42 protein-coding genes (1 of these 42 running past the window's edge) are annotated in these 57671 nt (G+C 63.9%); 17 read left to right on the top strand and 25 right to left on the bottom strand.

Annotated features, from left to right (window positions below; translation table 11 throughout):
• A protein-coding gene (locus FHW92_RS05085; protein WP_349237646.1) for a TonB-dependent receptor crosses the window boundary here: on the bottom strand, positions 1-2358 show its 5' portion. It extends 273 nt beyond the left edge of the window; 2358 of the gene's 2631 nt are visible here — the first part of the coding sequence; its start codon is at positions 2356-2358; its stop codon lies off the left edge, out of view.
• Positions 2359-2769: 411 nt separating this feature from the next.
• Here FHW92_RS05085 and FHW92_RS05080 point away from each other — a divergent pair, with 411 nt between their 5' ends.
• Positions 2770-4848 carry a sulfotransferase gene (locus tag FHW92_RS05080; RefSeq protein ID WP_168602197.1) on the top strand — a complete coding sequence of 693 codons (2079 nt, stop codon included), beginning with the start codon at positions 2770-2772 and terminating at the stop codon, positions 4846-4848.
• A gap of 30 nt (positions 4849-4878) precedes the next feature.
• Here FHW92_RS05080 and FHW92_RS05075 read toward each other — a convergent pair whose 3' ends face one another.
• Together FHW92_RS05075 and FHW92_RS05070 are read right to left on the bottom strand one after the other, a co-directional pair.
• Complete coding sequence (locus FHW92_RS05075; RefSeq protein ID WP_168602196.1) at positions 4879-5637, bottom strand: hypothetical protein; 759 nt, start codon at positions 5635-5637, stop codon at positions 4879-4881.
• 106 nt (positions 5638-5743) lie between these two features.
• The gene (locus FHW92_RS05070; RefSeq protein ID WP_168602195.1) at positions 5744-7111 is read right to left on the bottom strand and encodes an L-serine ammonia-lyase; all 1368 of its coding nucleotides are present in this window, start codon (positions 7109-7111) and stop codon (positions 5744-5746) included.
• A 131-nt stretch (positions 7112-7242) separates the two neighbouring features.
• On the opposite strand from FHW92_RS05070, the gene FHW92_RS05065 reads away from it, so the two are divergent.
• On the top strand, positions 7243-8571 hold the full coding sequence (locus FHW92_RS05065) for an amidohydrolase (protein ID WP_168602194.1): 1329 nt from the start codon (positions 7243-7245) through the stop codon (positions 8569-8571).
• Position 8572: 1 nt separating this feature from the next.
• Here the strand turns inward: FHW92_RS05065 and FHW92_RS05060 are convergent, their stop codons facing one another.
• The 18 genes from FHW92_RS05060 to FHW92_RS04975 form a co-directional block, all read right to left on the bottom strand.
• Positions 8573-9196, bottom strand: coding sequence for an ATP-binding cassette domain-containing protein (locus FHW92_RS05060; RefSeq protein ID WP_168602193.1), 624 nt, complete (start codon positions 9194-9196; stop codon positions 8573-8575).
• Positions 9186-9890 carry a molybdate ABC transporter permease subunit gene (gene modB, locus FHW92_RS05055; RefSeq protein ID WP_168602192.1) on the bottom strand — a complete coding sequence of 235 codons (705 nt, stop codon included), beginning with the start codon at positions 9888-9890 and terminating at the stop codon, positions 9186-9188. Before modB ends, FHW92_RS05060 begins: the two co-directional genes overlap by 11 nt.
• Positions 9871-10638: a molybdate ABC transporter substrate-binding protein gene (modA, locus tag FHW92_RS05050; protein ID WP_168602191.1), complete on the bottom strand. Its 768-nt coding sequence runs from the start codon at positions 10636-10638 to the stop codon at positions 9871-9873. Before modA ends, modB begins: the two co-directional genes overlap by 20 nt.
• A 58-nt stretch (positions 10639-10696) precedes the next feature.
• The gene (locus FHW92_RS05045; RefSeq protein ID WP_168602190.1) at positions 10697-12724 is read right to left on the bottom strand and encodes an acyltransferase family protein; all 2028 of its coding nucleotides are present in this window, start codon (positions 12722-12724) and stop codon (positions 10697-10699) included.
• A gap of 52 nt (positions 12725-12776) precedes the next feature.
• Entirely contained in the window at positions 12777-13451 is a 675-nt protein-coding gene (locus FHW92_RS05040) for a response regulator transcription factor (RefSeq protein ID WP_168602189.1), read from the bottom strand.
• Positions 13448-14845: a DUF4118 domain-containing protein gene (locus FHW92_RS05035; protein ID WP_168602188.1), complete on the bottom strand. Its 1398-nt coding sequence runs from the start codon at positions 14843-14845 to the stop codon at positions 13448-13450. The genes FHW92_RS05040 and FHW92_RS05035 overlap by 4 nt, the downstream gene beginning before the upstream one ends.
• Before the next feature lie 18 nt (positions 14846-14863).
• Positions 14864-16804 carry a potassium transporter Kup gene (locus FHW92_RS05030; RefSeq protein ID WP_210428385.1) on the bottom strand — a complete coding sequence of 647 codons (1941 nt, stop codon included), beginning with the start codon at positions 16802-16804 and terminating at the stop codon, positions 14864-14866.
• A 110-nt stretch (positions 16805-16914) separates the two neighbouring features.
• The gene (locus FHW92_RS05025) at positions 16915-18084 is read right to left on the bottom strand and encodes a urate hydroxylase PuuD (protein WP_168602186.1); all 1170 of its coding nucleotides are present in this window, start codon (positions 18082-18084) and stop codon (positions 16915-16917) included.
• Between the two features lie 99 nt (positions 18085-18183).
• A complete protein-coding gene (locus tag FHW92_RS05020; RefSeq protein WP_168602185.1) occupies positions 18184-18825 on the bottom strand; it encodes a heme-binding beta-barrel domain-containing protein in 642 nt (213 codons plus the stop codon).
• Between the two features lie 19 nt (positions 18826-18844).
• Entirely contained in the window at positions 18845-19528 is a 684-nt protein-coding gene (locus tag FHW92_RS05015; protein WP_168602184.1) for a Fe2+-dependent dioxygenase, read from the bottom strand.
• Position 19529: 1 nt separating this feature from the next.
• Positions 19530-20603: an alpha-hydroxy acid oxidase gene (locus FHW92_RS05010; protein ID WP_168602183.1), complete on the bottom strand. Its 1074-nt coding sequence runs from the start codon at positions 20601-20603 to the stop codon at positions 19530-19532.
• A gap of 5 nt (positions 20604-20608) precedes the next feature.
• The gene (locus tag FHW92_RS05005) at positions 20609-22615 is read right to left on the bottom strand and encodes a M3 family metallopeptidase (RefSeq protein ID WP_168602182.1); all 2007 of its coding nucleotides are present in this window, start codon (positions 22613-22615) and stop codon (positions 20609-20611) included.
• A 34-nt stretch (positions 22616-22649) separates the two neighbouring features.
• Positions 22650-23726, bottom strand: coding sequence for a PLP-dependent cysteine synthase family protein (locus FHW92_RS05000; protein WP_168602181.1), 1077 nt, complete (start codon positions 23724-23726; stop codon positions 22650-22652).
• A 46-nt stretch (positions 23727-23772) separates the two neighbouring features.
• On the bottom strand, positions 23773-25821 hold the full coding sequence (locus FHW92_RS04995; protein WP_168602180.1) for a glycoside hydrolase family 97 protein: 2049 nt from the start codon (positions 25819-25821) through the stop codon (positions 23773-23775).
• 29 nt (positions 25822-25850) lie between these two features.
• Entirely contained in the window at positions 25851-27455 is a 1605-nt protein-coding gene (locus tag FHW92_RS04990) for an alpha-amylase family glycosyl hydrolase (RefSeq protein ID WP_168602179.1), read from the bottom strand.
• A 12-nt stretch (positions 27456-27467) separates the two neighbouring features.
• The gene (locus FHW92_RS04985; RefSeq protein WP_168602178.1) at positions 27468-29267 is read right to left on the bottom strand and encodes an alpha-amylase family glycosyl hydrolase; all 1800 of its coding nucleotides are present in this window, start codon (positions 29265-29267) and stop codon (positions 27468-27470) included.
• Complete coding sequence (locus FHW92_RS04980) at positions 29264-30784, bottom strand: tryptophan halogenase family protein (RefSeq protein WP_168602177.1); 1521 nt, start codon at positions 30782-30784, stop codon at positions 29264-29266. Before FHW92_RS04980 ends, FHW92_RS04985 begins: the two co-directional genes overlap by 4 nt.
• A 72-nt stretch (positions 30785-30856) precedes the next feature.
• On the bottom strand, positions 30857-33649 hold the full coding sequence (locus FHW92_RS04975) for a TonB-dependent receptor (protein WP_168602176.1): 2793 nt from the start codon (positions 33647-33649) through the stop codon (positions 30857-30859).
• Between the two features lie 239 nt (positions 33650-33888).
• Here FHW92_RS04975 and FHW92_RS04970 point away from each other — a divergent pair, with 239 nt between their 5' ends.
• From FHW92_RS04970 to FHW92_RS04960, 3 genes are all read left to right on the top strand, one after another.
• Positions 33889-34923: a LacI family DNA-binding transcriptional regulator gene (locus tag FHW92_RS04970; RefSeq protein WP_168602175.1), complete on the top strand. Its 1035-nt coding sequence runs from the start codon at positions 33889-33891 to the stop codon at positions 34921-34923.
• Positions 34924-35106: 183 nt separating this feature from the next.
• Positions 35107-36591, top strand: coding sequence for an MFS transporter (locus tag FHW92_RS04965; RefSeq protein ID WP_168602174.1), 1485 nt, complete (start codon positions 35107-35109; stop codon positions 36589-36591).
• A gap of 56 nt (positions 36592-36647) precedes the next feature.
• Positions 36648-37850: a patatin-like phospholipase family protein gene (locus FHW92_RS04960; protein WP_210428384.1), complete on the top strand. Its 1203-nt coding sequence runs from the start codon at positions 36648-36650 to the stop codon at positions 37848-37850.
• Positions 37851-37985: 135 nt separating this feature from the next.
• Here FHW92_RS04960 and FHW92_RS04955 read toward each other — a convergent pair whose 3' ends face one another.
• Positions 37986-38357, bottom strand: coding sequence for a hypothetical protein (locus tag FHW92_RS04955; RefSeq protein ID WP_168602173.1), 372 nt, complete (start codon positions 38355-38357; stop codon positions 37986-37988).
• A gap of 279 nt (positions 38358-38636) precedes the next feature.
• Here FHW92_RS04955 and FHW92_RS04950 point away from each other — a divergent pair, with 279 nt between their 5' ends.
• The 3 genes from FHW92_RS04950 to FHW92_RS04940 are packed head-to-tail and all read left to right on the top strand — an operon-like array spanning position 38637 to position 41760.
• A complete protein-coding gene (locus tag FHW92_RS04950; protein ID WP_168602172.1) occupies positions 38637-40553 on the top strand; it encodes a TadE/TadG family type IV pilus assembly protein in 1917 nt (638 codons plus the stop codon).
• Entirely contained in the window at positions 40553-41140 is a 588-nt protein-coding gene (locus FHW92_RS04945) for a TadE/TadG family type IV pilus assembly protein (RefSeq protein WP_168602171.1), read from the top strand. Before FHW92_RS04950 ends, FHW92_RS04945 begins: the two co-directional genes overlap by 1 nt.
• Positions 41137-41760, top strand: a complete 624-nt coding sequence (locus tag FHW92_RS04940) for a pilus assembly protein TadE (protein WP_168602170.1) — start codon at positions 41137-41139, stop codon at positions 41758-41760. Before FHW92_RS04945 ends, FHW92_RS04940 begins: the two co-directional genes overlap by 4 nt.
• 258 nt (positions 41761-42018) lie before the next feature.
• On the opposite strand, the gene FHW92_RS04935 is transcribed toward FHW92_RS04940, so the two are convergent.
• Positions 42019-43020, bottom strand: coding sequence for a LacI family DNA-binding transcriptional regulator (locus tag FHW92_RS04935; protein ID WP_168602169.1), 1002 nt, complete (start codon positions 43018-43020; stop codon positions 42019-42021).
• 165 nt (positions 43021-43185) lie between these two features.
• Between FHW92_RS04935 and FHW92_RS04930 the strand changes: the two genes are divergently transcribed.
• The 8 genes from FHW92_RS04930 (at position 43186) to FHW92_RS04895 (ending at position 56228) form a co-directional block, all read left to right on the top strand.
• The gene (locus FHW92_RS04930; RefSeq protein WP_168602168.1) at positions 43186-43872 is read left to right on the top strand and encodes a response regulator transcription factor; all 687 of its coding nucleotides are present in this window, start codon (positions 43186-43188) and stop codon (positions 43870-43872) included.
• A complete protein-coding gene (locus FHW92_RS04925) occupies positions 43860-45239 on the top strand; it encodes a HAMP domain-containing sensor histidine kinase (protein ID WP_168602167.1) in 1380 nt (459 codons plus the stop codon). The genes FHW92_RS04930 and FHW92_RS04925 overlap by 13 nt, the downstream gene beginning before the upstream one ends.
• 228 nt (positions 45240-45467) lie before the next feature.
• Complete coding sequence (locus tag FHW92_RS04920) at positions 45468-47942, top strand: TonB-dependent receptor (RefSeq protein ID WP_168602166.1); 2475 nt, start codon at positions 45468-45470, stop codon at positions 47940-47942.
• A 238-nt stretch (positions 47943-48180) separates the two neighbouring features.
• Positions 48181-50145: an EAL domain-containing protein gene (locus FHW92_RS04915; RefSeq protein WP_168602165.1), complete on the top strand. Its 1965-nt coding sequence runs from the start codon at positions 48181-48183 to the stop codon at positions 50143-50145.
• Positions 50146-50235: 90 nt separating this feature from the next.
• Positions 50236-51708, top strand: coding sequence for a hypothetical protein (locus tag FHW92_RS04910; RefSeq protein ID WP_172249340.1), 1473 nt, complete (start codon positions 50236-50238; stop codon positions 51706-51708).
• Positions 51709-51981: 273 nt separating this feature from the next.
• A complete protein-coding gene (locus tag FHW92_RS04905) occupies positions 51982-54288 on the top strand; it encodes a TonB-dependent receptor (protein WP_168602163.1) in 2307 nt (768 codons plus the stop codon).
• 286 nt (positions 54289-54574) lie between these two features.
• Positions 54575-55336, top strand: coding sequence for a hypothetical protein (locus FHW92_RS04900; protein ID WP_168602162.1), 762 nt, complete (start codon positions 54575-54577; stop codon positions 55334-55336).
• A gap of 640 nt (positions 55337-55976) precedes the next feature.
• Positions 55977-56228 carry a hypothetical protein gene (locus FHW92_RS04895; RefSeq protein ID WP_168602161.1) on the top strand — a complete coding sequence of 84 codons (252 nt, stop codon included), beginning with the start codon at positions 55977-55979 and terminating at the stop codon, positions 56226-56228.
• Positions 56229-56357: 129 nt separating this feature from the next.
• Here the strand turns inward: FHW92_RS04895 and FHW92_RS04890 are convergent, their stop codons facing one another.
• Complete coding sequence (locus tag FHW92_RS04890; RefSeq protein ID WP_168602160.1) at positions 56358-56768, bottom strand: hypothetical protein; 411 nt, start codon at positions 56766-56768, stop codon at positions 56358-56360.
• A gap of 109 nt (positions 56769-56877) precedes the next feature.
• Entirely contained in the window at positions 56878-57219 is a 342-nt protein-coding gene (locus FHW92_RS04885; protein ID WP_168602159.1) for a hypothetical protein, read from the bottom strand.
• A gap of 108 nt (positions 57220-57327) precedes the next feature.
• Here FHW92_RS04885 and FHW92_RS04880 point away from each other — a divergent pair.
• The coding region (locus FHW92_RS04880) for a transposase (RefSeq protein ID WP_168602158.1) at positions 57328-57671 on the top strand (344 nt) is incomplete at its 3' end.

Below are 57671 nucleotides of genomic sequence, written 5' to 3'. Positions count from 1 at the left end.
GAGGAGATAGGCCTTGAAGTTGCCGATCTCGGTATCATAGCGCACCGACGTGTTGCCCTTGAACTCAGGCTGGCGCGGCAGGCGGGTTCCGCTGGCTGCGGCCACGCCCGACGAACAGGTGGGATCGGCGGCAATGGTCAGCGTGGTCGGATCGGCCTTGAAGTTGCAGAAATTGCCGTCGAGCCGCGCACGGTTATACGCCCCCGAACTGGTGATCGTCACCTTGCCCAGCTTCAGCTCGGCATCATATTCGACACCATAGACCTTGGCCTTGCCGGCATTGCCGGTCATGCCCGCGCCCTGGGTGCCCGCCACCACCACGGAATATTGGATATTGTTCCACTCTTCCATGTAGAGCGCGCCGTTGAGGCGGAAATTGCTGCCCCATTGGGTCTTGAAGCCAAGTTCGTAGTTGGTCAGCGTTTCCGACTTGAACGGATCGACCGCAAACACACCCACCTTGCTGACGCGCAGCGGGCGGTTGTAGCCGCCGGGGCGGAAGCCGGTGGAATAGTTGGCATAGAGCATCTTGCTGGGCGTCAGCTGATAATTGACCACGATCTTGTGCGTCTCGCCCTGCTCCTTGTACCGGCCGATCTCGTTGGGATCGAGCATATTGGTGTTGCGGCAGGTCAGACGCTCGGTCGGCAGCGGCAGGGTGCAGCCCATCGCGCCGGTCAGCATGTTCTTGGTCGTGGTGGTGTTGCGGGCCGAAGCGGCCACACCGGCAAAGCCCGTGGTCCAGTAATCGGTCCAGAAATAGCGCACGCCGCCGGTGATCTTCAACTTGGGCGTGATGTTGTAATGGCCTTCGAAGAACAACGCGGCGTCATGCGTGTACTGGTTGTTTTCATTGATATAAAAGCCATCGCCCTTCACTGCGGGCGAACCGACCACCATGGTCCCGCCCGCCGTTGTCGGAACACCAAAACCGGCCAGTGTGGTGACATTGCCTTGGCAGGCCGGGGTACCATCGGGGTTAAAGGTAACGCTGTAGGAGCACGCCTTTGTATAGCCTGCAATATCAGCTAGCCCGTGGATGCCATAGTAATTGTTGTTCTCGGTCTTCTGCCACTGATAGAAGCCACCGAAGCTTGCATCAAACGGCCAGCTCTTGGGCGTGGCGAAGCGCAATTCCTGGGTGAATTTTTCCGAATAGGTCCAGCCTTCGAAATACTGGGTCGGATTGATCAGCTTGTTGCACTTCTGCGAGGCGCCCGATCCGGTGCAGCCATCCTTGCTGAAGAACTGCAGATAGTTTTCGTAACCCGGCCCGAAATTGTCATAGGTCACGGTGTAATAGGTATAGTCGTTCTGCAGGTGAACCTTGCGGCCGAAATAGCCGGTCGAGGACACCAGATCGAAATCGCCGATATGGCCGTGAACCGACAGCGCGCCCTGATACCATGCGTCCTGACGCCGGGTCAGGTCATAATCATGCACCTGAAGATCGCCGACACGCGGGTCATAGCCGAAATAGCCATAGGCGGTCTGCGACTGGGCCGCCAGTTGCGGGGTGATCTGCCAGCCCGGCGTGGGCTCCCACAGAACCTGCACGCGGCCGCCATACATATAGACGGGGTTGTAATCCTTCTTGGCAATCGCGGCATTGCTCAGCGTATAATTGGTACCAGGGTTTCCATCACCCATAGCAAGGGTCGAGGATTTGCCATTGTTAAACTTGCCGTTGTTGGGCGTGTTGTCGACATAGCCGCCTTCCTTGCGATAGAAACCCATCACGCGGGCGGCGATCTTGTCGCCAAAGGGAATGTTGGCATAAGTGGCGATCTGGCCGCCAAAGGCGCCCTTGCCATATTTGTTGCCTTCGGTGTCATAGCCCCATTCGAACTTGCCCAGCTTGGGCTTGTTCGTGATCATGCGGATCGTACCGGCCAGAGAGCCCGCGCCATAAAGGGTGCCCTGCGGACCCGACAGGCCTTCGACACGCTCCATGTCATAGACAAAGATGTCGGGCACGCCGGTGCCGGTGATGGGGATATCGTCGAGATAGTAGCCCACCGAAGCATAGGTGCCGCCCGCCGGAACAATGCCGCGGAAATAGGCGGTCTGGCGCCCCGGCCCAAGACCGGCAAAGGACACCGAAGGCATCAGCAGGGCAAAGTCGGACATGCCCTTCACATTGCGCTCGGCCATCTTTTCCATGCTCAGCGCCTGCATCGAGATCGGCACTTTCTGGACGCTTTCCGAACGGCGGGTGGCGGTCACCACGATGTCGCCCAGACCGCCGCCGTCGGCCGCAGCCGGTGCGGGATCGGCCGCCGCATCGGTGTCTGCGGCATGAGCGGCCCCAACCAGCGCAAAGGGCGTCAGGAATGTCGCCGCGCTCAGCGCGATCACTCGGCGCGATCTCTTGGAAAACTCTGCAATCATCGTAATGCTTCCCCCATTACTGGCCAATCTGCCCCGAAATCCTCAGCCCTCTTCTTTCCGCACCGGGCTCAGGCCATGTTCGCCAGACAAGCGGGATCGCCCGGCGAAAACACAGGTTTGCGCCGATGCACCCGCCGGATGCCGAAACGTCATTGAACCCCTTGGCGACCCGATTGGCTGCGCTGCGTCTGGTGCCCCTTACGCAATTGCAGCAATTAGTACGGTCGTCCGGTTTCGCAAGAATGTCATAGGCACCCCGCGAGTCAAGGGCGCAAACAACGCAAGATGTCCCGAGGGGTTACGTCGTCTGACGTATATGTTTACGCAGCTGCAGCGCGCGACAATCAAAGGCCAGACCGGCCCTTTGAAAGGACATCCATGGCTTTGGGGACCATCGCCGCGCGCCCTTCGCCGCGCCCTTCGGCACAATCCGTGCCGGGCGCCGCGCTGGCCGAGGCGGCAGGCTTGCTCGATAGCGACCCGGCCCTTGCGCTGGCGCGGGCCGAGGCTCTGATCAAGGCCCATCGCAATCTTCCGCCTGCCGAACTGATCGCGGCGCAGGCTCTGCGCCGGATGGGCAAGAGGCAGACCGCGCTGACTCGGCTGATCGCGCTGGACCGCGCGCAGCCGGGCGTGGCGCCGATCCTGTGGGAATTGGCGCAGGCGGCCGCAGAGGCGGGCGATGGCCCCCGTTCGGTGGCCGCGCTCGAAACGCTCACCCGCGCCCAGCCTCAGGTGGCCAGCGGATGGTATCTGCTGGCGCGCGAATGGCGGCGGCTGGGCGAGGAGGACAAGGCGTGGCGCGCGGAACTGTCGGCCATCCATGCGTCCTCGTCAGACCCCGAGCTGATCAAAGCCGCCGTGGCGATGAACGGCGGCGAATTGGATGCGGCCGAGGCCATGCTGAAAACCCGGCTGGAGCGCATCCCGGAGGATGCTTCTGCCACGCGGTTGATCGGGGAAATCCACTGGCGCCGGAGCGATCTTGGCGAGGCCATGGAATGGGTGGAAAAGGCGCTGGAGATGGCGCCCGGTTTCGATCTGGCCCGCGATTTCCTGATCCGTCTGCTGCTGCAGACCAACCGCCTGCCCGAGGCGCAGGCCCATGCCGAAACGCTTTGCGCCTCGCCGATGCAAAGCCCCGCCCACCGGCTGCTCAAGGCCTCCGTGCTGGTGCGGCTGGGAGATCAGGAGGGCGCGGGGGCGATCTATGAAGCGCTGCTGGCCGAGGCGCCCGACAACGCCCATGTCTGGCAAAATCTGGGCCATGTGCGCAAGACACTGGGCGATCAGGGCGCCGCAGTCGAGGCCTATCGCCGCGCCATCGGCATCACCGCCACGATGGGCGAGGCATGGTGGTCGCTGGCCAATCTGAAAACCGCCAAATTCACCGCCGAGGATCGCGCCGCGATGCAGGCCGCGATTGCCACCGGCCCCACCGGCGAGGACCTGTTCCACCTCCATTTTGCACTGGGCAAGGCGTTGGAGGACGCGGGCGATTACGCCGCCTCGTTTGAGCATTACGCCACCGCCAACCGCCTGCGCCGCGCCGAAATCGACTATAGCGCGCAGGGGACGCATGAGGCGGCCGTCGAACATGCGGCCACTTTTACCGCGCCGTTTTATGCCACCCGCGAAGGTGATGGCGCCAGTGGGGGCGGCTGCATGGCGCCCGATCCGATCTTCATCCTCGGCCTGCCCCGCTCCGGCTCGACGCTGGTGGAGCAGATCCTGTCGAGCCATTCGATGATCGAGGGCACGCATGAATTGCCCGAAATGATGATGATTGCCGGGCGGCTCAAATCCCGCGCGCAGCAGGGCGAATTTGCCTCTTATGGCGATTTGCTGCGCTCGCTTTCGCCCGCCGATCGGACCCGGCTGGGCGAGGAATATATCGACCTGACGCGGGTGCATCGCCAGACCGACCGACCGCTGTTCATCGACAAAATGCCCAACAACTGGCAGAACGTGGGCCTTATTCGCCTGATCCTGCCGCGCGCCAAGATCATCGACGCTCGGCGCCATCCGATGGCCTGCTGCTTCTCGGGCTGGAAACAGCATTTTGCGCGCGGTCAGGTCTTCACCTATGATCTGGCCGAAATCGGCGCCTATTACCGCGATTATGTCGCCCAGATGGCAGGCTTTGACGCCGAAATGCCCGGCGCGGTTCATCGCGTGATCTATGAACAGATGGTGGCCGACACGCAGGCCGAAGTAGCCCGCCTGCTGGCCTATGTCGGCGTCGATTTCGAGGAGGCCTGCCTCTCCTTCTGGGAAAACAAGCGCGCCGTACGCACCGCCAGCAGCGAACAGGTACGCCGCCCGATCTATCGCGACGGGCTGGAGCAATGGACCCATTACGCCGACTGGCTCGCCCCGCTGCATCAGGCGCTGGGGCCGGTGATTGATGCCTATCCCGATCCACCGCAGGATTGGGTCGCGCATCTGACCCCATGAAAAAGGGCGCCGGTTGCGGCGCCCTTTTGCTTATTGCCCGTTGGGATGAATATCCCGGAAGGCGGCATTGAACCCGCTGCTGGGGCCGCTGGCGCTGGGCACCGGGGGCGGGGCATTGTAATGCGGCGGCGTATAGGGCGCGCGCGACGCGGTGCGGGCCGAGGAACGGCGCGAGGGATAGCGCGAAGCATAACGCGAGCTATGATGCGACTGGCGAGCCTCACGCGCGGCTGCGCGGCGTTCGGCGCGGGTCATGCGATGGGCCGGAGCCGCCTTCGCCCCCGCGCTCTTGGTGGCCTTCTGCGCCTGGGCCAGTGCCCGCTTTTCCGCACGGGTCAACTTGCCGTGCTTTTGCGCCTTGGCCATGGCGCGCTGCTGCGCCCGCGTCAGCTTGGGTGCAGTCTGCTTTTCAGCCTTGGCGGCGCGGGCCATTTCGCGCTGCTGCGCACGCTTCTGCGCGCGGGTCAGCTTGGGCTCGGCCTTGTGCCTGCCATGCGCCAGTTGGCGCTGCTCTGCCCGCTTTTGGGCCCGCTGCTGCGCCCGCGTCAGCTTGGGCTGAGCCTTGGCCTTGGCCTCGGCCCGCGCCAGAGCACGCTTTTCCGCGCGGGTCATCTTCTTGGCCGCGACCTTGGCCATTTCGGCCTTATGCCGCTTGGCGGGCGTGGCGACGGCCTTCTTCTTGCTCGCCTTCGTCACCTTGGCGGCGGCATGCGAGACCTTGTGATGCCGGGCCTGAGCTGGCGCAGCCACTATCAGCGTCGCCAGAACGGCCAACACCAATCTCTTCATCGAACGAAACTCCTGCGATCCTGTGGCGGGTGGTGATAGATAGTCGATGGCCATAGGCAAGCGCGTTTTTGTCGCAGGCCCGTAACGGAACAGTCCAGCCGTGCGATCAGCAAGCCGGAACGCAAACCGCCAATCCGCCCAGCGAGGTTTCCTTATACTGGCTCATCATGTCGGCCCCGGTGCGCCGCATGGTTTCGATCACCTGATCCAGACTGACCAGATGCGTGCCATCCCCACCCAGCGCCAGACGAGCCGCGTCAATGGCCTTGACCGCGCCCATCGCATTGCGCTCGATACAAGGGATCTGCACCAGCCCGCCGATAGGGTCGCAGGTCAGGCCCAGATTATGCTCCATGGCGATTTCGGCGGCATTCTCGATCTGGCCATTGGTCCCGCCCATGATCGCGGTCAGCCCCGCCGCCGCCATCGAACAAGCCACGCCCACCTCGCCCTGACAGCCAACCTCGGCCGCCGAGATGCTGGCGTTGCGTTTATAAAGCCCGCCGATCGCCGTGGCGGTCAGCAGGAAGGTCGCCTTAGCCGCATCATCGGCGCCGTGGTATCGCTCGGCATAGCGCAGCACCGCCGGGATAATCCCCGCCGCGCCATTGGTGGGCGAAGTCACCACCTTACCGCCCGCCGCATTCTCTTCATTGACCGCAATGGCCCAGAGATTGACCAGATCGAGCGTGGCCAGAGGGTCGGCCAGCACCCGCTCGACCCGTGCATAGAAACGCTCGCGCAGATGGGCGGCGCGGCGCTGGACCTTCAGCCCGCCGGGCAATTCGCCGCGCTGGCTCATGCCGCGCTCGATGCAGGCATCCATCGCCGCCGCAATCCGCGCGATCCCCGCCTCGGTTTCGCCACGCGGCCGCCGTGCATCCTCATTCGCCAGCGCAAGGCCCGCAATCGTCAAACCATCACGCTGGGCCATCTCCAGCAATTCGGCCGCCGTAGTGAAGGGATAGGGTTCGTCATGATCCTCAACCGGGGCGTTCGCCGTGGTCTGATCCTCGTCCACCACAAAGCCGCCGCCGATGGAGAAATAGGTGCGGGTCAGGACAGGCTTTCCGTCCGCATCAAAAGCGGCAAACCGGATGCCATTGGGATGAAAAGACAGGCTCTCACGCCCCAGCCAGAGAATATCGGCCCGCTCGTCAAAGGCGATGTCCTGAACCCCGCCCAGCATCATCCGCCCGCTTTCGCGCACCTGCTGGATCAGCGCGACGGCGGCATCGGGATCGGCCTCCTCGGGCGCGATGCCGTGCAGGCCGACGATGGTGGCCGTATCGGTCGCATGGCCCCGCCCGGTCAGCGCGAGGCTGGCATAAAGCGCCACCTCGACCCGCGCCACGCGGGCCATCCCCTCGCCCAACGCCGCAACAAAGCGGCAGGCCGCCGTCATCGGCCCCATCGTGTGGCTGGAGGATGGCCCCACGCCGATCTTGAACAGTTCGAATATGCTGACTGCCATCTGGCTTCTCTTCCCGCGTGCCTGGTTGCGCGCTTTCCTGCCGCACCATGCCTTGCGCACAATACGCTCCTTGACGCAGCGCGGCCAGTAAAGCCTTATGCAACATAGCACATTCACCTCAGGAGATCCCGATGCGCCGCGCGATGCTGCTTTGCCTGCCCTTGATGATGGCCGCCCTTCCGGCCCTTGCCGCCCCGGTCAAGCCCGGCACCGCCGCCCGGATCGATGCCCAAACCACCAAGAACTGGCCCGAGTTGGAGGCGCTCTACAAGGATCTGCACAGCCACCCGGAGATCGGTTTTACCGAAACGCGCACGGCGGGCATCCTCTCGGAAAAGCTGCGCAAGCTGGGGTTTGAAGTGACCGAGCATGTCGGCAAGACCGGCCTCGTCGGCGTGTTGAAGAATGGCCCCGGCCCGGTGGTGATGGTGCGCGTGGAAATGGACGCGCTGCCGATGGAGGAAAAGACCGGCCTCGCATGGGCCAGCAAGGCGCAGCAGACTGGGGCCGACGGCAAGACCACCTATGTCATGCACGCCTGCGGCCATGATATTCACATGGCATGGTGGCTGGGCACGGCGCAGGCGCTGGTGGCGATGAAGGATCAGTGGAAGGGCACGCTGATCATGATCGGCCAGCCTTCGGAGGAAATCGGCGAAGGCGCGCGCGCGATGATCGAGGATGGCCTCTTCACCCGCTTCCCCAAGCCCGATTACGCCTTTGCTGCCCATGTCGGCGCGGCCCGCGCGGGCGATGTCGATGTCAAGCAAGGCGTGGCCACGAGCAATTCCGATTCGGTGCGCATCATCTTTCATGGGCAGGGCGCGCATGGCTCGATGCCCAACATGAGCATCGACCCCATCGTCATGGGCGCCCGCTTTGTCGAGGACGTCCAGACCGTCATCAGCCGCCAGAAGGACCCGCAGAAATTCGGCGTCGTCACGGTGGGCTATTTCCGTTCGGGGACCGTAGCCAACATCATCCCCGACACCGCCGAACTGGGCCTCTCGCTGCGCTCCTTTGACGATGAAACGCGCAAGCTGCTCAACACCGGCGTCGACATCACCGCCCAATCGGTGGCCGCCATGTCGCGCGCGCCCGCGCCCGGCATCACCCGCGGCCATGGCATTTCCAGCGTGGTCAATGACGAGGCGCTGGCCGCCAGCACCTATGCCGTGCTCTCCAAGGCGGGCCTGCCCGGCGCGGTCAAGCTGGAGCCAGCCTATAAGCCGGGTTGGACCGCCAGCGAGGATTATTCTGAATTCGTGATGGCGGGCGTGCCCAAATCGGTGTTCTTTTCCATCGGCGGCAGCGATCCGGCGATGCTGGAAAAGCTGAAAGCTGAAGGCAAGCCGGTGCCGGTCAACCACTCGCCCTTCTTCGCGCCCGTGGCCCAGCCCGCGATCCGCACAGGGGTCGAGGTGCTGACCCTCTCCGTGTTGTCGGTGGCCGGAAAGTAATTCAGTCCATCTCGACGATCTGGCCCGCCAATCGCTCCACCTCGCGCCGGTCATGGCTGACATAGAGGATCGGCAGGGCCAGTTCGTCGCGGATGCGCTCGATCACGCGCATGATCTCCTCACGGCGGGCCGCATCCAGCGAGGAGAGCGGCTCGTCCATCAACAGGAAACGCGCGCCCGAGAGCAGCGCGCGGCCGATTGCCACTCGCTGCGCCTCGCCCCCCGACAATCGGCGCGGGCGGGCGGATAGCAGCCCGGCAAGGCCAAGAAATTCCACCACCTGCTCAAAGGCGATCCAGCGCGCATCGGGCGCGGCCATGCGCCAGCCATAGCGCAGATTGCCCTCGACGCTCATATGCGGAAACAGGCGGTAATCCTGAAACACATAGCCGCATCCGCGCGCCTCGGGTCGCAGGTCAATCCCCGCCGCCGCATCGAACAGCACCCGCCCATCGACCGCGATCCGCCCCTCATCGGGCCGCACCAACCCGGCGATCATGTCCAGTACGCTGGTCTTTCCCGCGCCTGATCGGCCAAACAGCGCGGTGATCCCCGGCCCTGCTTCGAAGCTGGCCGCAATCCGTCGCCTGCCCCGCGTGATGCTTACATCGACCTCAAAGGACATGGGCGCGCATCCCCATCCGCCGCGTCAACACCTCGGACGCCACCAGCGCCGCCAGCGAAAGGCCGACCGAAATCAGCGCCAATCGCGTCACGATCCCCTCCTGCCCCGGCACCTGCAAAGCGGCATAAATCGCCAGCGGCAGGGTCTGGGTCTCGCCCGGAATGTTCGAGACAAAGGTGATCGTCGCACCAAATTCGCCAAGGCTGCGCGCAAAGCCCAGCACCATGCCCGCCAGCACACCGGGCAGCGCCAAAGGCAGCGTAATCGTGGCAAACACGCGCAAGGGCGAGGCCCCCAGCGTGCGCGCCGCCGCCTCCAGCCGCCGGTCCACGCTCTCGAGTGAAAGCCGGATCGCCCGCACCATCAAAGGCAGCGCCATGACTGAAGCCGCCAGCGCCGCGCCGGTCCAGCGAAACATCACCGACACGCCCATCGCCGCCAGCCAGCGCCCCACCACCCCCTGCGCGCCAAAGCTGAGCAGAAGCAGCCAGCCCGTCACCACCGGCGGCAGCACCAGCGGCAGATGCACCAGCGCGTCGAGCAGCACCCGCCCCGGAAACCGCCCCCGCGCCAGCGCCCATGCCAGCGCAAAACCCACCGGCAGCGTGGCAACCATCGCCGCCCCGCTGACCTTGAGCGAAAGCCAGATGATGCCCCATTCCTCGGGGCTGATGCTATTTGGTGCCAAAGCCATAGGCGCGGAATATCGCTTTGCCTTGCAACGATGCAAGGAAGCGGCGGAAGCCCTCGGCATCCGGGTTGGTCGAAGCCGACAGGCGGGCCAGCGGATAGGTGATAGGCTTATGCGAATTGGCGGGGAAGATGCCGACCACGCGCACCTTTTTATCCGCCCGCGCATCGGTGGCGTAAACAATGCCCAGCGGCGCCTCGCCGCGCGAGACCAGCGCCATGGCCGAACGCACACTGTCGGTGCCCGCCACACGGCCCTCGACGCTGGGCCAGACGCGCAACGCAATCAACGCCTCGCGCCCATATTTGCCCGCCGGGACAGAGGCCACCTGCCCCATTGCCAGACGCCCGTTCGGCCCCAAGGCGGCGGCAAGCGGGAAACCGGGTGCGATGGTCAGGCGCACCCTGCTCTGCGCAGGCGCGATCAGAGCCAGAGAATTGGTCAGCAGGCTGATCCGCGTGCCCGGCTTGATCCGGCCGCCGGGGGCCTTGACCACATGGTCCATCCATTCCTCATCGGCCGAGAGGAACAGATCCGCAGGCGCACCATTCTCGATCTGACGCGCCAGCGCCGAGGAGGCCGCAAAGGACAGCACCGGGCGCGGATGGCCCTGCGCCGCCCATGTGTCGGCGGCGGCATTCAGCGATTCCTGAAGGCTGGCCGCCGCCAGCACCACCGGCCCGCGCGGCGCCTGCGCCATGGCCGGGGTGGCGCCTAAAATCAGCGCGGCAAAGATCATCCTGCGAAACATTGGAAGGCGCCCCTTTCAATATCGCTATGTATATCGAAACTGGCGACGGGCAAGCGGTTTACCGATGCATCATCGCCCGGATGGCGTCATGCAGCACCGGCGCCACCGCCCGCGATCCCGCATCGGACAGGTGCAGGCGGTCGCGGTAATACATCTGGCCTCCGCGCGCCCCGCTTGCGCCACGCATCGCATAACACAGCCGCGCATCGCACAGAGGCGCGGCCAGATCGACCAGCACCACGCCGGGGAAATCCTTCGCCACGCGGCGTACCTGCGCGGCATAGGCGTCCTGCGCCTGCTCCAGCGCGCCGCCGCGCGGTTCGCCGCAGGGGTGGCGATAGGCAGGGCCATGCAGAGGCCGCAGGTCGGTCAGGCAATCGGGCGGGTCAAACCCCATCCGCCGGTTGGGCAGCGTGATAATCACCCCCTTGCCCGCAGCGGTGAGCCGCGCCAGCGTCCGGCGCAGCGCGCGTTCGAGGCGGACCTCGGGCGGGGCGGGCGTGGGGTCGGCGCGGTCGGTCATGTCATGGGCCGAACTGCGCCGCAGCAACTGATCGCCATTGGCATAGGAGAGCACCACCACCCGGATCGAGGGGCTGGCCGCCGCATAGTCCAGCGCCTGATTGGTCAGTTTCCAATTGTTCAGGCGGGTGCGGTCGAAGCTCTCGGTGGTGGTCGTGTCATAGAAGGGCGCCGCCTCGCTGGCCGAGGCGATCAGCACGTTGAGGTCAGGATAAGAGGCCAGGCCCGGAAACAGGCTGAGATTGAGCGAGTCGCCAATCAGCGCCACATCGGGCGCGCCGCCGCGCGCCAGATAGCAGAAGTCATTGCCCGCCAAACCCGGCACCAAAGCGCCCCGCTCCGGCATCAATGCCACGCAGGCCCGTCCCTGCTCCTCGTCGGCTACCGGAATGGCCCAGCCGATCTGGCGCGTCAGCGGCTCGACCCGCGCGTGGCTGGCTGAAGGGACATGCGCCCATGCCACCACCAGCCCGCCCAAACCCAGCACAGCCATCGCCGCCAGCAGGCCCTTGACCTTGCGCGCGCTGTCTCCGCCATAGCGCAAAGGCGGCTCGATCCAGCGCGCTGTGGCCCAGGCCAGCCCCGTTGCCACCACCACACAGACCAGCATCGCCCGGCCATCCACCCAGCCCGATGTCCGCGCCAGCACCAGCACCGGCCAATGCCACAGATAAAGCGGATAGGAGATTTGCCCCAGCCAGCGCATCGGCAAAAGCGAGAGCAACCGCGCATTGACCAGCGCCCGCGGCCCCGCAGCCAGCAACAGCACCGCCCCACCCACCGGCGCCAGCGCCGCCCAGCCGGGGAAAGGCACCTTACCCTCGGTGATATAGCGGAAACTGCCCAGCAGCAGTGCGAGGCCGATCAGGCTGAACCCATGCGCCATGCGCAGAGGGATCGTCCCGACCCGGTGGCGCTCGACGCATGCCAGCGTGGCCCCGGCCAGCATTTCCCAGAAACGCGCAGTGGGGATGTAAAACGCCGCCGATGTGTCGATCCGCATCAGGAATTGTTCGTGGGCCATGCTGGCTGCAAAGCCCAGCCCCAGCGTCCAGACCACGCCCCGCGCCCCGCGCCATCGCCACGCCAGCATGATGGCCAGCGGCCAGAGGATGTAGAATTGCTCCTCCACCCCAAGGCTCCAGAGATGGAGCAGAGGTTTGGCATCGGAAGAGGCGTCGAAATAACCGCTCTCGGCATAAAGGACGAGGTTAGAGGCAAAGACCGCCGCGCCCGCCAGATGCGCGCCCAATTGCTGAAACCGGTCATCGAACAACTGCACCCAGCCGATGGCGAAAGTGGCCAGCAGCACGGTAATCAGCGCGGGATAGATCCGCCGCACCCGCCGCCCGTAAAACGCCGCCAGCGAGAAGCGCCCATCGCGCACATCATCGAAAATCGCGCCCGAGATCAGATAGCCCGAGATGACAAAGAAGATGTCCACCCCGACAAAGCCGCCGAAACCCTGCCGCCACCATGCATGAAAGGCGACGACCACGCCCACGCTGATCGCGCGCAGGCCGTCAATATCGGCGCGGTGAAAGGGTTTGGGGTGGGATGCCATGCCGCGCGGCCTTGCACTGATCGCGCCGGGGCGGTCAAGCCCGGTAAGGGGTTCAGGCCTCCATCAAACGATAGCCGATGCCCGGTTCGTTGCGGATCAGGCGGGGGTGGGCCGGGTCCTCCTCGACCTTCAAACGCAAGGCCCGGATCGCCACGCGCAAATATTCGACATCGCCCACATGCGCCCGCCCCCAGACCTTTTCCAGCAAGGCGGCATGAGTGAGAATGCGCCCGCCCGCCTCGACCAGCGCCTGAAGCAGGGCGAATTCCTTGGGCGGCAGGGTCAGCGCGCGGCCCTCGATGCTGGCCTCATGACGGGCGGTGTCGATGCGAAAGGGGCCATGGGCAAGCACTTCCTGCGCCACCGCTGCGCCCGATTGCCGCAGCGCCACGCGCAGCCGGGCCAGCAATTCCTCGCCGTCAAAAGGCTTGGTGATATAGTCGGATGCGCCCAGATCGAGCGCGGCCACCTTCTCGCCCACATCCTCACGCGCAGAAAGGACGATCACCGGCACCCCCGCCCCGCGCAACATCGGGATCAGTTCCAGCCCGTCGCGGTCCGGCAGGCCCAGATCGAGGATCGCCGCCGACAGCCCGCCACCGCGCAACGCCGCCAGCGCCGCCGATGCCGTGGCCGCCGCCGCCGCCTCATAGCCCCCGCGCGCCAGCACCGCGCCCAGCAGGCGCAGGATTGCCGGTTCATCATCCACCACCAGAACCCGGTTCATGCCCCCATCCTCAATATGAAACGTGCGCCGCCCAGCGGGCTGTCCTCGATGCTCACCTGCATCCCCATCGCTTCGGCAAATCCGCGCACGATGGCAAGGCCAAGGCCGCTGCCCTTTGCCCGGTCGCCGCCCTCGATCCGGGCGAAGCGTTCGAAAATACGCGTGCGTTCGGCAGGTGGCACGCCCGGCCCGTCATCCTCGACCCAGAGCGCGACCCGTCCGCCCTGCAAAGCCGCGCCCAGCATCACCCGCGATGCCGCATGCCCCAGCGCATTGTCGATCAGATTGATCAGCACATGATGCAGCAGCACCGCATCGGCCCGCACAAAAGGCAGATCGGCCGGGATCGCATGGCCCAGCGAGAGGCCCGCCGGCACCGCCACCGCGCCAAAGGCGGCATCTGCCGCATCGATCAGATCAAGGCTCTCGGCCTGTGGGCTCAGCGAGCCTTCCTCGATCCGCGCCGCCGCGATCAGGTCGCTCATCGTGCGCTCCAGCCTGCGCGCGGCACTCAGCGCCTCGCCCGCCTCGGGGCTGCGCTGGGCCAGCGCCTCAAGCTGGCCGGTGATGACGGTCAGCGGCGTGCGGAAATCATGGGCGAGGCTGGCAAGGAAGGTGCGCCGCAGCCGGTCGCTCTCGGCCAGCGTTTCGCGCGCGCGGCGCTCCTCGTCCAGCGCGATGCGGTCGCAGCCCTGCCCCAGCAGGAGCGCGACCTGCGCCATATGCTCGATCTGGACCATCGGGCGCGTATGGCCATCGGCGGGCCGCGCCAGAGCCATCAGCGCGTGGGCACCCCGGCCCTTGGGCGAGAGCGGGAGAAAGGTCCATTCCGCCGCCGCCATCACGCCGGTGCCATGGCCGGTGGCATCGCCATTGTGCATCGCCCATGCCGCCGCCGCCTGATCCAGCGAGGAAAAGCCGTCCTGCGCCCCGTCGATCCGCAGCGCGCCATAGATCCCGGCCACATAGGCGCGCGCGCGCTCCAGCGCCTCGACCGGCGATCCCTTGGCCAGCAGGCGGGAGATATGGGCCAGTTCCTCGCTGACCGCGGCGCGGGCATTGGCCTCCTCCTCACGCTCGCGCAGGCGGGTGGCAAGGCGGCTGGTGACCAGCGCGACCAGCACCAGCACGAGGACCGATACCGCATGGTCCGGCCCATGGACGTGAAAGCTGAAATAGGGCGGCAGCAGGAAGAAATTATACGCCCCCGCCCCGGCCAGCGCCGCCAGCAGCCCTGGCCCCAGCCCTCCGCGCGCCGCGCCCAGCAGCACCGGCAGCAGGAACAGCAGCGCCGCAGACGCCAGCCCCCATTGCGCCAGCATCGCGCTGGAGATCCATGTCACCAGCGCGATGCCCAACAGGGGAACGCCATAGGAAGTCAGCATGCGCCACATGGGCGGTATCTATAGCGATCAAAGCTCGATCTGTGTGCCCAATTCGACCACGCGATTGGGGGGAATGGCAAAAAAGGCGGTGGGGTCGGACGCGTTGCGGTGCAGGAACTGATAGAGCAGTACCATCACGCGCGGCATACAGGGGCGCGAACCAAAGCGGATCGCGCTGCGGCCCACGAAGAAGGATGTGCCCCCTGTGCCCGCCAGCAGGCCCGGTTCGCGCGCCAGATCGCTGGGCACGTCGATCTTGTCCATATAGCCGTAGCGCAATTTGGCGCGCAGAAAGCGTTCGTCGAGCCGCTCCAGACACAGGCGGTTTTCCGGATCGACATAGGGCGTGGTCTGGGTTTCCACCGTCAGCATAATGTTGGTGCGGTGCAGCGCCTTGTTATGTTTCAGATTATGCAGCAGCGCCGAAGGGGCCACGCTGGCGTCCTGCGTCAGGAACACCGCCGTACCCTCGACCACCAGCGGCGGGCGGGCCGCCAGCGCCTTGACCAGTTCGTCCAGCGCCACGCCCTGTTCGCTGGCGCGCAGCAGTGCCATCTTGCGCCCGCGCAGCCATGTGGCGATGATCAGTCCGATGATCCCGGCCACCATCAGCGGCACCCAGCCGCCCTCGGCCACGCGCAGCACATTGGCGCCGAAGAAGAAGATGTCGAGCGCAAGGAAGGGCGCGATCAGCAGGGCGCTGCCCAGCGGGTTCCAGCCCCAGAATTTCCACGCGATGATAAAGGCAAGGCAGGTGGTGACGACCATCGTGCCGGTCACGGCAATGCCATAGGCCGCCGCCATCGCGCTGCTGCTGCGGAATGCGAAGACGAGGCAGATAACGCCCAGCAGCAGCATCCAGTTGACGCCCGGCATATAGATCTGGCCGATCTGCGCCGCCGAGGTCTGACGAATGACAAGGCGCGGCATCAGGCCCAGCGCGATGGCCTGCTGCGTCAACGAATAGGCCCCGGTGATGACCGCCTGGCTGGCGATGATCGTTGCCATCGTGGCCAGCACCACCAGCGGCGCGCGCAGCGAATCCGGCGCCATCAGGAAGAACCAGTCGGCATTTTGCAGCAATTGCCCACTGGCCTGCGCCTGCGCCAAAGCCTTGAGCGCCAGCGCCCCCTGCCCCAGATAGTTCAGCGTCAGCGCGGGCCAGACAAAGGTGAGCCAGCCCAGTTGGATCGGTTGCCGCCCAAAATGGCCCATGTCGGCAATCAGCGCCTCGGCCCCGGTTACGGTCAGGAACACCGCGCCCAGCACGAACAGGCCCGCCACGCCATGGCCCAGCATGAAATTGACCGCCCACATCGGGTTGAAGGCGGAAAGCACATCGGGCGCCTCGACAATATGCCACAGGCCCAGCGCGCCGATTGCCACGAACCAGAACGCGCAAACCGGCCCGAACAGGCCCGCCACGCTGGCCGTGCCGCGCACCTGAAGGGCGAACAGGCCGATCAGGATGGTGAGCGAAAGGCCAAGGATAACCGGCTCGCTCATCGTCTCAAGGCCGGGGACGGTCTTCATCCCCTCGATGGCCGAGAGCACAGAAAGGGCAGGCGTGATGATGGCATCGCCATAAAACAGCGCCGCGCCGGTCGCGCCCAGCAGCAGCACAATCAGCCACTTGCCCCCCGTAGCCCGCCGCGCCAGCGCCATGAGTGACAGCACACCGCCCTCGCCGTGATTGTCCATCCGGCTGAGGAAAATGACATATTTCATCGTCACCACGATGATCAGCGCCCAGAGCGCCAGCGCCAGCACGCCAAGGATCTCGCCCCGGTCGATGCCGCCCTGCGCGGTCTGGGCCAGCGCCTCGCGGAAGGCATAGAGCGGGCTGGTGCCGATATCGCCATAGACCACGCCAATCGCGCCCAGCGTGAGCGCGAAAAGTGAGGAAGGGCCATGATGGCCGGGATTATGGGCGGAATTCTCGCTGGTGGGGGATGCGTTCATCAACATGATGCGTCGGTTCGCCTGAGGAAAGGTAAGCCTGACGCATCGGACGGATCCGCATTAAATCGCCATGGGCAAGGCGGGGGGCGAGCGTAAAGTCCGCGTAAAATTGCCCCCTATGGCCGCGCACCTCCGGCGATCCATACGCCCAGTTTTGCGCGTTCTTCCAATGTCATATGGGTCATGTTGCCCAAAGGCATGACCTGCGCGTCCACCGCCACCTTTTTGATGCGCGGCGCGGCGGCCGAGGCATGTTCGGCATTGTCCAGCAACACGCCCAGAGGCGGCGCGGCAAAGGCCGGATTGGTGGGATGGGGCGCATGGCATGTCACGCAATGTTTGGCCAGAATCGGCTGAATATCGGCATAGGTCGCCTCGCCCGTCGGCTTGGCGCCCTTCTTTTCAAGGCTGACATAAGTGATCGTGGCGATGCCGATCACCGCCGCAACGGCCATGGTCGGGCGCGGATCGGCCCCCTTGTGGCGCAGGTTGAACACATGGCGGATGGCCACACCCATGGCCGAAATCATCGCCAGCACCAGCCAGGGCCGATCCGCACCGAAGGTCATCGGATAATGGTGGCTGATCATGATGAACAGCACCGGCAGCGTCATATAATTGTTGTGGAGGGACCTTTGCTTGCCCCGTGCGCCCAGCGTCGGGTCCGGCTCGGCTCCCGCGATCAGAGCGTTCACCACCTTGCGCTGGCCCGGAATGATGATCATGAACACATTGGCCGCCATCACCGTGCCGACAATCGCGCCAATATGCAGATAGGCCCCGCGCGCGCTGAACACGCTGTTGAGGCCGTAAGCCATGGCCACCAGAAACCCATACCAGATCAGGCCCAGCAGGCGATTGTTGCGCCCCAGCGCCGACCGGCACAGCCCGTCATAAACCACCCAGCCCAGAACAATCGCGCCCATGCCGATGCCTGCCGCCTGCCACGGCTCCAGCGCCGCCTTGGCCGTATCGATCAGGAAAGCCCGCGCGCCGACATAATAGACCAGCACCAGCAGCGAGAACCCGCTGACCCAGGTGAAATAGGCCTCCCATTTGAACCAGTGCAATTCGTCCGGCATCTTGGACGGGGCGACCTGATATTTCTGCTTGTGGTAAAATCCCCCGCCATGGACCGACCAGACCTCGCCCGAGGCCTCACCTTCCTTGGGCGGTTTCAGATGGTTGTCCAGCCAGACGAAATAGAAGGACGAGCCGATCCACGCGATGCCGGTGATCAGATGCAGCCAGCGCAGCCCCAGATTGAGCCATTCGGTGATATCCACGGCGCGTCCCCTAGTCTTAGCCTGATGCCTCCATGCGATTGGCCGTGCGTTCGATAAAGCGCAAAATTTCGCTTATCCTGTCGCAAAAATCAGAACGCCTCAGGCCTCCACATCCTCACGCGCCAGAGGATTGGGCACCGCCGGGCCAACCCGGTGCAGCGTATTGCGGTCGGTATGCGCAAAAGGCTCCTCCACCCCGCGGATTTGCAGCATCGTTGTCTGCTCATAACTCCACTGGTCCGGACCATCGATGGTGACGGTGATGGCGAAGCTGTCGGTGCGGAAATTCTCTTCCAGAAACACCGCCGAGATGATGCCGTTCTCGGCGCTGCCCCGCTGCGCCGTCAGGGTAAAGCTGGTGGCATCCGCCGCAGCCTCGCCCTTGGCCAGCGCCGCCTGTCCGCGCGGGATGGTCAGCGTGTGGAGGATGCGCCCGGTCGCCGGTTCCCACAGCCAGTAGCCGACCTGATCGTGATACATCTCGACCTCGCCCGGCTTGGTGATCGCCGTGTGATAGCGCAGGCCATAGAGCAATTGCGGCCCGTTCATCTGGGGGTCGATGGGCTGGATGGTCATCCGCTCGATATAGACCTGTTCCTCGGCGCCATCCTCGGTGGGCTTCACATCGCGGCCCTTGATGCCTTCCCACACGCCCGCCATCGGCGCCAGCGGGCCCAGATTGGCCAGCGTATCGACATCGGGTTCGGGTTCGGCAAACAGATGGGCGGGAAATTTCGACATGTGTTTTCAGACCCTTTAACTAAATTTGCGCCCAGCGGCGCAACAGGTTGTGATAGACCTGCATCAAACGGTCAATATCCGCGTCGTCCTTGCCCCGCCCCGGCGCTAATCCCTGAATCGAGCGGTCAAGGTCATAGAGCATGGTCCGCGCGCCTTCGTCCGGCACCGCGCTCTGCATCCAGAAAAAGCTGGCGATCCGCATCCCGCGCGTCACGGGCGTGACCTTGTGCAGGCTGGAACTGGGATAAAGCACCATATCGCCCGCAGGCAGTTTGACGCTTTGCCCGCCGAACTGGCCCTCGATGGTCAATTCGCCGCCCTCGTAATCCTCCGGATCGTTCAGGAACAAGGTGGCCGACAGATCGGTGCGCAGCAGGCGATCCTCCCCCGGCATACGCATCAGCGCGCCATCGACATGCGCGCCGTAATGGCCGCCATCGCGATAGAGGTTGAAACGCGGCGGATGGATCGTCACCGGCAAAGCGGCGGCGAGGAATTGCGGATTTTGCCCCAGCCGGGTCAGGATCACCTGCCCGACCTCCTTGGCCACCGGATCGTCCATCGGCACCTGCAGGTTCTGCTTCACCTGCACCGCCCGCTCGCCCGCCGTGGCCGCACCATCGGCCCATGGCGCGGCCAGCAGACGTTCGCACAGCGCGGCAATCTCGCCGGGGGCAAAGAGTTTCTCGATCACGATCAGCATATTACACCCCCGTCAGCGCATCCGGTCCGATGGCGTCCAGTGTGGCGCATCCCGCCAGCACCATCGCCAGTTCCAGCTCCTCGCGCAGAATTTTCAGCATATGGGCCACGCCCAGAGCACCCCCGACGGCCAGCCCATGCAATTGCGGCCGCCCCACCATCACCGCATCGGCCCCCAGCGCCAGCGCCCGAAACGCATCCGCCCCGGTCCGCACCGAACCATCAAGCAGGATCGCGCGATCCCGCCCCAGCGCCGCGCGCATCGCGGGCAGCAGCGTCAGAGGCGCCGGTGCTGCCTCCATCGCCCGCCCGCCGTGAGTGGAAAGCACCAGCCCATCCCAGCCCAGCGCCATCAACCGCACCGCATCATCGGCCCGCGACAGGCCCTTGGCCAGCAGCGGCAGATCGGTTTGCCCGCGCAGCCATGCCATATCCTCCCACCCCGGCGCAGCGGCGGTCAGGCGGGACAGGGCGGGATTATACCATTGCCCCGATGCCTCCGGCGCGGGCGCGAAACCGGAGAGATGAACCGCCGCAATGCCCGGCGGCATGACGAAACCGGCGCGCAGGGCCTGCGAGCTGGCTGGCTGAGCAGGTGTGTCGAGCGTCACGATGATCGCTCTTGCCCCCGCCGCCTCGGCCCTGCGAATCAGGCGCAGCGTATCCTCGCGCCGGGGCTGGACATAGAGCTGGAACCACAGCGGCCCGGCGGCCACCTGCGCGATGGCCTCGATGGGCCGGCTGGCCATGGTCGAAACGGTCATCACCGTTTCAAGGCAGCCCTGCGCGGTCGCCAACTCGCCTTCGGGATGGATCAGCCCATGATAGCCCAGCGGCGAGAGCAGCACCGGATGCGCCAGATCCAGCCCCAGCAAGGCCCGCCGCGTGTGCCCCCCGCGCAGATCGGCCAGCGGCCGGTTCAGGATCGCATGGGCGCCAAAGCTGGCCTCCTCACGCCGCCGCGCCGCGCCGTCTCCGCTGGCCCCTTCGAGCCATGCCCAGACCGCCGGATCCACGCGTGCCTGCGCCGCAAGCGTATAATCGGCCAGCGTGTAAAGATGCGGCGGCAAAGACACCCGGTTTAGGCCGCGATTCCCCAGCTTTCCAGCAGCGGCTCATTCTCCGGCTCACGCCCGCGGAAGGCGGTGAAGTTTTCAATCGCCGGGCGCGTGCCCCCGCGCGAGAGAACTTCGGCGCGGAAACGTTCGCCCAATTCGGCGCGCGAGGCATCGCCTTCCTCAAACGCAGCATAGGCATCAGCCGAAAGGCGCTCGGCCCAGAGATAGGAATAATAGCCCGCCGCATAGCCACCGGCAAAAATATGACTGAAGCTGGTGGGGAAACGGTGCCATTCGGGATAGTCGACGACGGCCACTTCGCTACGCACCTGCGCCAGAATGTCGCGGTAATCGGGCGCATTGTCGCCGCCCGCCGCGCGGTGCAGCCGCAGGTCGAACAGCGCAAATTCCGCCTGTCGCACCAAGCCCATCGCCCCCAGAAACTTGCGGGCGCCAAGCATCCGCGCAATCATCGCATCGGGCAAGGCCTCGCCGCTTTCCTCATGCGCGCTGGCGGCCTTCAGCGTGGCCGGTTCCCATGCGAAATTCTCAAGGAACTGGCTGGGCAATTCGACCGCATCCCATTCCACACCGGCAATCCCGCCCACGCTGGGCAGATCGACCTCGCCCAGCAGGTGATGCAGGCAGTGGCCCATTTCGTGGAACAGCGTCACCATGTCATTATGCGTGATAGTGGCGGGTGCATCGCCCACCGGCGGCGCGAAATTCGTGACGAGATAGGCGACCGGCGTGACGCCATGCTGGCGCGGGCGGGCCGAATCCATCCATGCCCCGCCGCGCTTGCCCTCGCGCGCAAAGAAATCGGCATAGAGCGAGGCGACCTCATGCCCATCGCGGTGCAGGGTGAAATAGCGCACATCGTCATGCCAGACTGGCACGCCCTGCGCGGCGCGGAATTCAACGCCGAAGAGTTCGCGCACCAACCCGAACAAAGCCTCCATCACGCGGGGCAGCGGCAGATAGCGGCGGATTTCAGACGTATCGAGATCATGCAGCTTGCGCCGCATCCGCTCGCTGGCAAAGCCGACATCCCAAGGGCGCAGATCGGCGATACCCAATTCATCCCGCGCAAATTCGGCCAAAGAGGCCAGATCGCGCACTGCCTGAGGCCGCGCCGCGCCGCCAAGGCTGGAGAGGAACGCATCCACTTCGGCCCCGTCGCGCGCCATTTTCGCGGCCAGCGACACCGCCACCGGATCCTCGAACCCCAGCGCCAGCGCAGCCTTGCCCCGGCGCGACAGGATTTCAGCGACGCGCGGGCCATTGTCGAACTGGCCCGCATTCGGCCCCTGATCCGAGGCGCGGGTGTTCCATGCGCGATAGGCTTCCTCGCGCAGCGCCCGGTCCTCGGCATGAGACAGCACCGCCATCACGCTGGGCGCGTGGAGCGTGATCAGCCAGCCTTCTTTGCCCGCACGCTCCGCCGCCGCGCGCATTCCCGCCCGGTCGGCCTCGGGAATACCGGCAAGGCGGGCCTCGTCGGTGATTTCCAGCGTCCACGCTTCGGTCGCGTCCAGCACAGCATTGGAAAATTCGGTCGACAGGCGGCCCATCTCGATCCGGTTGGCGACGAAATCCTGCGCCGCCTGCCCTTCCAACGCCACGCCCGACAGTTCGAAATCCTGCAAGGTCAGCTTCAAAGCGCGGCGCTCATCTTCGGGCAGTGCCTGCGGATCAATCGCCTTCAACGCCTGATACAGCGCCTTGTCTTGACCCACGGCGCTGAAATGCGCGTCGATCAGGGGCTGGGCCTGTCCATGGGCCTCGCGCAGTTCCACCGTGGTGGCCACCATCACCAGATGGCTGACCACGCCCCACACGCGCGAGATGGCCACATCGACCGCATCCTTGTCGGCCAACAGCGCCGGATCACCCGGCCGCGCGGCCAAAGCCTTCATCGCCTCGGCATGGGCGGCAATCGCGGCCTCAACCGCAGGCACGACATGTTCGGGCCGGATCGCGGCAAAATCGGGCAGATCAGTGGCGGCCAGCAGCGGATTGTTCGACATAGGATCCTGCAAATGAGAATTGTTGGCAGATAACTTAGGAAGCGTAACGCCCGCTGGCAAGGAAGGCGGCCATGCGCTCTTCCTCCGCTTCGTCCAAAAGCCCCTGCGCGGTCAGCCATTCTTCATTGTAATAGGTCGAGCCATAGCGCTCGCCGCTGTCGCACAGGATCGAGACAATCGAGCCCTTCTCGCCCGCATCGGCCATTTGCGTGGCAATGCGCGCAATCGCCACCAGATTGGTGCCGGTCGACCCGCCCACGCGCCGCCCCAGATAGCGCGAGAGCGCACGCGCGGCGGCGATGGAGGCGCGGTCCTCGACCACTTCCATCCGGTCGATCACGCTGCGGATAAAGCTGGGCTCGACGCGGGGGCGGCCGATGCCTTCGATCCGGCTGGTGGGGCCATCGGCGGTGATGACGGCTGCGTCATGCCAGTTGCGGTGAAACACCGAGGCCGCCGGATCGGCCACGCAGACCTGCGTGGCATGGCGATTGTAATGGACATAGCGGCCGATGGTGGCCGAGGTGCCCCCCGTGCCCGCGCCGGTCACGATCCATGCCGGGATCGGGTGGGGTTCGCGGGCCATCTGGCTGAAAATGCTGTCGGCAATGTTGTTGTTGCCGCGCCAGTCGGTGGCGCGCTCGGCATAGGTGAACTGGTCCATGTAATGGCCGCCCAGTTCCTCGGCCAGGCGCGAGGCCTCGCCGTAAACCGCGCCCGCGCCGTCAACCTTGTGGCATTGGCCGCCCAGCGCCTCGATGGCCGCGATCTTTTCGGGCGCCGTGCTGCGCGGCACCACCGCGATGAAGGGCAGGCCCAGCATCCGCGCGAAATAGGCCTCGGACACGGCGGTCGAGCCGGAGGAGGCCTCGACAATCGTCATCCCCTGCGCGATCCAGCCGTTGCACAGGGCATAAAGAAACAGCGAGCGCGCGAGGCGATGCTTCAGGCTGCCGGTGGGGTGGCTCGACTCATCCTTCAGATAAATCGCGATATGCGGCAGGGCGGGCAGCGGCACCGGGATCAGATGGGTATCGGCGCTGCGGGTATAATCCGCGTCGATGCGCCCGATGGCCCAGCTGACCCAGTTGGGACAGGGTTTTTGGCTCATCACCCTTCCCTATCCCGTGACGCGCCCGCGTCAACCGGGCCGGGCCTTATTTCACCGGGGTGAGACGAATTGCCCCGCCCCCGCCCGCCGCCAGCCACAGTTTGATGGTGTCGCCCTTGGCCACTTTGCGCGTTTCATAGGCGATCCTGTGCCGCGCCTCAGTCAGATAGGTCGCGCCCTCGCCGTCCTTATAGATGGTGGCGGTATAGGTCTTGCCGGGATCGAGGAAATCAAGCTTCAGATCCACATCGCGCGCCGTGGCATCGTTCACCCCGCCGACATACCAGTCGGGGCTGTTACGATCCTGACGGGCAAAGATCGCATATTCGCCCACCGCGCCCGCGATCAGATGGCTCTGCGCCCAATCGGCGGGCACCTGGCGGATGAAGGCCAGTTCCTTGGGATGCGCTTCAAGGCTCTCGATAAAATCGGCCGCCATCTGGATCGGGGAATAGAGCGCCAGATACAGCCCCAATTGCTTGGCCAGCGTCGAGGCCAAGGGCGCATGGTTGGCGCCCTCAAGGCTGAGGATACCGGGGGTGAAATCCATCGGGCCGGACAGCATACGGGTGTAAACCAGAGTCGGCTCATGGCTCGGCCCATTGGCGAAGGCGCCCCATGCGTTATATTCCATGCCGCGCGCGCCTTCCCGCGCGATCCAGTTGGGATAGGTGCGCCGCAGGCCGGTGTCCTTCACCGGCTCATGCGCATTGACGGCAATGTGATACTTCGCCGCCACCTGCACCACGCGCAGGTGATGCTGCACCTGACGCTGGCCATCGTGATATTCCATGCAGATTTTGGCTGGCTCATTCCCGCAGGGCGCCTGAATGCCGCCAGCATCGGCCACATAGCCCGTCTTGACCGCCGGCACGCCGAGGCGGTTGTAGAGCTTCATCGCATCCTCAAGCTGGGCCTCGTAATTGGCGATATTGCCGCCCGTTTCGTGATGGCCGATGATGTTGACGCCCTTCTTGTGGCCATAGGCGGTGACAGCCTCCAGATCGAAACCATCGGCCGATTTGGTAAAGCTGAAATCGCCCCCCGTGCCCAGCCAGTTGCCGTTCCAGCCCTTGTCCCAGCCCTCGATCAGCACGCTGGAAAAGCCGTTCTTGGCGGCAAAGTCGATGTACTGCTTGGCCCGCTCGGTGGTGGCGCCATGCTTTGGCCCTTCGGCCCATGTCCAGTCGCCCCGGATCATGCCCCACCAGATGCCGATGTACTTTTGCGGCTTGAACCAGCTTACATCGCCGATCTTGTTCGGTTCGTTGAGGTTCAGTTCAAGGTCGTTTTCCACCAGCCCTGCGGCATCATCGGCCATGCGGATCGCGCGCCAAGGCGTGTTGAAGGGCAGATCGCGCACAACCCGCGCGCCCTGTCCCGAAGGCGCAAGGGTGGTGCGGAACTTCTGCCCATCGGCCCGCTTGAACCACATGGCCGAATAATCGACCAACGCGGCCTCGTGAAAGGAGAGATGCGTGCCATCATCAAGGCGCATGGTGATCGGCGTATGCGCGGTGGAAACGCCATCGATCGGGGTCTTTTGATAGACCTGTTCATAGCGGTTCCATTCGCCGCCGGGGATCCACCATGCGGTGCCGCGCGGCGCGATGTCGAATTCGGTGACCTCATCGGCGATGCGCATCGTGGTCATCGCGGCCTGCCTGGGGATTTCATAGCGAAAGCCCACGCCATTGTCGAAAATGCGGAAATGGACATCCATCAACCGCTCACCCTGCTCCTTGGACTGGCGCAGGTGGACGGTGATCTCGTTATAATGGTCGCGCACATAGCGGCGCTCGCCCCAGGGCTGCTCCCATGTGTCATCGCCCTTGGCCGTATCGGCGCCGGTGATGGTCCATCCGCGCACCATGTTGACGCCGTCGGTCAGGATGAAGCCCATCAGCGAGGGCGCGATCAGCGCCTTGCCCTTGCGGGTGATGCTGTAGCGGGCGCGGTGATCGCTGTCGGTGGTGATGGCAATGGCGATGGTGCCATCGGGCGATGTGGCCGAATAGCTGGCGGGCGCGGTCTGGGCATAAGCTGAGGTTGCCGTCAGCAAAAGGGCGGCAAGGGGGACAATCGAGCGGGCCATGTTGGTCTCTCTCCGGGGGAAGAAGGGGGTTAAGCAGACAGGATAAAATGCGCGGCATAAGGCGGTAATTGCCCGCCCTCCGCGCCGTTCAATGCCAGCAGGATCTGCCCCTCCGGCGCGGCATGCGCGATGGTTTCGCCGCCAAGGTTAAAGGCGCAGGCCACCGCCTCGCCCCCCTCGCGCCGGGTGAAGGTGAGCAGATCGCCATCCACGCGCAGATCCTCCATCGCGCCCACCGCCAGCGCCCGATGCGCGCGGCGCAGGGCGATGATCTGGCGGGTGATGGCCAATTGGCTTTGCGGGTCGGCCTCTTGCCGGTCCACCGCGCGGGCGATGTTCTCGCTTGAAAGCGGCAACCACGGCGCGCCCTTGGTGAACCCGCCCTGCTCGTCCTGCACCTGCCAAGGCATCGGCGTGCGCACGCCGTCGCGGCTCAGCGTCAGCGGCCAGTTGGCGATGGCTTCGGGGTCCTGAAGCAGGTGGAACGGGATATCATCCTGCGTCAGGCCCAGCTCCTGCCCCTGATACAGAAACGCATTGCCGCGCAGCGCCATCAGCAGCGCCATGGTCATCCGCGCATAGGCATCACGATGCTCCGCCCCGACCCAGCGCGAGACATGGCGCGGCGCATCGTGGTTTTCAAAGGCCCAGCTCGGCCAGCCCTGCGCGCGGCCATCGGCATCCGGCGCGCCGTCCCAAAGCGCCTGCGTGCGCGCCACCAGATCGGCGGTCAGGCGGTCGGCATAGAGGAAATCGAAGCTGTAGGCGCTCGAAAGCCGCCCCTCGCCCGCCGTATAGGCCTTCATCAGCGGATCGGCGTCATCCCCACCGATTTCGGCCACGGTAAAGGTCGCGCCCGCCGCCTGACAGACCGCCGCGATGCGTTCGACAAAGCCGACCACATCGGGGTGGTTCATGCTGTTGACCTTGGCCTGAAAATCATAAGGTCGGGTGCGCGGCTTGCCATTGTCGGCCGCCACCGGATTATCGGCAAATCCGGGATCGAACATCGCATGGTTAAGCGCATCGAGCCGGAACCCATCCACCCCGCGATCCAGCCAGAAACGCAGCACATCAAGGCAGGCCTCCTGCACCGCAGGATTATGGCCGTTCAACTGGGGTTGCTCTTTCAGGAACTGGTGCATGTAATATTGCTGGCGGCGCGCATCCCATGTCCAGGCCGGGCCGCCGAACACCGATTGCCAGTTGTTGGGCGGCGTGCCGTCGGGGTTCGCATCGCGCCAGACATACCAGTCGGCGTGAGCGTTGGTCTTGTCCGCCCGGCTTTGCGCGAACCATGGATGGGCGTCGCTGGTATGGGCGAAGACCATGTCGATCATCACCTTCAGGCCCGATCCATGCGCGCGCGCCACCAAGGCGTCGAAATCGCTCAGCGTGCCAAAGATCGGATCGACATCGCGGTAATCGGCCACATCATAGCCGAAATCGGCCATCGGGCTGGTGAAGAACGGGCTGATCCAGATGGCATCCACGCCCAGCGAGGCGATATGATCGAGATGCGCGGTGATGCCCGGAAGATCGCCGATGCCGTCGCCATTGCTGTCGGCAAAGCTGCGCGGATAGATCTGATAGATGGTGGCGCCGCGCCACCATGGGCCTTGCGAAAGGGTCATTATCGGGGGTCCTTACTTGGTGGCGGCGCAGATGGCATAGCCGAAAGCGGGCAGGCTGATGGTCGCGCTGCCCGGTGCGGCGGGCGCGGCGGGGCATGGGCCGGACAGGGCGTTAAAGCGCCCGGTGGCGGCCTCGACGGAAACCTGCGCGGTGATGGGCTGGCCTGAGGTGTTGAAGGCCAGCAGCACCTCGGCCCCGGTTTTGGGATCAAGGCGCGAGACGGCAAACAGGCCCGGCCCCTCGCCCGAGGCGCGCAGGATCGTCCGCCCGCCCCAGAGCGCGGGGGTAGACCGGCGGATCTGCGCAAGGCGGGCGATGGCCTGATACAGCGGATGGCCGGGCGTGAAATTGGCGGCGGCGGTGGTGGAGGCGGTGCCCACCAGCACATCCTGATTATATTCGGCCACCTTGCTGGCGAACATATCCTGACGCGAGGATTGATCGCCCCCGCGTCCGGCAAATCCCTGTTCATCGCCATAATAGATGGTCGGCACACCGCGCAGCGTCAGCAGCATCGCATGGCCCAGCAGGTCGCGCGCCAGCCATTCCTGCGCGCCAATCCCCGGCCTGGCCTCGCGCAGGGCCATGGCGAAGCGGCCATTGTCGTGATTGCCAAGGAAAGTGGGCAGGCGCAGCGCGCCCCTTGGCCCATAGAGCGCATCGTCATCGACCATGCGGGCCAGTTCCCGCGTGCCGGTCCTGCCGCTTGCCGCATCGGTGGCCGCGCGCATGAAGGCAAAATCCAGCACCGCAGGCAGCCCCGCGCGATGCACCCATCCGGCCAGCAGCGCCGGGTCATAATCGCCGGTCGCCACCTCGCCAAAGATGTGGAAATTGGGGATGCCGCGCGCCCGCGCCCGCGCCTGCATGGCGGGCACAAAGGCGCGCCAGAATTGCGGGTTCACATGCTTGGCCGTGTCGATGCGATAGCCGTCGATGCCGAAACGGTCGATCCAGCTGGCGTAAATCTCGATGAACTCTTTGACCACGCGCGGATTTTCCGTGGCCAGATCGTCCAGCCCGACGAAATCGCCATATTGCGCGCTCTCGCCCTTCCAGTCGGTGTCGCCGCGATTGTGATACCAGATGGGATTGTTGAGCCAGGCCGGGTTCTTGGCCTTCTCCTCGCCGCGCGGCACATAAGGCGTATAGGCAAAGGCGGGATCGGTCATATGCGCCCAATTGGCGGAGCGCGCATCATCATCGCCCGCAAATCCACCATTGATCGGCGCGCCCGCGATCCCACCCCGGCGCGAAAAGGGATAATCGGCCTTCGAACGATAGGGCGCGGCGGCATTGCCCGCCTCGCGATATTGGATGACATCGGCGGTGTGGTTGACGATGATGTCCATATAGACCTTCATCCCCCGCGCATGGGCCGCCTCTACCAGCGCGGCGAAATCCGCGTCGCTGCCGAAATGCGGATCGACATGCAGGAAATCAGTGATCCAGTAACCGTGATAGCCCGCACTTTCATGGCCCTTGGCCCCCTGCACCGGCTTGTTCCTGAAAATCGGCCCGACCCAGATCGCGCTGGCGCCCAGCCCCTGAATATAATCGAGCCGCGCGGTCAGCCCTTTGAGGTCGCCGCCATGATAGAAGCCCTTGTCCGCAGGGTCGAAGCCATGGGACAGACGATCGCCCGCGATGCCGCCCGTATCATTAGCCGGATCGCCATTGGCGAAACGGTCGGGCAGGACGAAATAGATCACGTCCTGTTCGGGCGTGCGGGCGCGCAGGTCGGACAGGGGCGTGCCTTGCGCGGCGGACGCCGCCAGCGCGGCCAGAGCCATGGTCAAAGCGCGCCTCATGCCATCACCTTTTGCGCCGTGGGGGCCGCGCAATGACGGGCGATATAGTCGGCATGGGAAGGATATTGCCCCACCTCTCTGGTATAGAGCGCCGAGATGAGTTCGAGATAATCGCGCAAATCCGCCTCCGGAATGGCCTCGGCCATGGCATGGCTGGCGGCCGGAATGATGCCCTGTGCGGCCATCACCTGAAACCAGCCCACCTCGCTGAACAATTCCTCGCCCTCGCGGAAAATCTGGCCCGAAGCGGCGAAGAGGTCGATCTTGGCGCGCAAGCTGTCGGGCAAGTCCACCGCGCGGCAGGCCTGCCAGAAAGCTTCTTCGCGCCGGTTGGCCCAGTAATGCAGGATGATAAAATCGCGGATCCGCTCCATTTCAAAGGCGAACTGGGCGTTGAAGGCATCGCGCGTGACCTGCGCCACCGGCCCGCCGGGCAGGAATTTGAGCAGGCGCGCAATCCCCGTCTGGATCAGATGGATCGAGGTCGATTCCAGCGGTTCAAGGAAACCGGAGGACAGGCCGATGGCGATGACATTGGCCTTCCACGCCTCGCGGCGACGGCCGGTGGTGAAACGGATCGGGCGGGGCGCGGTGATCGCGCCGCCTTCAAGGCCCGCGACCAGTTCGTCATGCACCGCATCATCGGTTATGAAATCGCTGCAATAAACGCGGCCATTGCCGGTGCGATGCTGCAAGGGGATACGCCATTGCCAGCCCACCGGATGGGCGATGGCGCGCGTGTAGGGCACCAGATCGGCCAGACGCGGGCTTTGCACCGCCATCGCACGATCACAGGGCAGCCAGCGGCGCCAATCCTCATAGGCCCCGCCCAGCGCATCGCCGATCAACAGGCCCCGCTGGCCGGAGCAGTCAATGAACAGATCGCCCGCAATCTCGCGCCCATCGGCAAGGCGCAGCACCGTGACATCCCCGGTCAGGCCATCGCGGCGCACCTCGGCAATCGTCCCCTCGGTGCGCTTGACGCCCCGCGCCTCGGCATGGTCGCGCAGAAAGGCGGCATAGAGCCCCGCGTCGAAATGAAACGCATGGGGCATGGCGGGCACGGTCTGAGCCGTCAGCGACGCGCCGTCATGCATCCGCCCGGCCCGCGCGGCGATGGTGTTGAGCGTATAGACCCCTGTCTCTTTGGCAAAACCCAGCCGCATCGCGCGCGACCAGAAATGCTGAAACGCGCAAAGGCCCACATCGCGGCCGACATCGCCAAAGGCATGGATATAGCTGTGGCCCGGATGCAGCCAGCCATCAAAGGCGATGCCCAATTTATAGGTTGCCTGCGTGGCGCGCATAAAGGTTTTTTCATCAATGCCCAACGCCTTGTTGAACACATTGATATGCGGGATGGTCGCCTCACCCACGCCGATGGTGCCGATCGCGTCGCTTTCCACCAGTTCGACAGTAAAGCCGTCATCCAGAAAATGACCCAGCGCAGCAGCCGTCATCCAGCCCGCCGTGCCGCCGCCCACAATGACGATGCGCTGTTGTGGCCTTTGGCTCATCCCGCAATTCCCGTTGGCTTATTATTGTAAAAGACGGGCGGAGCATCGCGCCCCGCCCGCATCCTGTCGCGATCAGAACTTGTAGCTGACGCTCAGGTAATAGTCGCGGCCATAGCGCTGATAGTCGATCAACTGGCGCACATCATTGTTCTGATAGGTGATGAAGGGCCGGTCGGTCAGGTTCTTGGCCTGAAGCATGACCGCGAGGCCGTAGAGCTTGGAGCCGGGCTGGAATTCATAGCCGATCTGGGCGTCGACAATCGCTTCGGCCTTGGCCTGACGATAGGTGGGGTTGGCCGAAAGGCCCGCCACTTCGGCCAGGAAGGTCGAGCGGAAGCGATAGTTCACCCGCGCCTGGAACCCGTGTTTTTCATAATAAAGCGCCGCGTTCTGCACCCAGTCCGACAGGCCCGGCAGCGTGATCGCCTGCCCCGGATTGCTGGCCAGATAGATCGTGCTGTCGGTATAGGACAGGCTGCCATAGAAGCCGAAACCATCCAGCTTGGGCGTCAGCAGCGAGAAGGGCAGCGAGAGCGTCCCTTCCACACCCTTCACATCGCCATGCCCGGTGTTGGCCGGCGCGTTGACCGTGCCCAGCGTGGTGCCCACCGCCGCGCGCTGGGCGGGCGTCAGGCTGCTGAGCGCAGAGGAGAAATCATAGAGGAAATTGTTCGACGGATCGACGAACTGCGTCAGCTTCTTGTAATAGCCCGCCACCGAGACATAGCCGCCCTTGCGGAAATAGCGTTCCAGCGAGAGGTCGATGTTGGTCGAGTGATAGGGGCGAAGCTGGGCATTGCCGCCGGTCGAGCTGAACACCGATTGGCCCGGCGTGGTCGAACCCAGACGGGTGGGGTCGATGTTGAACTCCTGATTGACGCGCAACTGATCAAGGCGCGCGCGCACCATCGTGTGCGAGGCCGAGAACTTGACGAACATCGAAGGATCCATTTCCAGCGAGAGGTTCAGGCTGGGCAGGACATTGGTGTATTTCGCGCCGCCCGTGGCCGGATAAAGCGTGACCGCGCCATTCGAGAAGTTGGAGATCGAACCATCCGAGCTCTGGTTGGTGTGGACCACCTGTGCGCCGATGCTGCCTGTCAGGCGCTTGCCCGCCACATCGCCGTCCAGCTTGAGCATGGCATAGCCGGTGATGACATTTTCGGTCACCGAATTGTCGCGCACCAGCGAGACGGGGCGATTGTCATAGGCCGCATTAAAGCTGTTGTTATACAGATACATCGGATCGAGCGCGAGCATCTTGGGCACGCCCAGATAATCCAGCGCCACCGAACCGAGCACCGCCGCGCTGGGCACGGGGGCAAAGGTGGTGGTGCCGCTCGACACGGTGCAATTGGTGCCCGCGCCCTTGGGGCAGAGGAAGTAGGACAAGAAGTTCGAGGTCTTCTTGCGGCGCGAATAGTTCACACCCACTTCCCAGCCGGAAATGACGTTGCCGCCGCCGAACTTGCCATCCAGGCTGGCGCGCAGGGCCAGCAGGTCGTCCTTGAAGTTGGGCTTGTTGAGGAAGCCCGCCTGAACCACGGCGGTCGTGCCATTATAGCCCCAGCCGCGCGGGTCGGTGATGCCGAACAGGCCGGTGTTTGAATAATCCAGCGTCGGCACGATCGAGAAAGTGCCGTTGGGATTGGCGCTGATCTTGAGCGTGTCGGACGCGCCCGCCGAATTGTATCCGGTGCCGGTATAGGTTTCGAGCAGGAAGTCGGTGCGCTTGGCCGTGCTGTAGCTGGCGTCGAGCGTGATGTGGGTGTCCTCGGCCACCGTCCACACGCCGTTCCACCCGGCCGAGAAATTGTCCGCCGTGCGCTCGTTCAGGTCATTGCGCTGCACCGCATGGACGCCGGTAAGCGTGGCGTTGGTGACCAGACCGTTGGTGGTGGTATAGCCCGGCTGGATCGTGGCGCCCGAACCCCACGTGGGGGCAATCGGGAATTCGATACCGCGCAGGTGCTGGGTTTCCTTGAACTTGGAATAGAGCAGGTCGAGCGTGGAATGGAAATTGTCGCTGGGCGCCCATTCGACCGTCACCACGCCGCCATAGCGCTTGAGCATGTTCGACTGCACATAGGGCTTGGCCCCGCCAAGGAACAGCGCGCCGCCCGCCGCCGGGTCATTGGGGAAGCCCCAGGCGTTGTAGCGCTCGTTCTGCGAAGGAGCTTGGGTGGCCGACAGGCCGATGGCGATGCCCCACTTGTCGTCGGCAAACTTGTCGACATAGGCGGCCGAGGCGCGGAAGCCCTTGTTGTCGCTGTCAGGGTTGAGCGCCTTGATGCCGTTCATCTGACCGCGCAACTGCACCGCGATGATGCGGTCCTTCTGCGCCAGCGGACGCAGCATGCGCAGGTCCACTGTGCCCGACACGCCCGCCGCGATCAGCCCGGCATTGGCGGCCTTATAAACCACCACATTCTTGAAGAATTCCGACGGATACTGGTCATATTCCACACCGCGATTGTCGCCCACGGTCACCTGTTCGCGGCCGTTGAGCAGCGTGGTACCGAAATCGGGGCCAAGGCCACGGATCGAGAGGCGCTGATCGCGCCCTTCCAGACGCTGGGCCGTGACGCCGGGCAGACGGGCCAGCGAATCCGCAATCGACACGTCAGGCAATTTGCCGATGTCTTCGGCCGAAATGGATTCCACGATCACCGGCGAACGGCGCTTGAGCGAGGCCGAGGCATCGAGCGAGGCGCGGATGCCCGTCACCACGATCGCCTGGTCATTGGCCGCCGGCTCAGGCGCGGCCTGCTGGGCCTCGGCCAGCGCCGGAAAGATGAAAGCAGACACGGCAATGCATGCGGCGGACGCACCAAGGCGCCCCGCCTTGAAGCTGCGGAAGCTCATGATATTCCTCTCCTGATCACACCGGCTGCGCATGGATGACACACGGTCCATGCGCGCAGGCTTCGTCCCGGCATAGGGCACCCCTGCCCCTTGGTTCCGGTCAACGTGGAGCCCGTTTACAGCGGGGACGGCCGAGAACAAAAGATGGCATACGTATACCCATATTATGCGCAATCGGGTAATGTTGCTCTAAGGCCACGCAAGAGCCAGTCGGGAAGCACACGCATCATGGGGGGATCATGGGGCAAAAACGATCGAACAAACCTACCAGCTTTGACATCGCCTATCGCGCGGGCGTGTCCCAACCCACGGTCAGCCGGGCGCTGCGCGGGTCGCGTTCGGTCAGCGCCGAGACGCGCGCAAGGATCGAAGCGATTGCCCGCGAGCTGAATTACACGGTCGACAAAAACGCCTCCTCGCTGCGTTCACAGCGGGCCAACACGATTGCGCTGCTGTTCTTTGAAGAACCCAGCGAGGATGATTCGCGCATCAATCCCTTCTTCCTCGCCATGCTCGGCTCGATCACGCGCCAATGCGCCAATCGCGGGTTCGACCTCTTGATTTCGTTCCAGAAAATGGAGGATGACTGGCACACGCGCTATCAGGACAGCCACCGCGCGGATGGGCTGATCCTGCTGGGCTATGGCGATTACACGCAATACGAACAGCGCCTGACGGGGCTGGTGGCGCAGGGTACGCGCTTTGTCCGCTGGGGCTCGGTGCGGCCCGACAATATCGGCGCGACCGTGGGCAGCGACAATTTCGGCGCGGGGCAGATGGCGGGCGAACACCTGATCGCGCAGGGCCGCCGCGACATCGCCTTTCTGGGGCAGGCCGACGAGCATTACCCTGAATTTTCCGACCGTTATCGCGGGCTTCAGGCGGCGCTGGCGCAAGGCGGACTGCCGGTGAACCCGGATTTGCAGATCGACGCGCTGACCACGGAGGAATCGGGCTATCTGGCCGCAAAGGCGCTGATTGCGCGGGGCGCGCGGTTTGACGCGATCTTTGCCGGATCAGACCTCATCGCCATCGGCGCGATGCGCGCGCTGTCCGAGGCGGGCCTGTCGGTGCCGGGCGATGTGGCGCTGATGGGCTTTGACGATATTCCGGCGGCGGGCATGACCAATCCTCCCCTGACCACGATGATGCAGGATCTCAAGGCGGCGGGCGTACTGCTGATCGAAACCCTGCTGGCCCAGATCGAGGATCGCGCACTGCCCTCGCCCGTTCTGCCCACGCGGCTGGTGCGGCGCAAGAGTTGCGGGGGGTAAACGGCGCCGGCCCTCTCCTCCGGCCCTGCCATCCTTATGGTACACTCAATGGGTGGCAGGGCCGGGGGAGAGGACCGGTGCCGGGCAAATCGCGCATAAGGTATTCGTATACGTGATTGCCCCGCGCCCCGGTCCATGCAACGCCGGGCGCAACAAACATACCACCACGCGGAAGGGGAAATCATGTCGGGCAAGCCCCAACTTGGCTGGGCCGGGCTGTGCAATGTCAGCTTTGGCTTTTTCGGCATCCAGATTGGCTTTGCCCTGCAAAATGCCAATATGAGCCGCGTTTTCCAGTCGCTTGGTTCCTCGATCGATGATCTGCCCGCGCTGTGGATCGCCGCACCTTTGACGGGCCTGCTGGTGCAGCCGGTGATCGGCCATCTGTCGGATCGCACATGGCTGGGGCGGCTGGGACGGCGGCGGCCCTATTTTCTGGCGGGCGCGGTGCTGGCCTGTCTGGCGCTGCTGGTGATGCCGCTGCAAGGAGCGCTGCTGGGCGCGGCTATGCTGCTCTGGCTGCTCGATGCCAGTCTGAATGTGGCGATGGAGCCGTTCCGCGCCTTTGTCGGCGATATGCTGGACAAGAGCCAGCATACGGCGGGCTATGCGGTGCAGACCGCCTTTATCGGCGCGGGCGCGGTGGTGGGTTCGCTCTTCCCCTCGCTGCTCGACGCGCTGGGCGTGGCCAATGTCGCGCCCACAGGACAGATCCCCGACACGGTGCGCTACAGCTTCTGGGCGGGCGGGGCGATCCTGTTGGCGGCGGTCTTGTGGACTGTGCTGAACACGCAGGAATATTCGCCCACGCAGATGGAGGAATTTGGCGAGGCCGCCGCGCCCGAAACCGGCCCCGACCTTGCGCTGGCGGCGCGTTCGCCGTTGGGGGCTTTGCCCTGGATCATCGCCGGGGGCCTGCTGGCGGCCTGCGTCGCGCATTGGGCGCTGGCCAAGGAGCTTTATCTACTGGCCGGGCTAATGGCGGCCTATGGCGTGGCGCTGGTCGCGGCGATCCTGCTGGCGCGTGCGGGACGGACCACATTACTCTCCAGCGTAGTCGGCGATTTTGCCGGTATGCCGCCGCTGATGAAGCGCCTCGCGCTGGTGCAGTTCTTCAGTTGGTCGGCGCTGTTCATCATGTGGATCTATACCACGCCCATCGTCGCTCAATATCATTTCGGCGCCACCGATCCGGCCAGCCCGACCTATCAGGCGGCGGCCAATTATGTCGGGCGCTTGTTCTCGATCTATAATGGCGTGGCCGCGCCCGCCGCGCTGATCGTGCTGCCATGGCTGGCCCGGCGCATCGGCAAGGCGCGCACCCATGCGGTCAGCCTGATCGCCGGGGCGGCGGGTTTTGGCTCCTATCTCGTACTGCGCGATCCGGCGTGGCTGCAGGTCAGCGAGGTGGCGATCGGCCTTGCCTGGGCCTCTATTCTGGCCATGCCCTATGCGATGCTGGCGTCCAGCCTGCCGCAATCGAAGCTGGGCGTATCAATGGGCCTGTTCAATGTCTTTGTCGTGGTGCCGCAATTGCTGGTGGCCACGGTCATGCATACAGTGATGGACGCGTTTTTCCCCGGCGCGCCGGTGTGGACCATGGCTTTTGCCGCCGCCACTCTGGTGCTGGCGGCACTGGCTACGCTGACTTTACGCGGAGTGGATTGAATAGCGGCCGTTAAGCGCTACCTAGAAAGGCGCGATCATCAAGGAGCCGCCCATCCATGCCCCGAATGCGCCGCTGGAAAGCCCCCGTTACCCATGCCAGAGGCAATGGCACGCCCTTTGAAACCGTTGCCTTATTGCTGCAAGGCGGGGGCGCGCTGGGGGCCTATCAGGCGGGCGTTTACGAGGCATTGGCCGAGCGGAACATCGAGCCGGGCTGGATCGCGGGCATTTCCATCGGCGCGATCAACAGCGCGATCATCGCGGGCAATGCGCCCGAGGCCCGCGTGGGCCAATTGCGCCGCTTTTGGGAGGGCGTGTCGGGCCGCTCGACCGCATGGGCGCCATGGCTGGCCACGCTTGGCCTGTCGCATCTGGCGGTGAACCCGCATCTGCGCGGGGCGATCAACCAGATGGCGGCGGGGCAGGTGTTGATGCAGGGCGCGCCGGGCTTTTTCTCCCCGCGCCTGATCCCGCCCTTTTTCCAGCCCGACAAGACCGCCGAGGCGACCAGTTGGTATGACACCAGCCATTTGCGTGCCACGCTGGAAAGTCTGGTCGATTTCGACCGCATCAACACGCGCAAAACCCGCTTCAGCGTGGGCGCGGTCAATGTGCGCACCGGCAATTTCAAATATTTCGACAATGCCCAATGCACGATCAGACCCGAACATGTGATCGCCTCGGGCGCGCTGCCGCCCGGTTTTCCCGCGGTGGAGGTCGATGGCGAATATTACTGGGACGGCGGTCTGGTGTCGAACACGCCACTCGACTGGGTGCTGTCGTCCGATTCGCGGCTCGACACGCTGGTATTTCAGGTCGATCTGTGGAGCGCGCGCGGCCATATGCCCGGCGATATGGCGGCCGTGGCCTCACGCATGAAGGAAATCCAGTATTCCAGCCGCACCCGCGCCGCCACCGACATGTTTCGCGAGCGGCAGGAATTGCGCAACGCCTTCCGCAAGCTGGCCGCGACGATGACGCCCGAGCAACTGGCCAGCCCCGAGGGCAAGCTGTTGATGGAGGCCACCGATCCGGCACGCTACAATATCGTGCAGATGGTCTATCAGTCGCCCAATTACGAAGGCGATTACAAGGACTATGAATTCAGCCGCCAGACGATGGAGGACCATTGGCGCAGCGGCTATGAGGACGCCGCCCATACGCTGGCCCAACGCGAGGTGCTGGAATTGCCCAGCGACCCTTCCGGGCTGGCGGTGTATGATTTCACCAGTCCGGGAGGACATGCAGGGCGGCATTAACATTCTTCCGGCGGGTGCTTTTTGAATGCCTCCGGCGGGCAAAGGGACTTGTCCCTTTGCAATCCCGTTACTGTCCTTGCGCCTTGACGGCAGCGTGAGACGCTATGGGATTAAAAGCCGCTTTGCGGCAGAGGGTCAGCGCTGTTCGACGCTGCGCTCGACATTAACGGCGGCCACCTTGTCGCCGCTCAGGTTGAGCTGCATGTCCCAGGTTGCATAAGTATCCACCACATCGTCGACCGAAATGCGTTCACGGTAAAAGCAATCGACCGTATCGCCGCGCACCGCGCCGCAATGCGCGCCCGCCTGACGCAGCATCGCCACGCCGCCGCGCGCATCCGCGCCCACCGGCACCGCGCGGCGCACCGCGTCATAGCCGGCCTCGGGCACGCCATTGCGAACATATTCATTTTCAAAGAGGTGGAAATCCAGACCCGGCCCGGCCGCCTGCACAGGCGCGCCAGACAGCAGCGACACGGCAAAAGCCCAAGCCAACAGGTTCTTCATGATGATCTCCATGTAAGGAAGCCGACTCCGACGATATGCGGGGTGGCGGCCAATCGGGGTGGCGCCGATTTACGCCTATTCCGGCCATACTCAAACTCGATTCCTGCATCCGCAGTTGCAAAACCGGTGCATGTCCGGGGCAGCCAATAGGCTCGCAATACAGCCTCGCGACGCCCAAGTTCCGATAATTTATGAATCTTTAAGCGTTAACCACTAGGGGAAACCATCAGGCGTCCTTCCGGGTGCGCATCTTGTCCGCTGAAACAAGGCCCGATTTTCATGCTGCAACCCCAGCCCTTCCTGCGCCGACTGGCCCATGACCGGCGCGGCAATGTGCTGATGCTGGCCTCCGCGATCATGTTCGTGCTGACCGCGCTGATCGGCGGGGCGGTGGATCTGAGCCTTGTCTATCGCGCGCAGAACCGGCTTCAGGGCGCGTGCGATGCCGGTGTGCTGGCCGCCCGGCGCGCGGTCACCACCAATGGGCTGGACGCCACCGCGATCGCGCAGGGCAAATCCTATTTCAACGTCAACTATACCGACGCCCAGCAAGGCACCAAGAGCACCGCCTTTGCCCTGACCACGCCGGATAACGGCATCACCGTCAACGGCACGGCCAGCACCACCGTACCGCTGCGGATCATGGCGCTCTTCGGGCGCTACACCTATAATGTCAGCCTGACCTGCGGATCGACGCAGAGCATCGGCAATTCCGATATCGTCTTCGTGCTGGACACCACCGGGTCGATGTCGGATTCCTATAACGGCACGGTCAAGATCACCGGCCTGCAGACCGCGCTCAAGAATTTCAACACGACCATCATCAATGCCACGGCGGGCACGAATGCCCGCGTGCGCTATGGCTTTGTGCCCTACAGCAGCTCGGTCAATGTCGGGCGCCTGCTCTACAATCTGAACCCGTCCTATCTGGTCAACACTTATGGCGTCCAAAGCCGGGTGCCGCAGTTCGAGACGGTCAATTACGGCGTTTACAACGGGCGCACGATAAAAACCTCGGAGGAGGTCTACAGCGCCAACAGCACGCCCGCCCTCTATTCCAGCAGCGCCTATGGCAGCCAGAGCGCCTGCCTCTCGGCCCTGCCCGCCGCCACGGCATGGGCCAACAATGGTTCATCCACCGCAACCAGCGGTTATGTGGCCACGGGCAATTATTCCTATTATGCCAATATCAGCAACCAGCCCAAGCGGCGGACTTTATATACCTGCACACGTTCGGGTGACAGCTATTACCAATATTATTACTACGCCAATCTGACGCTCAAGACCTACAGCTACACCGGCTTCACCACCCCGGCGACCACTTCCAGCGCCAGCGTCTTTGACCATTTCGACTATATGCTGGTCAATATGGATGTCAGCACGTTCAAGACCTTTGCCAACGCCACCACCAATACCGGCTCGAACGGCACATCGCTGACATCCTCGTGGGATGGCTGCATCGAGGAGCGCTATACTGTCTCGGACCCGACCTTTACCTACAGTTCGCTGACCGACCGCATTTCACCCACCAGTGCCACCGACCTCAACATAGACATGGCGCCCACCAGCGACGATGCCACCAAATGGGCGCCGATGTGGCCCGATGTGGCCTATTATCGCGGCACCAGCAGCAGCAGTTCCATTCTGAGCACATCGGGGTCGCAGGCCTATTCCTATTGCCCGGCGGCGGCGCGCACGCTCGCAACGATGACCCAGAGTGATTTCACCAATTACGTCAATTCGCTGAGCCCGGCGGGCAGCACCTATCACGACATCGGCATGCTGTGGGGCGCGCGGCTGATTTCGGCGACCGGGATCTTTGCCAGCAATGTGACCGAAGTGCCCACCAACGGCGGCAATGTCACGCGCCACATCATCTATATGACCGACGGCGAACCCAATGCGAACTATTCGATCCAGCAGGCCTATGGGATCGAATACCATGACCGTCGCATCACCGACGATGGCTATACCAATGATGACAACCGCCATATCGCCCGTTTCCGCGCGCTGTGCGATGCGATCAAGGGGCGCGGGGTGCGCATCTGGGTGATCGGCTACTCCACCAGCCTGTCGAGCGACCTGTCCTATTGCGCCTCGCCCGACAGCGGCTTTACCGCCAACAGCGCCAGCGAACTCAACAGCGCGTTTCAGCAGATCGCCAAGACCGCCAGCGCCTTGCGGGTGGCCAGTTGATGGCGCGGCGGCTTGCCCATCTCTGGCGCGACCGGCGCGGGGCCACGGCGGTGGAATATGCCTTCGTCCTGCCGATCCTGTTGGTGATGATGATGGGCATCGGCTATTTCGGCCAGATGTTCTATGGCCGCGCGCTGCTCAATGGCGCGGTGCGTCAGGCCGCGCGCGACGCCACGCTGGAAAACGCCAACACCACCACGCTGGACCAGAACGTGGCCAAGGTCCTGGCCCCGGCCCTGCCCGGGGTGACGGTCACCTCGACCCGCAAGTCCTATTATGATTTCACCGACATCGGCCGCGCGGAAAAATGGACTGATTCCAATGCCAACGGCCGCTGTGACAATGGCGAGCCCTATACGGACGAGAACGGCGACGGATCGTGGAATTCGGACATTGGCGCAGCGGGCAATGGCGCGGCGGGCGACATCATCGTCTATACCGCCACGGCCAGCTATACGCCAATGTTCAGCGTCCCTTTCATGAAAAGCATGTGGGGCAAGGTCACGCTGAACGCCACGGCGGTGCGCCGCAACCAGCCCTGGGCCGCGCAGGTCGCCTATGGTTCGGCCACAAGGACCTGCACATGAAATGGTGCGCCCTCCTGCGCCGCCTGCGCCGCGATTGCTCGGGCGTCTCGATCATCGAGCTGGGCGCCACCATGCCCGTGCTGCTGGTCATCGGCCTCTATGGCATCGAGATGGCGAACATGACCATCACCAGCCTTCAGGTGAACCAGATCGCCATGTCCACCGCCGACAATGCCTCGCGCCTTGAACAGAGCAGCACGTCGAGCGTCAGCCCGACCGTGACCGAAACCGAGGTCAATTCGGTGCTGACCGGCGCGGTGCAGGAAGGCAAGAGCATCAACCTGAGCACCAGGGGCAAGGTCATCATCTCCAGCCTCGAACTCAATTCGAGCACCGGCAAGCAATATATCCACTGGCAACGCTGCACCGGCAGCATGACCGCCGCATCCGCCTATGGCGCCGAAAGTGCGGTGGTGACCGGCATGGGCCCAACCGGCAACCAGGTGACAGCCGCCAGCGGCATGGCCGTGATGTTCGTCGAGGTCTATTACCAGCAATCCGGCCTGTTCGGATCCATGTTTGTCAAACCCATGACGCTGCGTCAGGAAGCGGCCTTCCTCATCCGCGATTCGCGCAATCTGACGGCAGGGTTGTCGGGGACCAAGACGGCGACTTGTTGATCGCAGGTTTGGTTTTTTTTGGAGGTGCCTCCGGCGGGCAAAGGGACTGGTCCCTTTGCAATCCCGTTACTGTCTATGTTGCGCTATGGGTTCAGGCATAGCTGATATGCGCAAGGTTGAAAATGAAAGCCTGCGGCGATTTAAACAGCACCTCGCCGCGCCGCAGGCTTTAAAACCCCGCCCGAAACCCAACCCCGCCCCCCATTAATGGGATTGCAAAGGGCCTCCGCCCTTTGCCCGCCGGAGGCATAAAACCCCTCAAGCCGACATCCGCTCCACCAGCTCCGGCTCCATCACCACGCTCTGCGTCTCCTCGCCCGCGATGCGGCGCATCAGCATGTCGACCAGATGCTCTGCCCCGGCAACCAGATCCTGGCTGATGGTGGTCAGGCTGGGCACGGTATGTTCGGAGAGCGGCAGGTTGTCATAGCCCACCACGCGCACGTCGCCGGGCACCGACAGGCCCACTTCGGAGAGAGCGCGCAGCGTCGTCATCGCGATCACGTCGGAGGCGGCCACGATCCCGTCGGGCCGGTGCGAAGCATCGCCAAGATAACGGGCAATATCGGCATAGGCCAATTCGGCCACCAGATGGGCTGGGACCACATCGGCCCGATCCAGCCCGGCCTGCGCCAGCGCAGCTTGCACACCGTCCAGTCGCTGGGTTATTTCCAGCGCGCGCGGATCGCCGAAAAAGGCGATCTTACGACACCCATGCGCAATCAGATGCCGCGCCGCCATCTGCCCGCCCAGATAGTTGTCGCTGCCGACGCTGCAATGGACCTGCCCTTCCTTATGCCCGCCCCAGACCACCAGCGCGCGATAATCGCGCGCCACCTCGTCAAGGGTCGCGGCCTGATCCGATTGGCCGAGCACGATCAGCCCATCGACCCGCCCCGATGTCGCCACCCTTTCCAGCCAGCCGGTATCCTGCGGAATCACCCGGCTGAGCAGCAGATCGTAGCCCCGCTCGGTCAGTTTATCGGCCAGCATCGCCAGCATGGTGATGAAGAAAGGATCGGAAATCGGCTGTCCCGCCTCATGGCCCAGCGGGATCAGCACGCCGATCGCCCCGGTCTTCTGGATGCGCAGGTTGCGCGCCATCACATTGGGGCGAAAGCCATATTCGCGTGCCAATGCCTGAATCCGCTCGCGCGTGGCCTGGCTGATCAGTTCAGAGCCTGCCAGCGCGCGTGATACCGTACCGGCCGAAACCCCGGCCAGTTCGGCCAGTTCCTTGATGTTCCTAACCCTCTGCATGGCTTTTCCCACCCTGCCCCACGCGCCAACTCAACAGGAAATCGGCCCCTTGGCAAGCAAAAGCGCGGATCGCCGCCACGCGGCATGGGCAAAGAAAATGCGCGCCCACAGCCCCGCGCCCGGACGCATCCGCGAAAATGTCACAAAACCGTCGCATCAGGGGCCATGACTCAAAAACCTGTTCTTGTTGTCGAGGATGATCCGATCATCGCGGGCGTGATCTGCCGCAGTCTGGCGGCATGGGGTCACCCCTCGCTCCACGCGCTGACCGGGCGCGAGGCGCTGGCGCTCGAACGCGAAAGCGCGGTGGGCGCGATCATTCTGGACCGGATGCTGCCCGATATCGGCGGGATAGAGATCCTGTCGCAATGGCGCGCATCGGGGTGCAACACGCCGGTGCTGATGCTTTCCGCGCTCGGCTCGGTGCAGGACCGGGTCGAGGGGCTGAAAGCAGGGGCGGACGATTATCTGACCAAGCCCTTTGACGATGCCGAACTGGAGGCGCGCCTTGCTGCGATCTGTCGGCGCAATCAGCGCAAGGGGGATGATCTGGCCGTGGGGCGTCTGCGGCTGGACAATGCCGCGCACCGGGCCTTTCTGGGCGATGGGGGCATTGATCTCAACCGCAAGCAGTTTTCGATGCTGGCCTATCTGATGCGCCATGCCGACCGGGTGGTGACGCGGGCGATGCTGCTGGAAAATGTCTGGGGCTATGCTTTTGATCCGGCCACAAATATCGTGGAAAGCAACCTGTCGCGCCTGCGCGGGCGGCTTCAGGCGCTGGGCTGCGATGCGGTCGAAACGCTGCGCGGCGAAGGCTATGTTCTGCGTTCGGCCAAATGCGGGGCCTGACCTTTCTGGCCCAGCCGCGCATCGGGCGACTGGCAGGGCAATTCGGGCTGGCCTTTGCGCTGGCGATGGCGGGGGCCGGCGCGCTGCTCTACTGGCAGGCGCGCGCGCAGATCGACGATGAGGTCGAAACCTCGCTGCGCCGCGAACAGGCGCGCATTCTGGTGCCCGGCGCGCCGCATGACACCGCCAGCATCGCCCGCCGCCTCAATGCCCTGACCGGCGGGCGCGTGATCAGCGACAAGGGGCATATGCTGCTGGCCCCCGATGGCCGCGCGATCTGGGGCCGGATCGAGATGGCCCCGCCACTGTCTCTGCCCCTGCCCGGCTTTACCGATGTGCGTTTCCGCGATGGCCGCCCTGATTGGCGCGAGGGCCATGCGCTGACCGCGCGGCTGCCCGACGGCGCGCGGCTGGTCATCATCGAGCATTCCGAGGCGGTGGAGAATATCCACGCCATGCTGCCGCGCACCGCGCTCATTCTGGTCATCATCAGCATCGTCGTGGGCAGCGGCGCGGCATGGCTGTTTTCCGCGCTGATCGCCCAGCGATTGGCCCGCACGATGGCCGCCGCCGATGCGCTGGCGCGCGGAGACCTCAGCCAGCGCATCCCCGATGCGGGACTTGACGGCGTGTTTGCGCAGCAGGTCGCGGGGCTGAACCGCATGATCGAACGCATGGCCGATATGGTCCACAGCCAGCGCCAGTTCGCCAGCCATCTGGCCCATGACCTGCGCACGCCGCTGACGCGCCTGCGCGCCCTGTTGCAGGCCGACAGGGAGCATACGGACGCCGCCGGGCGGCAATTGCTGGAGCGGGCCGAGCGGGAATGCCGCTCGATCATCGCCATTTTCGATGCGCTGCTGCGCCTGTCCGAAATCGAGGCCGGGCGCCATCCCACCGCCATGGCCCCGCTGCCCTTGGCCCCGATCATCGAGGATGTGGCCGAAACCATGGAGCCGGTGATTGCGGATGCGGGCAGCAGGCTGGAGATCGGCGCGCTGTTTCCGGCCACGATCCGGGGCGATGTCGGGCTGGTGCATCAATTGCTGGTCAATCTGCTCGACAATGTGGCGCTTCACACACCCGCGCAGACTTGCGCCACCATCAGCCTCGGCCTTGCCGGAGACGAGGCGATCATCACCATCGCCGACAATGGCCCCGGCATCGCCGAGGCCCAGCGCGACCGGGTCATGCAGCCCTTTGAACGGGGTGCGGCCTCGAATCGGCCGGGCAGCGGGCTGGGGCTGGCGATTGCCGACGCCATCATGCGTTTTCACGACGGATCGCTCGAACTGGCCGACAATGGGCCGGGGCTGGCGGTACGGTTGCATTTTCCGCTGTTGGCCGCGGGCGTGACAACATTCTAAATTTGCAATCTTGCCCGCTTTGCGGGCCTGCCCCGTTGCTTCGTCACATATCCGTCATCGCTCGCACCTAACCGCCGCTCGTGTCCGGTGGGTTCAAGGATCGGGCAAAACGACAGCATGGATCATCCTCCCTCGCGCCCGTCCCGCTTCGGGCGGCGATGGCGGCTGCCTGTCCGGTCTGTGAGCCCGCCGCCGGAATAGAGATCATATCGTTCAAGGGGCCGTAACATGAGCAAACATTCCATCCAGACGCTGCTGGCGACCAGCACCGCGCTTGCCGTCTGCCTGATCGCCAATATCGGCTATGCCGCAGCCGCCGAAGTGCCGGCCGACGTGCCCGCCGCCGCCGGGACCGCCGATGACCAGTCCACCTCCGCCAATCAGGCCGGGCAGGCCAATGACCGCCAGTCGCTGACCACCTCGGACATCATCGTCACCGGATCGCGCACCGCCGAGGCCGCCCCGCTGACCGCCTCGCTGACCACCACTCAGCCGCAGGCCGCGATCAGCCGCGAATTCATCGACAATGCCAATGCCGCCTCGGACTTTAACGAGCTGATCGCGCTGACGCCGGGCGTGTCGATTTCGGGTACCGGCAACGGTCAGGGCTTTTCCGAAACCAAGGCGACGATCCGCGGTTTTCAGGATGGCGAATATAACGTCACCTATGACAGCATCCCCTTTGCCGACACCAACAACCCCACCCACCACTCGACCTCGTTCTTTCCCGCCACGACGATTGAAACCATCGTCGTCGATCGCGGTCCGGGCAATGCCAGCCAGTTGGGCCAGGCCACCTATGGCGGCAACATCAACATGTATTCGCGCGCCGTTTCCGACAAGCAGGGCGTGATGGGCGAGGCGCTGCTGGGCAACTGGAACAGCTTTATCGGCCGCGCCGAGGTGCAGACCGGCAAGATCGACAAGTGGAACGGCGCCAAGTTCGCGCTGGCGGGCCAGTATCTGAAGTCGGACGGCGCGCTGACCAATTCGCCGGTGATGTCGAAGAACCTGTTCTTCAAAGGCGTGATCCCCATCGGCACGTCGAGCAAGCTGACCGTCATGTCGACTTGGAACCGCAACTACTATTATCAGTCCGACGTGCTGAAGGGCACGACCTGCGGCGCAATGCAGCCGGGCAATGTCACGCTCAAGGCCACCAATTGCACGGCTACCTCGAACATCGGCATGTACGGCCTGAACTATGGCCTGAGCAATGATCCGACGCGTCAGGACTATTGGAAGTACAACCGCACCGACAAGACCACCGACTTCTCCTATCTGCGCCTGCAGACCGATCTGTCGAGCAACCTCAGCCTCGACAACCGCGTTTATATGTATGGCTATACCAACAACACGATGAGCGGGAACACCAGCACGGTCGTCACCGGTTTTTCGGGCGCGGGCACGGCCGCCTCGCCATACAAGGCCATCACCGACCCCAGCCAGATGCCCGGCTACAACAAGCTGAACAAGTATCGCGTGATTGGCTATATCGGTCAGGCGGATTACACGTTCGGTTTCGGCAAGGCCAAGATCGGCGGATGGTATGAACACGCCAACACCTGGCGCCACACTTGGGATTTCAGCTGGACCACCGGCCTGCCCAGCTATGACCAGAAGTTCTACAGCGGCGCGGCCAGCACGGCGGGCTATCCCTCGACGGCTCTGGCCAACATCAAGTATGAGCAGAATTCGAGCTGGGACCAGTTCCAGCTGTTCGGCGAACTGGAACTGCGCCCGGTCAGCAATCTGGCGATCACGCCCGGCGTGAAATATGTGAACTTCAAGCGCGGCGTGAATGCGCTGGTCAACGCCGACAGCTATCGTTCGCCCGCCAACTCCTCGGCCACCTGGACCAAGGCGCTGCCCTTCGGCACGATCAACTGGCAGCCCAAGACCAACTGGTCCTTCTATGGCCAGTATGCGCAGGGCATGTATGTGCCCGACCTGTCGAGCTTCTATACGCCTTCGTTTGACGCGACCACCGCCGCCCAGTCGGCCACCGCCGCCGCCGCCGTCAAGCCCCAGACCAGCACCAATTATCAGGTCGGCACGGTCTGGCATGGCCGCAAGGTCTCGGTTGATCTTGATGGCTATATCATCAATGTGAACAACAAGATCGCCAGCGCCACCGACACCACCGCCTTTTCCGGTACGCTGGTCAACATCGGCACCGTCCATTACAAGGGCGTCGAGGGCCAGATCGCCTATATGCCGATCGAGGGCCTGACCGTGTTCGGCAACGGCTCGTATAACTATGCCCATTCCGGCACCACCAGCGCCCAGATCGCCAAGGCGCCCTTCAGCACGGCGGCCGCCGGTTTCATCTACAAACGCAAGGGCCTGCGCGTGTCCTTCAGCCAGAAGTTCACCGGCCCGCAATATGCCACCGAACTCTTCACCGTGAAGCAGTCGGTGAACGGCGTTCCCACCACGGTCACGCAATACACCACCACGGACGGCATCCGTCTCTATCGCATCAGCCCCTATTCGACCGGGGAATTCGCGATCAGCCAGGATATCGGCGAGCACTTCCGCATCGGCGCCACCGTGTCGAACGTGTTCAACAGCCGCGCGATCACGGCCATCGCCAATGGCGGCACCACGCTGGTGGGCGGCAAGACCTATTATGCCGGCGCCGACCAGTTCAGCTTCCTGCCTCCGCGCTCGTTCATGGTCGATGTCCGCGTGAAATATTGATGCAGCCACCGCGTCGGGCCGGTTGAGGTCCTGATCCGGCGAAAGCCAAGGTGAAACCCCCGCTCCGGCCACGGCGCGGGGGTTTTACTTTTCCGGGCCCGCGCCCTTGCTGGACATATTACTCTTTTCTCTCCAATATCATCCGCGATCCAACCTAGGCCGTCGCTAGAGGCCTTTTCACCAATGGCGGCCCATAATGCTGACGATCTGGCTGGCGCGCACGAAAAGGAGAGGACGCTTGCTGCTATCGCGTCTGATCCGGTGGTTTGCAGATATCGGAACCGATCCGGACCTGGCGGTCTATCAGGCAGCGTATCTGCAAAGGCAGGTTCCGCTGCTCTATGGTCTGTTGCTGATCAACTCGTTGGCCGTGGCCATCACCCATCGCGCGCAGGCCCCCCTGTCGCTGACATTCATCGCGCCCGCCGTGCTTTTCCCGATCACGCTGATCCGCATGGTCCACTGGCTGCGCACCTCGCGCAGCGGGCTGCCCAGCCCTGCGTCGGCCAAGCGTCAACTGCGTCTGGTCACCATGGTTGCGGCGCCGATTGCGGCGGCCTATGCGGGGTGGTCGCTGTCGCTGGCCCCCTATGGCGGGCCGTTTGAACAGGCGCATGTCGCGCTTTACATTTCCACCACGGTGATCGGCTGCATCTTCTGTCTGGTGGTTCTGCCCCAGGCGGCGCTGCTGGTGGCGATATCGGTGCTCCCGGCCTTCATCATCTTCTGCTTCAGCAAGCGCCTGCTGACCTTTGCCACCATCGGGATCAATGTCACGCTGGTGCTGGGGGTGCTGTTGCGGGTGCTGTTCAACAGTTTCGAACATTTCCGCAGGCAGGTGGAAGCCGGCTGCCTGCTTTCGACCCAGCATCACGAACTGCAGCGGCTGAACGAGGAAAACCGCAAGCTGGCGATGACCGACAGCCTGACCGGCCTGCCCAACCGGCGCCAGTTCTATGCCGATCTGGACGCCTGGACGCAGCAGTCCACCGGGCCGTCCTTTGCGGTGGGCGTGCTCGATCTGGATCGATTCAAGCCGATCAACGACACCTATGGCCATCAGGTCGGCGACCGGCTGCTCGAAGCCATAGGGCGGCGCCTGCGGGCCACCGCCGGGCCGTCTGTGCAGGTCTATCGGCTGGGCGGGGATGAATTCGGGCTGATCGACACCCAGGTCGATGATTTCGCGCGCACCTGCGAGCGCCTGCTGCAGCAGGTGCGCGCGCCGCTGCGCATCGGCGAGATCGTGCTCTCGGTGGGCGGCTCGTTGGGCGTGGCGCAATATCCCGATGCCGGGACCAAGGCGTCCGACCTGTTCGACCGGGCAGATTATGCGCTCTATCATGCCAAACATGTCCATGGCGGCGGGGTCTGCCTGTTCACCCCCAGCCTTGAAACCGCCGTGCGCGCCGATCGCGCCATCGAGGCCGCGCTTCAGGCCAGTTCCTTTGAGGAGGAATTGTCCATCGTGCTCCAACCTATCGTCGAATTGGCCAGCGGGCGGCTGAGCGCCGTCGAGGTGCTGGCGCGCTGGTCGAACCCGATGCTGGGCGAGATTTCCGCGATGGAATTCATCGCCATTGCCGAACGTTCGACCGCGATCCATTCGATCACCCGCGCCGTGTTCAAAAAGGGACTGAAGGCCGCGCGGCAATTGCCCGATTGCGTGGCCGTGTCCTTCAACATCTCGGCCTGCGACCTCACCTCGGCCAGCACGCTGGGCTTTATCCGCGACGAGATCGCATCGGCGGGCATCGCGCCGTGCCGGATCTGGATCGAGGTGACCGAAACCGCCGTGATGCGCAATGCCGAGGCCGCCGCGCAGGCCTTGCAGGCGTTTCGTGATCTGGGCGTGGGCATCGCGCTGGATGATTTCGGCACCGGCTATTCCAGCCTCGGCTATGTGCAACGCCTGCCGCTCGACAAGATCAAGATCGACCGCAGCTTTGTGCGCGCGATGGACACCAGCGAAGGCAGCACGATCACCTCGGCGGTCATCACCCTGTGCCACACGATCGGCCTGACCTGCGTGGCCGAGGGCGTGGAAACAGAGGCCCAGCGCCAGACGCTGGCCGAGGCCGGATGCGAACATGCGCAGGGCTATCTCTTCAGCAAGCCCCTGCCGCTGAGCGAACTCCTGCTGCGCTGCGCCGATGTGCAGGCGTCCTGGCTCAATCCCGACCAGCGATCCGCCGTCGCCTGAGAATTTCCGCGCTTCGACATGCCTGACGGCGCGTTAACCTAATTTGCGCAAGCCTTCCCTTATGCTGAGCCCATGGATGGGAATGGCGTCTTGGCGCAAAGGAATGGCGGACTGTCGCTGCACTGGCTGATGCTGGTCCTGCTGGGGCTGCTCGGCCTGATGCAGGTGGGTCTTTGGGCCTTTCTGGGGCTGCCGTTGTGGTGGTGGCTGGCGGGCGGCGCGCTGGGGCTGGCTGCCATGGTGGGCGTGGCGCGCGCACCGGGCTGGAGCGGATATGTTGCATGGCGCGAACTGGCGGTCTGCGCGGCGGTGGCCATGGCGGTGCTGCTGTTGGGGGGCGAAGGGCGGCTGACCTATGCCAACACCGACTGGCAGGTGCGACTGGCGGTGCTGCGCGATCTGACGGTGAACCCATGGCCCTTTGCCTATGATGTCGCGGGCGGGCCGATGGTGCTGCGGGCGCCGCTGGGCATGTATTTGGGCCCTGCGCTGACGGGTGATGTCCATGCTGCCGAATGGGCCATGTGGGCGCAAAACAGCCTGTTGCTGACGCTGGTGCTGGCGGCCGGATCGACACTGTTCGAGGGCGGGCGGGCCAAGGCTGTCGCGCTTGGGGTGTTTCTGGGTTTCAGCGGCATGGACATCGTCGGTCAGGCGTTGGCGGGCCAGCCCCTGACCCTGCATCTGGAGCAATGGGCCGGGTTTCAGTTCAGCGCCCCAGTCACGCAAATGTTCTGGGTGCCGCAGCATGGGCTGGCGGGCTGGATCTTTGCGGCGGCCTATCTGGCATGGCGACGGGGCAAGGCGCCGCGCCTGCTGCTTGCGGTGATGATGCCGTTTCTGCCGCTGCTCTCGCCATTGGCGGCGATCGGCTGCGTGCCCTTTGCGCTTCATGCCTACGGCCGGTCGCTGTTGTCGCGCGATATCCTTTGGGCGGCATCTGCGGCGGGGGCCGCGCTGCCGGGGCTGGCCTATCTGGTGGTGGCGGGCGATTCGGTCGGCGCTTCGGCCACGCCCCTGCCCTTGCATTCCTATCCGATCTTCATCCTGCTGGAGATTGGCGCCTATCTGCTGGCTCTGCGGCTGCGGCCCTCGTCCGGGGCCTATGGCGCGGCGACAGCATGGATCGTGGTCGCCTCGCTTTTGCTGATCCCCTTTGGCCGGGTGGGCGGCGGCATGGATTTCGCCATGCGCGCCAGCATTCCGGCACTGGCCATTCTGGCGGTGCTGATCGCGGAAATTCTGGTTCAGCCTGCCAAGGGGCCGGCAAGGCTGGTCGCCCTTTGCGCATTAACCATCGGATTGGCCACACCGATAGGTGAGATCGCCCGCGCCATCGCCTGGCCGCGCGCGCCGGAGGTGGTCTGCGGCTATTACGGCGTGGTGCCCTCCGGCGCTGCCACCTATGTTGCGCCGCTGGCGCGTTTTCCCGCCGCGATCAGGCCCAGTGGTGAACAAGGCGCCATTTTGCACCGCCCGCATGACCCCGCTTCCTGCTGGCAAGGCCCATGGCCCGATGCGGTGACAGGGCAGAATGTGCAGACCCATCCCGGACGCGGATAGGCACACATCGGACCAATGCATTAACCTTTGCAAGCCCTTGCTCCGTTGCACAAATGATACGCTGTTGCAGCAAAGCGACGGCGTTGCGGCGAAATAACGGGGAAAATGCGTGGAATGCTCCTAACGCGCGACGGGAATGTCATAATCCCAGGCCAAGTCTGCATCCGCAATGGCGGAGCGGCCACAGCCGCGATTGTGCCATTTCATTGAAACGCGCCGGTGCGACACAGCCCGACGCCGTATCGGTTTTCGAATTTGTTGAGGGAGCAATCCATGAAAACTTCGCTTCATAAAGGCGTGATCTCGCGCCGGGCTCTGGCTCTGGCCGGGCTGATCGCGCTGGCCCCCGCCCATGCGCAGGCCGCCGAGACGACCGAGGGCGCCAATGACCCCAATGTCATCACCGTGACCGCCCAGCGCCGCAGCGAAAACCTCCAGAATGTGCCGATCAGCGTGGCCGTGCTGCGCAGCGACGATCTGGCCGCGCCGCGCGCGGGCGGCGCCGATTCGCTGCTCAGCCTGTCGGGCAAGGTGCCCAGCCTCTATGTGGAATCGACCACCGGGCGCATCTTCCCCCGCTTCTATATCCGCGGCCTTGGCAACGTGGACTTCTACCTCGGCGCCAGCCAGCCGGTCTCGATCATTCAGGACGATGTCGTGCTTGAGCATGTCGTGCTCAAGTCGAACCCGGCCTATGACGTGGCCCAGGTCGAAGTGCTGCGCGGGCCGCAGGGTTCGCTCTTTGGCCGCAACACCACGGCGGGCATCATCAAGTTCGACAATGCCAAGCCGACCAAGAACTGGACCAGCCATGTCGACGCCAGCTGGGGCAGCTATAACACGCAGAGCATCGAGAGCGCCGTGTCGGGCCCGATCGCCAAGGACGGCACGGTCTCCTTCCGCCTCTCCTCGCTCTATCAGCACCGCGACAATTGGGTGACCAACACCTACACCGGCCCCAGCGCCGACGGCACCGTGGGCGGCGGCAAGACGATGGGCCGCTTTACCGAAAGCGACACCCGCTTCCAGCTGCAATTCGACCCCGATTCCGACACCAGCATCAACCTGACCACCAATTACCGCCTCTATCAGGGCACCTCGACCCTGTTCTATCGCGGCTCGCTGGCCAAGGGCAGCAACAAGACCGTGGCGGGATGGAACCAGAAGCAGGTTGCCTATGACGAGGCGCAGAACAACCCGCAGAACTATTCCACCTATGGCCAGACGCTGCGCATGCGCCATGATTTCGGCAGCGTCTCGCTGACCTCGATCACGTCCTATCAGGGGGCCGATGGCTGGTCGCGCGGCGATACCGATGGCGGCGCTGCGGTCAACTTCCCCTTCAACGGCGCGCCCAACGGCTATGGCCAGTCGCAGGGCCGCCTGCGCGGGCTTGATCAGTGGACGCAGGAAGTGCGTCTGGCCAGCAAGGACAATGCGCGCTTCAAGTGGCAGGTGGGCGGCATCTACTTCGATGCACGCGATGACACCGAATTTGACCAGCGCGGCTATTTCCTGACCACGGCGGCCTATAACCCGAACAACTGGGTGCTGCTGCACAATATCAACACCAGCTGGGGCGTGTTCGGTCAGGCTTCGTACAAGCTGGACGATCGCCTGACGGTGACGGGCGGCATCCGCGTGACCAATGACACGAAGAAGACCGCGCTGCTGAAAACCGCCAATACGGCCGCGGGCGTCTCGACCTATACGGGCCGCACCTATGTGCGTCTGGCCGACACCCAGCCGAGCTGGGATCTGAGCCTGCTGTATAAGGCCAGCGATGATGTGAACCTTTACGCCCGCGTGGCGCGCGGTTTCCGCGGCCCCACGATTCAGGGCCGCTCGGCCGTGTTCAACAGCGATTTCACCACCGCCGGCAGCGAAACCAACACCAGCTGGGAAGCGGGCATCAAGACCACCGCCCTTGGCGGCGCGCTGCACTTCAACCTCACCGGCTTCTACTACACCGTCAACAACATCCAGCTCAACGGCAATGACAGCAACGGCAACGGCGTGCTGTTCAACGCCAACAAGGCGGTGGGCTATGGCGGCGAGGCCGATCTGAGCCTGAAGGCGGGCAACCTGACGCTCAGCTCGGGCCTGTCGCTGCTGCATACCGAAATCAAGGACAGCAACGTCTATGCCCAGACCTGCGGGCTGAACGGGGTGCAGGTCTGCACCGTGTACAACACCGGCGGCTTCACCAAGGGCACCGGCACCGGCACGTCCTATTTCGTGCCGATCAACGGCAATCCGCTGCCCAATGCGCCGACCTATAACCTGAACCTCTCGGCCCGCTATGACGTGCCGGTGGCGGCCGACCGCAAGCTCTATGTGGCGGGCGATTGGAACATTCAGGGCAAGACCAGCTTTGTGCTTTACCGTTCGGCGGAATTTACCGCCAACGGCAACAATGAACTGGGCGCGCGCATCGGCTATGCCACGCCGCATTACGAGATCGCGGCCTTTGCCCGCAATCTGCTCAACAAGCACAATCTGATCGGTGTGATCGAAAACTATATGGCGGGCGTTTACAACGAACCCCGCATCTTCGGCGTCTCGCTCAGCCTGCGCTGAGATCGGGCGTTAAAGCCATAGGAAAGCCGGGGTGGGTTTGGACCTGCCCCGGCTTTTTTTGTGCGATAGGTGGCCGATACACCCGCCGGGCATGACGCGGCGCTCCCCTGAACGGGAGGTCAAACCAGTTTCAAAATCGTTGGATTGGTGGTGAGCCCAGCTGTTCCCCTGCCATCCCATTAAATCAATTGCTTAATCCGGCAAATTGCCCAAATCGTCCTGACGCATTTCTGCGGGTTTCCGGGAAAAATGGCGAACCGTTTTCCGGCCGATTTGGACCCCGCGCATGAGCGGCTATGCCATTGGCGACCTGGTCGGCTGGCAGGTCAAGGCGCTGGAAAAGGGCGGGCGGATCGCAGACCGCGTGCGCCGCGAGAGCTATGACGAGAACGACCGGCGCGCGCAGATCTTCCGACCGATCTGCGGCGGGCGTACCGCCGACGCGCTGCGCTGGCGCGACAAACTGCTCCAGGTCGCGCGCGAATATAATACGCTGCACAAGCGCAAGGGCGAACGGGAAGGCCCGTTGGGCAGCAATGGCCTTTGGGTGCTGGAGGTTCTGCTCTCGTTGGTCGATTTCACCTCGGGCCGCTGCGATCCCGCGCTCGACACGATCTGCGCCAGGGCCAAGCTCGCCCGCGCCACGGTGGTGCGCGCGATCGATGCGTTGCAGGACCATGGCTTCCTGCAAAAGGTCCGCCGCACACGCAAAACCGGCATGGCCCCGACCGAAGGCCCGCAACGCCAGCAGATCAGCAACGCCTATGCCTTCGCCGTCGCGCTGAAAGACAAGGTGCGCCAGCGCTTTCAGCAACTCGTCGGCGGGCGCAAGCGGGCGCGGGAAATCCGCGAGGCCAAGGAACGCGATGCGCAGACCCGCGCCGATGCGCTGGCCTCCCCCACCTCGCGCCTGGGCAGCATCCTCCTGCCCGATGATCCCAAACTGGCCCGTGAACTTGACCGCCTCGGCACCCACTTTGAGGGCCAGACTGCGAGTTCAGTCAATGGGGAGTACCCCGCCCTAGAATCTAAGGGAGAAAAGGAATGATGCAGCCTGGCGCTGCATCATGCGTCATTGGACGATAAAGCGCGCGCGGACAGGTCAAATTCGGCCCCTGCGGCGGTGTTTGCGGCACCGTCGAACGGAGCGGCATAGCCGCTCCTGGGCTTCCCAGAGGGGAAGCGGGCAAAGTTTGCGCCAGAGCGGCGGGCGTTACCGATGCGGAGAGGTTTTGCGCACAGAAACGCACGGATGGCCTGAACCAGCCATCACATCGAAATGTGCGGATTTCGGGCATTTCCGGCCGTATGGCTGCCGCCCATTATGCACATTTTCCGATGAAAAAGGCGAAAGCGAGGCGTGGGGGCGAGGGCGTTTCGGCAGGAGGCATGGCACGCGAAGAGGCGCGGCGACGGGCGCGCGCCGCCGACCGGCCAGCGCAACCGGCTGATGGGATTGAGGGCGCTTGTAGACCTCGCGCAGTCCCGCCAGTGAAAGCTATCGCCCTTGGAATTACGCCATGATCTTCAGGCCCAGCTTGGTGGCTTGCCGGGAGTATGAACAACCGGCGGCTTTCAGTCCTTACCGCGAACAGTTCGAGGCGACGGAAACGTTAGGGGGCGCTGACCGTTGTTGCAGGCTCAACCAGAGCGCCCTAACGTAAGCACCCAGAGGAGAAATTTGGCATATGGCGTCATCAGCTAACGAATGGCTCTTGTACACGGAACAGGCCGAGGCGCTTGTGGAAGCTGATGACCCAGTTGCGATAGCCTCATTAGAAACAAAATTCGGCATTGACCAGCAGACTGCGGTGTCACACCTCATCGAATCGACCGATTGGGGTGCAGAAAATTTCCCTCAGTTTCAGGGTGGCCAAGGCAAATTTCTTGAGCGCTTGGCAGCATTACGCGCTAGATGGTCGGACTGGAAAGAAGCTTAATAGGGCACCTCTGCTACCCTCCACAGGTCTTCGAGAAAGGTTCCAATAAGCTGATGCTGATGTCCGCAATGTTGTCGTGTCCGGAAAGGCCGGTTTGGGCGACAATTGGTGGAAAGCGGTCGTAGCCCGTCACTCGCGGAAGCCTCTGAACACTCCATCAGAATCAACCGCATTCGCGAACTCGGCGAAGTCCATATTCGCCAATGATATGTTGTTTTCTACACTCCATAGTTCATCCGGGCGGACCCTGAACTGGCGTCCGAACGGGACGAGATCGACGCATAGCAATGGCATCTCGGCGTCGAGCATTGTGCGGGCGTCGGCGATGACAAGTAAGGCGTGATCACTGCCGCCATCTGCTGCCACCGCCAAATTAATCGGATCAGCGGTAGCGAACACGCGATCATTTACGATCTCCAGATTGGCTTGAAAGCCATCCCGAGACACTGACAGCGCTGCATCAACTACTCGCTGCCACATTTCGTCGTCTGAGAAGTCGGTCCTGATAAGGGGTGTGTGGTCTGTCGCGGGAAGCTGCATGGGGCGGGCGCACCTATCCAATTGTCCATGCTCTTCACGATAGCGAGCTTGCGAATGTCTGCAACTAGGCGCGAGCCGCCCGTCTCGAAATGGTGGGAAGCGGACGAAATCACTTCTGCAAAATAAGTCCGCTGATCGCGCCACTACACCGATCAATCACCATCTGAAATCCTCCCCCACCCTCGGTCACCACGGTGTCTCCGTTTGGAAGTGTTCTTGGGGGTACGAACTGAAACGCCTCCCAGTTTCCACTCACGTTACGCCCGACCTTTAAAGCATAACTGCGGGTCTTATTTGGCCGCTGATGTGATCGTATCACCGCCGTGGCAATGGCCCTTGCAGTAGCAGCATCAGGCACGGCAGGCCCAAAAAACGAGGGACAGGCCTTGCCCTGAGCCGGAGCCGTACCCAAGCTCATCGCGACGATGACCAAAGCGCTCAGTATCTTCATGCGCAGATGATGGCCTATGACAGCCATGTCCGCAACTGATGTCGTGGACGGCTCTCCATCCCCGCGGAGTCGATCTAATCTGCTCCGGTAGAATGGAGGAGAAGTGCCATGACGGACGTACATGTGGTCGGATTGGACATCGCGAAGTCGGTCTTCCAGCTGCACGGGCTGGATGAGGCTGGCACCATAGTTTTGCAGAAGCGACTGACACGAGCGAGGTTGCTGCCGTTTTTCGAAAAGTTATCGCCTTGCCTGGTCGGAATCGAGGCTTGCGCGACGTCGCATTATTGGGCTCGCGAGATCGCCAAATTTGGTCATGAGGTACGGCTGATGCCTGCTCAATATGTGAAGCCCTATGTGAAGCGCCAGAAGAACGACATGGCCGATGCCGAGGCGATCGCGGAGGCAGTGACGCGCCCCACCATGCGTTTCGTTGCGCCGAAAGCGCCCCA

Origin of the sequence: Novosphingobium sp. SG707 (assembly GCF_012275515.1) — a bacterium.
Taxonomy (GTDB): Bacteria; Pseudomonadota; Alphaproteobacteria; order Sphingomonadales; family Sphingomonadaceae; genus Novosphingobium.
Note: the sequence above shows the minus strand (reverse complement) of the source record. Positions and strands in the feature narration are given on the sequence as shown.

Coding starts and splice junctions, on each gene's coding strand:
- FHW92_RS05000 (WP_168602181.1), bottom strand. CDS start 23,726: ATGAGCCAAAAACCCTGTCCCAACTGGGTCAGCTGGGCCATCGGGCGC.
- FHW92_RS04990 (WP_168602179.1), bottom strand. CDS start 27,455: ATGACCCTTTCGCAAGGCCCATGGTGGCGCGGCGCCACCATCTATCAG.
- FHW92_RS05045 (WP_168602190.1), bottom strand. CDS start 12,724: ATGGCATCCCACCCCAAACCCTTTCACCGCGCCGATATTGACGGCCTG.
- modB (WP_168602192.1), bottom strand. CDS start 9,890: ATGGCTTTGGCACCAAATAGCATCAGCCCCGAGGAATGGGGCATCATC.
- FHW92_RS04890 (WP_168602160.1), bottom strand. CDS start 56,768: ATGCAGCTTCCCGCGACAGACCACACACCCCTTATCAGGACCGACTTC.
- FHW92_RS04900 (WP_168602162.1), top strand. CDS start 54,575: ATGAGCGGCTATGCCATTGGCGACCTGGTCGGCTGGCAGGTCAAGGCG.
- FHW92_RS05065 (WP_168602194.1), top strand. CDS start 7,243: ATGCGCCGCGCGATGCTGCTTTGCCTGCCCTTGATGATGGCCGCCCTT.
- FHW92_RS05020 (WP_168602185.1), bottom strand. CDS start 18,825: ATGTCGAAATTTCCCGCCCATCTGTTTGCCGAACCCGAACCCGATGTC.
- FHW92_RS04960 (WP_210428384.1), top strand. CDS start 36,648: ATGCCCCGAATGCGCCGCTGGAAAGCCCCCGTTACCCATGCCAGAGGC.
- FHW92_RS04965 (WP_168602174.1), top strand. CDS start 35,107: ATGTCGGGCAAGCCCCAACTTGGCTGGGCCGGGCTGTGCAATGTCAGC.
- FHW92_RS05080 (WP_168602197.1), top strand. CDS start 2,770: ATGGCTTTGGGGACCATCGCCGCGCGCCCTTCGCCGCGCCCTTCGGCA.
- FHW92_RS04955 (WP_168602173.1), bottom strand. CDS start 38,357: ATGAAGAACCTGTTGGCTTGGGCTTTTGCCGTGTCGCTGCTGTCTGGC.
- FHW92_RS04985 (WP_168602178.1), bottom strand. CDS start 29,267: ATGAGGCGCGCTTTGACCATGGCTCTGGCCGCGCTGGCGGCGTCCGCC.
- FHW92_RS04975 (WP_168602176.1), bottom strand. CDS start 33,649: ATGAGCTTCCGCAGCTTCAAGGCGGGGCGCCTTGGTGCGTCCGCCGCA.
- FHW92_RS04945 (WP_168602171.1), top strand. CDS start 40,553: ATGGCGCGGCGGCTTGCCCATCTCTGGCGCGACCGGCGCGGGGCCACG.
- FHW92_RS04920 (WP_168602166.1), top strand. CDS start 45,468: ATGAGCAAACATTCCATCCAGACGCTGCTGGCGACCAGCACCGCGCTT.
- FHW92_RS05070 (WP_168602195.1), bottom strand. CDS start 7,111: ATGGCAGTCAGCATATTCGAACTGTTCAAGATCGGCGTGGGGCCATCC.
- FHW92_RS04930 (WP_168602168.1), top strand. CDS start 43,186: ATGACTCAAAAACCTGTTCTTGTTGTCGAGGATGATCCGATCATCGCG.
- FHW92_RS04905 (WP_168602163.1), top strand. CDS start 51,982: ATGAAAACTTCGCTTCATAAAGGCGTGATCTCGCGCCGGGCTCTGGCT.
- FHW92_RS04940 (WP_168602170.1), top strand. CDS start 41,137: ATGAAATGGTGCGCCCTCCTGCGCCGCCTGCGCCGCGATTGCTCGGGC.
- FHW92_RS04925 (WP_168602167.1), top strand. CDS start 43,860: ATGCGGGGCCTGACCTTTCTGGCCCAGCCGCGCATCGGGCGACTGGCA.
- FHW92_RS05015 (WP_168602184.1), bottom strand. CDS start 19,528: ATGCTGATCGTGATCGAGAAACTCTTTGCCCCCGGCGAGATTGCCGCG.
- FHW92_RS04935 (WP_168602169.1), bottom strand. CDS start 43,020: ATGCAGAGGGTTAGGAACATCAAGGAACTGGCCGAACTGGCCGGGGTT.
- FHW92_RS05005 (WP_168602182.1), bottom strand. CDS start 22,615: ATGTCGAACAATCCGCTGCTGGCCGCCACTGATCTGCCCGATTTTGCC.
- modA (WP_168602191.1), bottom strand. CDS start 10,638: ATGTTTCGCAGGATGATCTTTGCCGCGCTGATTTTAGGCGCCACCCCG.
- FHW92_RS05030 (WP_210428385.1), bottom strand. CDS start 16,804: ATGTTGATGAACGCATCCCCCACCAGCGAGAATTCCGCCCATAATCCC.
- FHW92_RS04895 (WP_168602161.1), top strand. CDS start 55,977: ATGGCGTCATCAGCTAACGAATGGCTCTTGTACACGGAACAGGCCGAG.
- FHW92_RS05035 (WP_168602188.1), bottom strand. CDS start 14,845: ATGTGGCGCATGCTGACTTCCTATGGCGTTCCCCTGTTGGGCATCGCG.
- FHW92_RS04995 (WP_168602180.1), bottom strand. CDS start 25,821: ATGGCCCGCTCGATTGTCCCCCTTGCCGCCCTTTTGCTGACGGCAACC.
- FHW92_RS05060 (WP_168602193.1), bottom strand. CDS start 9,196: ATGTCCTTTGAGGTCGATGTAAGCATCACGCGGGGCAGGCGACGGATT.
- FHW92_RS04950 (WP_168602172.1), top strand. CDS start 38,637: ATGCTGCAACCCCAGCCCTTCCTGCGCCGACTGGCCCATGACCGGCGC.
- FHW92_RS05040 (WP_168602189.1), bottom strand. CDS start 13,451: ATGAACCGGGTTCTGGTGGTGGATGATGAACCGGCAATCCTGCGCCTG.
- FHW92_RS05075 (WP_168602196.1), bottom strand. CDS start 5,637: ATGAAGAGATTGGTGTTGGCCGTTCTGGCGACGCTGATAGTGGCTGCG.
- FHW92_RS04970 (WP_168602175.1), top strand. CDS start 33,889: ATGGGGCAAAAACGATCGAACAAACCTACCAGCTTTGACATCGCCTAT.
- FHW92_RS04885 (WP_168602159.1), bottom strand. CDS start 57,219: ATGAAGATACTGAGCGCTTTGGTCATCGTCGCGATGAGCTTGGGTACG.
- FHW92_RS04980 (WP_168602177.1), bottom strand. CDS start 30,784: ATGAGCCAAAGGCCACAACAGCGCATCGTCATTGTGGGCGGCGGCACG.